The sequence below is a fragment of the Amycolatopsis sp. NPDC031561 genome, from assembly GCF_055580625.1.
The window spans coordinates 190,742-246,707 of record NZ_JBVILA010000002.1 but is presented as its reverse complement, the minus strand read 5'-3'; the positions used below and the strand labels follow the sequence as shown (position 1 = coordinate 246,707).

At 68.8% G+C, this 55,966-nt stretch carries 53 protein-coding genes, 1 tRNA gene and 1 pseudogene (1 of these 55 only partly in view); 28 read left to right on the top strand and 27 right to left on the bottom strand.

Translation table 11 applies throughout. The features are described from left to right. Positions 1-172, bottom strand: the 5' end (the start) of a protein-coding gene (locus ACZ5IK_RS06665) for a sulfite exporter TauE/SafE family protein (RefSeq protein WP_101611839.1). The gene continues 590 nt to the left of window position 1, outside the view; the window shows 172 of its 762 coding nt (coding positions 1-172); the start codon lies at positions 170-172; the stop codon falls past the left edge of the window. 69 nt (positions 173-241) lie between these two features. Beyond that, entirely contained in the window at positions 242-886 is a 645-nt protein-coding gene (locus ACZ5IK_RS06660; RefSeq protein WP_465487238.1) for a GNAT family N-acetyltransferase, read from the bottom strand. Positions 887-960: 74 nt separating this feature from the next. Here ACZ5IK_RS06660 and ACZ5IK_RS06655 point away from each other — a divergent pair, with 74 nt between their 5' ends. Beyond that, complete coding sequence (locus tag ACZ5IK_RS06655; RefSeq protein WP_465486887.1) at positions 961-1,653, top strand: FadR/GntR family transcriptional regulator; 693 nt, start codon at positions 961-963, stop codon at positions 1,651-1,653. A 77-nt stretch (positions 1,654-1,730) separates the two neighbouring features. After that, positions 1,731-2,546 carry a class I SAM-dependent methyltransferase gene (locus ACZ5IK_RS06650; RefSeq protein WP_465486886.1) on the top strand — a complete coding sequence of 272 codons (816 nt, stop codon included), beginning with the start codon at positions 1,731-1,733 and terminating at the stop codon, positions 2,544-2,546. A gap of 191 nt (positions 2,547-2,737) precedes the next feature. On the opposite strand, the gene ACZ5IK_RS06645 is transcribed toward ACZ5IK_RS06650, so the two are convergent. Continuing rightward, positions 2,738-3,238, bottom strand: a complete 501-nt coding sequence (locus tag ACZ5IK_RS06645; RefSeq protein ID WP_465486885.1) for an FBP domain-containing protein — start codon at positions 3,236-3,238, stop codon at positions 2,738-2,740. 84 nt (positions 3,239-3,322) lie between these two features. Here ACZ5IK_RS06645 and ACZ5IK_RS06640 point away from each other — a divergent pair, with 84 nt between their 5' ends. Further along, the gene (locus ACZ5IK_RS06640; protein WP_465487237.1) at positions 3,323-4,807 is read left to right on the top strand and encodes an adenylate/guanylate cyclase domain-containing protein; all 1,485 of its coding nucleotides are present in this window, start codon (positions 3,323-3,325) and stop codon (positions 4,805-4,807) included. On the opposite strand, the gene ACZ5IK_RS06635 is transcribed toward ACZ5IK_RS06640, so the two are convergent. After that, entirely contained in the window at positions 4,794-5,831 is a 1,038-nt protein-coding gene (locus ACZ5IK_RS06635; RefSeq protein ID WP_465486884.1) for a beta-ketoacyl-ACP synthase III, read from the bottom strand. The two genes, ACZ5IK_RS06640 and ACZ5IK_RS06635, sit on opposite strands and share 14 nt — an antisense overlap. Positions 5,832-6,043: 212 nt before the next feature. Between ACZ5IK_RS06635 and ACZ5IK_RS06630 the strand changes: the two genes are divergently transcribed. Then, a complete protein-coding gene (locus tag ACZ5IK_RS06630) occupies positions 6,044-6,517 on the top strand; it encodes an Lrp/AsnC family transcriptional regulator (RefSeq protein WP_465486883.1) in 474 nt (157 codons plus the stop codon). 205 nt (positions 6,518-6,722) lie between these two features. Next, on the top strand, positions 6,723-7,127 hold the full coding sequence (locus ACZ5IK_RS06625; RefSeq protein WP_101613663.1) for an SsgA family sporulation/cell division regulator: 405 nt from the start codon (positions 6,723-6,725) through the stop codon (positions 7,125-7,127). 111 nt (positions 7,128-7,238) lie between these two features. Here the strand turns inward: ACZ5IK_RS06625 and ACZ5IK_RS06620 are convergent, their stop codons facing one another. Next, positions 7,239-8,333, bottom strand: a complete 1,095-nt coding sequence (locus ACZ5IK_RS06620; protein WP_465486882.1) for a S1 family peptidase — start codon at positions 8,331-8,333, stop codon at positions 7,239-7,241. Positions 8,334-8,805: 472 nt separating this feature from the next. Here ACZ5IK_RS06620 and ACZ5IK_RS06615 point away from each other — a divergent pair, with 472 nt between their 5' ends. From ACZ5IK_RS06615 to ACZ5IK_RS06585, 7 genes are all read left to right on the top strand, one after another. Further along, complete coding sequence (locus tag ACZ5IK_RS06615; RefSeq protein ID WP_465486881.1) at positions 8,806-11,748, top strand: ATP-binding protein; 2,943 nt, start codon at positions 8,806-8,808, stop codon at positions 11,746-11,748. Between the two features lie 212 nt (positions 11,749-11,960). After that, positions 11,961-12,812, top strand: coding sequence for an ESX secretion-associated protein EspG (locus ACZ5IK_RS06610; protein ID WP_465486880.1), 852 nt, complete (start codon positions 11,961-11,963; stop codon positions 12,810-12,812). 28 nt (positions 12,813-12,840) lie between these two features. Next, on the top strand, positions 12,841-13,254 hold the full coding sequence (locus tag ACZ5IK_RS06605) for a hypothetical protein (protein ID WP_465486879.1): 414 nt from the start codon (positions 12,841-12,843) through the stop codon (positions 13,252-13,254). 11 nt (positions 13,255-13,265) lie between these two features. Then, positions 13,266-15,299, top strand: coding sequence for a hypothetical protein (locus tag ACZ5IK_RS06600; RefSeq protein ID WP_465486878.1), 2,034 nt, complete (start codon positions 13,266-13,268; stop codon positions 15,297-15,299). Continuing rightward, complete coding sequence (locus ACZ5IK_RS06595) at positions 15,296-15,625, top strand: type VII secretion target (RefSeq protein WP_465486877.1); 330 nt, start codon at positions 15,296-15,298, stop codon at positions 15,623-15,625. Before ACZ5IK_RS06600 ends, ACZ5IK_RS06595 begins: the two co-directional genes overlap by 4 nt. Further along, positions 15,622-16,134, top strand: coding sequence for a YbaB/EbfC family nucleoid-associated protein (locus ACZ5IK_RS06590; protein WP_465486876.1), 513 nt, complete (start codon positions 15,622-15,624; stop codon positions 16,132-16,134). The genes ACZ5IK_RS06595 and ACZ5IK_RS06590 overlap by 4 nt, the downstream gene beginning before the upstream one ends. A 33-nt stretch (positions 16,135-16,167) precedes the next feature. Next, the gene (locus tag ACZ5IK_RS06585) at positions 16,168-21,108 is read left to right on the top strand and encodes an RHS repeat-associated core domain-containing protein (protein WP_465486875.1); all 4,941 of its coding nucleotides are present in this window, start codon (positions 16,168-16,170) and stop codon (positions 21,106-21,108) included. A 99-nt stretch (positions 21,109-21,207) separates the two neighbouring features. On the opposite strand, the gene ACZ5IK_RS06580 is transcribed toward ACZ5IK_RS06585, so the two are convergent. The 4 genes from ACZ5IK_RS06580 to ACZ5IK_RS06565 all read right to left on the bottom strand — a co-directional run bounded on the left by ACZ5IK_RS06580 (position 21,208) and on the right by ACZ5IK_RS06565 (position 25,617). Next, complete coding sequence (locus ACZ5IK_RS06580; protein WP_465486874.1) at positions 21,208-22,344, bottom strand: GGDEF domain-containing protein; 1,137 nt, start codon at positions 22,342-22,344, stop codon at positions 21,208-21,210. Positions 22,345-22,637: 293 nt separating this feature from the next. Beyond that, complete coding sequence (locus ACZ5IK_RS06575; protein ID WP_465486873.1) at positions 22,638-23,900, bottom strand: MFS transporter; 1,263 nt, start codon at positions 23,898-23,900, stop codon at positions 22,638-22,640. 106 nt (positions 23,901-24,006) lie between these two features. After that, a complete protein-coding gene (locus ACZ5IK_RS06570) occupies positions 24,007-24,672 on the bottom strand; it encodes a hypothetical protein (protein WP_465486872.1) in 666 nt (221 codons plus the stop codon). 120 nt (positions 24,673-24,792) lie between these two features. Continuing rightward, entirely contained in the window at positions 24,793-25,617 is an 825-nt protein-coding gene (locus ACZ5IK_RS06565) for an SDR family NAD(P)-dependent oxidoreductase (RefSeq protein ID WP_410664400.1), read from the bottom strand. Positions 25,618-25,764: 147 nt separating this feature from the next. Between ACZ5IK_RS06565 and ACZ5IK_RS06560 the strand changes: the two genes are divergently transcribed. Continuing rightward, a complete protein-coding gene (locus ACZ5IK_RS06560) occupies positions 25,765-26,526 on the top strand; it encodes a trypsin-like serine peptidase (RefSeq protein ID WP_465486871.1) in 762 nt (253 codons plus the stop codon). A 7-nt stretch (positions 26,527-26,533) separates the two neighbouring features. Then, a complete protein-coding gene (locus tag ACZ5IK_RS06555) occupies positions 26,534-26,752 on the top strand; it encodes an RNA-binding S4 domain-containing protein (protein ID WP_005149665.1) in 219 nt (72 codons plus the stop codon). Here ACZ5IK_RS06555 and ACZ5IK_RS06550 read toward each other — a convergent pair. Beyond that, positions 26,749-27,702 carry an Ldh family oxidoreductase gene (locus tag ACZ5IK_RS06550; protein WP_465486870.1) on the bottom strand — a complete coding sequence of 318 codons (954 nt, stop codon included), beginning with the start codon at positions 27,700-27,702 and terminating at the stop codon, positions 26,749-26,751. The genes ACZ5IK_RS06555 and ACZ5IK_RS06550 overlap by 4 nt on opposite strands. Before the next feature lie 113 nt (positions 27,703-27,815). Here ACZ5IK_RS06550 and ACZ5IK_RS06545 point away from each other — a divergent pair, with 113 nt between their 5' ends. The 3 genes from ACZ5IK_RS06545 to ACZ5IK_RS06535 all read left to right on the top strand — a co-directional run bounded on the left by ACZ5IK_RS06545 (position 27,816) and on the right by ACZ5IK_RS06535 (position 28,696). Continuing rightward, complete coding sequence (locus ACZ5IK_RS06545; RefSeq protein WP_101611822.1) at positions 27,816-28,103, top strand: DUF2277 domain-containing protein; 288 nt, start codon at positions 27,816-27,818, stop codon at positions 28,101-28,103. A gap of 28 nt (positions 28,104-28,131) precedes the next feature. After that, positions 28,132-28,512, top strand: a complete 381-nt coding sequence (locus ACZ5IK_RS06540) for a DUF4190 domain-containing protein (protein WP_101611821.1) — start codon at positions 28,132-28,134, stop codon at positions 28,510-28,512. Between the two features lie 95 nt (positions 28,513-28,607). Next, positions 28,608-28,696 (top strand) — tRNA-Ser (locus tag ACZ5IK_RS06535). 53 nt (positions 28,697-28,749) lie between these two features. Here ACZ5IK_RS06535 and ACZ5IK_RS06530 read toward each other — a convergent pair. Further along, a complete protein-coding gene (locus tag ACZ5IK_RS06530; RefSeq protein WP_465486869.1) occupies positions 28,750-30,528 on the bottom strand; it encodes an RICIN domain-containing protein in 1,779 nt (592 codons plus the stop codon). Between the two features lie 103 nt (positions 30,529-30,631). Here ACZ5IK_RS06530 and ACZ5IK_RS06525 point away from each other — a divergent pair, with 103 nt between their 5' ends. Then, positions 30,632-31,039 carry a YciI family protein gene (locus ACZ5IK_RS06525; RefSeq protein ID WP_465486868.1) on the top strand — a complete coding sequence of 136 codons (408 nt, stop codon included), beginning with the start codon at positions 30,632-30,634 and terminating at the stop codon, positions 31,037-31,039. Positions 31,040-31,047: 8 nt separating this feature from the next. Beyond that, a complete protein-coding gene (locus tag ACZ5IK_RS06520) occupies positions 31,048-32,187 on the top strand; it encodes an RNA polymerase sigma factor (protein ID WP_465487236.1) in 1,140 nt (379 codons plus the stop codon). On the opposite strand, the gene ACZ5IK_RS06515 is transcribed toward ACZ5IK_RS06520, so the two are convergent. Further along, positions 32,177-32,680, bottom strand: a complete 504-nt coding sequence (locus tag ACZ5IK_RS06515) for a MarR family winged helix-turn-helix transcriptional regulator (protein WP_465486867.1) — start codon at positions 32,678-32,680, stop codon at positions 32,177-32,179. The two genes, ACZ5IK_RS06520 and ACZ5IK_RS06515, sit on opposite strands and share 11 nt — an antisense overlap. A gap of 536 nt (positions 32,681-33,216) precedes the next feature. Between ACZ5IK_RS06515 and ypfJ the strand changes: the two genes are divergently transcribed. After that, positions 33,217-34,140, top strand: coding sequence for a KPN_02809 family neutral zinc metallopeptidase (ypfJ, locus tag ACZ5IK_RS06510; RefSeq protein ID WP_465486866.1), 924 nt, complete (start codon positions 33,217-33,219; stop codon positions 34,138-34,140). Between the two features lie 85 nt (positions 34,141-34,225). On the opposite strand, the gene ACZ5IK_RS06505 is transcribed toward ypfJ, so the two are convergent. Beyond that, positions 34,226-35,773 carry a M28 family metallopeptidase gene (locus ACZ5IK_RS06505; protein ID WP_465486865.1) on the bottom strand — a complete coding sequence of 516 codons (1,548 nt, stop codon included), beginning with the start codon at positions 35,771-35,773 and terminating at the stop codon, positions 34,226-34,228. Between the two features lie 80 nt (positions 35,774-35,853). On the opposite strand from ACZ5IK_RS06505, the gene ACZ5IK_RS06500 reads away from it, so the two are divergent. Next, positions 35,854-36,831 carry an NAD(P)H-quinone oxidoreductase gene (locus ACZ5IK_RS06500; RefSeq protein ID WP_465486864.1) on the top strand — a complete coding sequence of 326 codons (978 nt, stop codon included), beginning with the start codon at positions 35,854-35,856 and terminating at the stop codon, positions 36,829-36,831. Here the strand turns inward: ACZ5IK_RS06500 and ACZ5IK_RS06495 are convergent. After that, positions 36,828-38,027, bottom strand: coding sequence for a cysteine desulfurase-like protein (locus ACZ5IK_RS06495; protein ID WP_465486863.1), 1,200 nt, complete (start codon positions 38,025-38,027; stop codon positions 36,828-36,830). The two genes, ACZ5IK_RS06500 and ACZ5IK_RS06495, sit on opposite strands and share 4 nt — an antisense overlap. A gap of 134 nt (positions 38,028-38,161) precedes the next feature. Here ACZ5IK_RS06495 and ACZ5IK_RS06490 point away from each other — a divergent pair, with 134 nt between their 5' ends. Continuing rightward, positions 38,162-38,749, top strand: a complete 588-nt coding sequence (locus ACZ5IK_RS06490; protein WP_101611814.1) for a bacterial proteasome activator family protein — start codon at positions 38,162-38,164, stop codon at positions 38,747-38,749. Positions 38,750-38,845: 96 nt separating this feature from the next. Here the strand turns inward: ACZ5IK_RS06490 and ACZ5IK_RS06485 are convergent, their stop codons facing one another. The 3 genes and pseudogenes from ACZ5IK_RS06485 to ACZ5IK_RS06475 form a co-directional block, all read right to left on the bottom strand. Further along, positions 38,846-39,940, bottom strand: a complete 1,095-nt coding sequence (locus tag ACZ5IK_RS06485; RefSeq protein WP_465486862.1) for an epoxide hydrolase family protein — start codon at positions 39,938-39,940, stop codon at positions 38,846-38,848. Between the two features lie 303 nt (positions 39,941-40,243). Further along, positions 40,244-41,194 (bottom strand): annotated as a pseudogene (locus tag ACZ5IK_RS06480) (spore coat protein); the annotation flags it as partial. Beyond that, entirely contained in the window at positions 41,191-41,937 is a 747-nt protein-coding gene (locus tag ACZ5IK_RS06475; RefSeq protein WP_465486861.1) for a cytidylyltransferase domain-containing protein, read from the bottom strand. The pseudogene ACZ5IK_RS06480 and the gene ACZ5IK_RS06475, both read right to left, overlap by 4 nt. A gap of 49 nt (positions 41,938-41,986) precedes the next feature. Here ACZ5IK_RS06475 and pseB point away from each other — a divergent pair, with 49 nt between their 5' ends. Beyond that, complete coding sequence (gene pseB / locus ACZ5IK_RS06470) at positions 41,987-42,970, top strand: UDP-N-acetylglucosamine 4,6-dehydratase (inverting) (protein ID WP_410664395.1); 984 nt, start codon at positions 41,987-41,989, stop codon at positions 42,968-42,970. Continuing rightward, a complete protein-coding gene (locus ACZ5IK_RS06465) occupies positions 42,963-44,099 on the top strand; it encodes a DegT/DnrJ/EryC1/StrS family aminotransferase (RefSeq protein ID WP_465486860.1) in 1,137 nt (378 codons plus the stop codon). Before pseB ends, ACZ5IK_RS06465 begins: the two co-directional genes overlap by 8 nt. On the opposite strand, the gene ACZ5IK_RS06460 is transcribed toward ACZ5IK_RS06465, so the two are convergent. The 5 genes from ACZ5IK_RS06460 to ACZ5IK_RS06440 are packed head-to-tail and all read right to left on the bottom strand — an operon-like array spanning position 44,096 to position 47,987. Next, complete coding sequence (locus tag ACZ5IK_RS06460) at positions 44,096-45,271, bottom strand: SMI1/KNR4 family protein (RefSeq protein WP_465486859.1); 1,176 nt, start codon at positions 45,269-45,271, stop codon at positions 44,096-44,098. The genes ACZ5IK_RS06465 and ACZ5IK_RS06460 overlap by 4 nt on opposite strands. 34 nt (positions 45,272-45,305) lie before the next feature. After that, positions 45,306-46,361: a pseudaminic acid synthase gene (gene pseI, locus ACZ5IK_RS06455; RefSeq protein ID WP_465486858.1), complete on the bottom strand. Its 1,056-nt coding sequence runs from the start codon at positions 46,359-46,361 to the stop codon at positions 45,306-45,308. 10 nt (positions 46,362-46,371) lie between these two features. Then, positions 46,372-46,890 carry a GNAT family N-acetyltransferase gene (locus ACZ5IK_RS06450; RefSeq protein WP_465486857.1) on the bottom strand — a complete coding sequence of 173 codons (519 nt, stop codon included), beginning with the start codon at positions 46,888-46,890 and terminating at the stop codon, positions 46,372-46,374. Then, positions 46,887-47,321, bottom strand: coding sequence for a hypothetical protein (locus ACZ5IK_RS06445; RefSeq protein WP_465486856.1), 435 nt, complete (start codon positions 47,319-47,321; stop codon positions 46,887-46,889). Before ACZ5IK_RS06445 ends, ACZ5IK_RS06450 begins: the two co-directional genes overlap by 4 nt. Positions 47,322-47,357: 36 nt before the next feature. Further along, the gene (locus ACZ5IK_RS06440) at positions 47,358-47,987 is read right to left on the bottom strand and encodes a hypothetical protein (protein WP_465487235.1); all 630 of its coding nucleotides are present in this window, start codon (positions 47,985-47,987) and stop codon (positions 47,358-47,360) included. 144 nt (positions 47,988-48,131) lie between these two features. Between ACZ5IK_RS06440 and wzm the strand changes: the two genes are divergently transcribed. Genes wzm through glfT1 form a run of 3 tightly spaced genes read left to right on the top strand, consistent with a single transcriptional unit; the run spans position 48,132 to position 50,818 of the window. Beyond that, entirely contained in the window at positions 48,132-49,085 is a 954-nt protein-coding gene (wzm, locus tag ACZ5IK_RS06435) for a galactan export ABC transporter permease subunit Wzm/RfbD (protein ID WP_410601769.1), read from the top strand. A 3-nt stretch (positions 49,086-49,088) separates the two neighbouring features. Continuing rightward, positions 49,089-49,913: a galactan export ABC transporter ATP-binding subunit Wzt/RfbE gene (gene wzt / locus ACZ5IK_RS06430; RefSeq protein ID WP_465486855.1), complete on the top strand. Its 825-nt coding sequence runs from the start codon at positions 49,089-49,091 to the stop codon at positions 49,911-49,913. Further along, positions 49,910-50,818, top strand: coding sequence for a galactofuranosyltransferase GlfT1 (gene glfT1, locus ACZ5IK_RS06425; protein ID WP_465486854.1), 909 nt, complete (start codon positions 49,910-49,912; stop codon positions 50,816-50,818). The genes wzt and glfT1 overlap by 4 nt, the downstream gene beginning before the upstream one ends. Positions 50,819-50,904: 86 nt before the next feature. Here glfT1 and ACZ5IK_RS06420 read toward each other — a convergent pair whose 3' ends face one another. From ACZ5IK_RS06420 to ACZ5IK_RS06405, 4 genes are all read right to left on the bottom strand, one after another. Then, on the bottom strand, positions 50,905-52,383 hold the full coding sequence (locus ACZ5IK_RS06420; RefSeq protein WP_465486853.1) for a hypothetical protein: 1,479 nt from the start codon (positions 52,381-52,383) through the stop codon (positions 50,905-50,907). A 12-nt stretch (positions 52,384-52,395) separates the two neighbouring features. Next, a complete protein-coding gene (locus ACZ5IK_RS06415) occupies positions 52,396-52,944 on the bottom strand; it encodes a DUF3558 family protein (protein ID WP_465486852.1) in 549 nt (182 codons plus the stop codon). Between the two features lie 5 nt (positions 52,945-52,949). Next, positions 52,950-53,426 (bottom strand): hypothetical protein, encoded by a 477-nt coding sequence (locus ACZ5IK_RS06410; protein ID WP_465486851.1) that lies wholly within the window; start codon positions 53,424-53,426, stop codon positions 52,950-52,952. A 154-nt stretch (positions 53,427-53,580) separates the two neighbouring features. Further along, positions 53,581-54,345 carry an ESX secretion-associated protein EspG gene (locus ACZ5IK_RS06405; RefSeq protein ID WP_465486850.1) on the bottom strand — a complete coding sequence of 255 codons (765 nt, stop codon included), beginning with the start codon at positions 54,343-54,345 and terminating at the stop codon, positions 53,581-53,583. Positions 54,346-54,459: 114 nt separating this feature from the next. Between ACZ5IK_RS06405 and ACZ5IK_RS06400 the strand changes: the two genes are divergently transcribed. Then, a complete protein-coding gene (locus ACZ5IK_RS06400) occupies positions 54,460-54,702 on the top strand; it encodes a hypothetical protein (RefSeq protein WP_410601764.1) in 243 nt (80 codons plus the stop codon). Here ACZ5IK_RS06400 and ACZ5IK_RS06395 read toward each other — a convergent pair. After that, positions 54,699-55,709, bottom strand: coding sequence for an acyl-CoA dehydrogenase family protein (locus ACZ5IK_RS06395; RefSeq protein ID WP_465486849.1), 1,011 nt, complete (start codon positions 55,707-55,709; stop codon positions 54,699-54,701). The two genes, ACZ5IK_RS06400 and ACZ5IK_RS06395, sit on opposite strands and share 4 nt — an antisense overlap. Between the last annotated feature and the right edge of the window lie 257 nt (positions 55,710-55,966).

Below are 55,966 nucleotides of genomic sequence, written 5' to 3'. Positions count from 1 at the left end.
TGACCGTGCCGGGAGCGAGCCCGATCGCGTTGGACGTCGTCGCCGTCAGCGGCGAATAGCCGAGCGCGACCAGGACCGGGAAGGTCACGAGCGTGCCCGAGCCCACGACCGTGTTGATCGTGCCCGCCCAGAGTCCCGCGACGAAGATCAGGACCGCGTGCCACCAAGTCATAAAGCACTCACTCGCGCACCATAAGCACCGTTACCTCCTTTCGCGCTCTGGATGTGTCTCGTCGAACATTCAAGTGCCCGTTATGCCGTTTTCGGACTCCGGCAGATGCGCCGGAGTGATCTCCGCGGCGACCGTCCAGCCGAGCGTCAGGTACAACGCCCGTCCTTCCTCCGTCGCGACCAGCACCGCCCTCTCCGCCCCGGCCGCGACCGCCACCTCGTCGAGCCTGCGCATGACGAACCGGCCCAGCCCTCGCCGCTGATGCTCGGGCTCCGTCACCACCTGGTCGACCACCGCCGTGCCACCGGCGATCGCGACCCGGCCGGTGGCCGCGCGCGAGCCGTCGGGCGCTCGCACCACGACGTCGGTGACCACGCCGTCGCCGACCAGTTCCGCCCGGTACGGCTCGGGCGCGGGCATCACGGGCCGCATCGCGAGCGGAGTGCTCATCAGGTACTCCGGCGGGCCGACCTCCCAGTTCGGCGGCACCGTCTCCACCACCTCTTCACGCGGGCCGCTCACCTTCAGCCAGGTACCGGGCTCGGTCAGCGCGCGAGCCCGGCGCGCGACCGATCCTGCGTCCGCCAGCACGTACCTCACGCGATGCCCCGGACGCCCGACATCGAGCCGGTAGCCGTCCGATTCGGCCACCGGGACACCGACACCGCGGGAAAGCGCCCACCCGTGCACCCATGCTTTGATCAGCCCTGCCACCCCAGTCATCATTCGATGATGACACCGGTCACCGACATTTCCGGACGGTTCGCCGAACCTGCCAGGATGAGGCCGTGGCCGACGACGAGCGTGAACAGGTGTGGAGCACGACGGTCGATCATCTGCGCACGATGATCGATTCGGGCAGACTCCCCGCCGGATCGAGGCTGCCGGCCGAACGCGCGCTGTGCGAACAACTCGGGATCAGCCGAGGTTCGCTGAGACAGGCGTTGCGGGTGCTGGATTCCATCGGCTACGTGCAGGTGCGGCCGGGTTCGGGCACCTACGTCCGCGAGAACCTCGGCGAACAGCCGCTCCACACCTGGTTCTCCGAACACGAGCAACTGGTCGAGAAGCTGTTCGACCTGCGGACCACCGTCGAACCGACACTGGCCGAGCGGCTCGCGCTCGACCACACGCCGCGGGTGCTGGAGCGGCTGGAAAGCACCGTCGACGAGATGGACCGTGCCGCGGCCGACGGCGACATGCTGCGCGTGATCGCGGCCGACGCGGAATTCCACCGGGTGATCGCGGGCAACGCGGGCAACGACGACGTCACCGATCTGCTGCGGTCGGTGCTCTCGCTGGTCGGCGAGGAACGACGGGCCGCGCTCCGGCTCCCGGGGCAGATCCGCAAGGCCGTCGACGAGCATCGCGCGATCCTCGAAGCGATCCGCCGTTCGGACGCGGAGTCCGCGCGGGAGATCACCCGGCGGCATCTGCTGGACGCCAAGACCTACGTCCACGACTACACGGCCCGGGATTGACGCTTTCTTGACGGTGACGCCGTCTCCACGCGAGTATAGTTTTCAGAAGTTTGTGAAACTTCTGATGGGGGTGTGCGGTGGAGAAGGTCCGGTTCACCGAAGAGAAGGCGACGATGCTGGCCACGCTGTACGGCCGGGCGCTCGACGCCCGCAGTGAGCGGCCGGTCCTCGGTGACACGGCGGCCGACGAGGCCGTCAAGCAGATCGACTACGACTTCGCTTCGCTCGGCGTCGACGGTCAGCTCGGCCTGACCGTCGCACTGCGGGCGAAGCCGATGGACGACTGGGCCGCGGCCTTCCTCCGGGAGCATCCGGACGCGACCGTCGTGCAACTCGGCTGCGGAATGGACAGCCGCGTGTACCGCCTCGACCCGCCGCCTTCGGTGCGCTGGTTCGACGTCGACTATCCCGATGTCGTCGCGCTGCGCGGCCGGATCTACCCCGAACGGGAGGGGTACCGGACCATCGGCTCGTCCGTGACGGACTTCGGCTGGATCGACGAGATCCCGTCCGACAAACCGGGTCTGGTGATCGCGGAGGGCCTGACGATGTATTTGCAGCCGTCCGAGGGCGAAGAATTGCTGCGGCGTTTGATCGCGCGTTTCCCGCAGGGCGGCGAAATGGTCTTCGACACGTTCAGCAGGCTGGGGATCAAGCTGCAGAAGCTGAATCCCGTGGTGCGCAAGGCCGGGGCGACGTTGTACTGGGGCATCGACGAGATCTCGGAGTTGGAGCGGCTCGGGCTGACGCTGGTCGCGAAGCTCGACTCGACGGATTACGCGACGCCTGAGGTGAAGGACCGGCTTTCGGGGTCGATGCGGGCGCAGCTGTGGTTCGCGGGGCTTTTCCCGGCGTTCAAGAAGATGGGGCGGATCCTGCGATTCCGGTTCTGAGCCTCGTGAGTGGCAAGGACGGTTCGGGGCGATGCTGTCTTAGGTACCTACTGGATTCTGGGTGCGAGTGACCGCAGGTTCGGTCCGTGATGCCCAGCGACTGTGTCGCGAAAGCCACTTTCGGGACATCAGAAGTCGCGAAAGTGGCTTTCGCGACACCCGGGCCGGCTGGCGCGTCACTCACGAGGGCGTCAGCGTGACTCCAGCACCCGCTCCACGAACCGGTGCAGTTTGTCCTCCAGCCGGAGGACGCGTTCCTCGAGCGTCAGCGTTTCCGACGGCTGCGGCACGTCCGGCTTCAGCTCACCGCGGATGTACTGGCTGCACGCGAGGTTCGCGCACGCGTAGATGCCGAGCGTGTTCCCCTCCCGCCCGGGCTTCCCCGCGCGGCGGCCGGAGAACAGCGCTATGTCGGACAGCGGATGTGTCGTCGTGCACAGGCCGCACATGTTGCTCAGCAGGACACGGCCCTTCGGCCGGGACGCGGCGCGAAGGGACAGTCCGACGGTTTCCCCGCGATAGGGCAGCACGAGATACGCCCTGGCGGTGGCCTTCGGATCACGCCAGCCGAGGAATTCCCTTTTCTCCCAAGGGATCTCGTCCGGGCGGGCGGGCAGGGTGACTCCCTTCGCCTCGCCGCGCGTGCAGTTCACGAAGGACGCCCTGATCTCGTCCTGTCCCAGCGGTTCCATACCGGCAAGGTAGCCACCGCACCCGGGAACCCGCCAACCGTTTTCCGCCGGAGGTCATACGATCACCGGGTGCGCGGGAAGACGATGTCGAGCCGGTTCCGGCTGGTGCTCAGGACCAGTCTCGGTTTCGCCACGCTCGGCATCGGGTCCAGTGTGTGCGGTGCCGGCGTGGTGGCGTTGCTGTTGCTCCTGCAGGGCCTGCCGAGCGAGGTCGGCGACCGCGGCTGGATCCTCGGGGTCACCGCGGCCGGGATCGTGGCGCTGTCGCTGGTGGTCGGCACCCTGTGGACGGCGTGGCTGCAGCGGCGCACGGCGGTCTGGTTCGTCTTCGGCCGCCCGCCGACGAAGGCCGAAGCCGCGCGGGCGCTCCGGCTCCCGGTCGACATGGGGATCGTGAGCGGGACGCTCTGGCTGATCGGCACGATCGTCCTCGGGGCACTCGCCAGGGTGCTCGGGTCCTGGATGGACGCGCTCGGGATGGCGCTGGTCATCGGGCTCGGCGGGCTGACCACGGTCGGCCTGACCTATCTCGCCGCGGAATGGGTCGCGCGGCCGGTGATGACGATCGCGCTCAAGGTCACCCCGCCGAAGGGGACGCTCAAGGTCACCGTGCGGACCAGGGTGATCGTCACCTGGTCGCTGGCGAGCGGCGTCCCGTTCCTCGGCGTGCTGCTGGTGGCCACGCCGCCGGACCTCGGCCAGGGCGACCACGTCGCGAGCCTGATCATGCTTTCGGTGATCGGGCTGGGCGTCGGCGCGATCGGGACGGGCCTGCTCGCGAAGGCCGTCGCGACCCCGTTGCACCGGCTCCGGGTCGCGCTCGACGAGATCGCGCGCGGCAACAAGGACATCGTGGTCGACGTCGACGACTCCAGCGAGATCGGCCTGCTGCAGACCTCGGTCAACGACCTCGCCGCCGGGCTCCGCGAACAGGAGCGGATGCGGGACCTGTTCGGCAGGCACGTCGGGGACGAGGTCGCCCGGCACGCGCTCGAGTACGGCGCCTCCCTTTCGGGTGACGTGCGCGAGGTGACGGCCCTGTTCGTCGACGTCGTCGATTCGACGGCCTTGGCGGGCCGCACGCCGCCCGAGGAGCTGGTGAAGATGCTCAACCGCTTCTTCACCAGCGTGGTCAACGCGGTCGACGCCCGGGGCGGGCTGCTCAACAAGTTCCAGGGTGACGCCGCGCTCTGCGTCTTCGGCGCGCCGACCCGGCTCGCGGACGCGCCGACGTCGGCCCTTTCGGCCGCGCGGGCGATCCGGGACGCCGTCCGGAAGACCGGCGAGCTGGACCTCGGCATCGGGGTCGCGAGCGGGCGGGTCTTCGCCGGTCAGCTGGGGACGAGCAGCCGGTTCGAGTACACCGTCATCGGCGACGCGGTGAACGAGGCCGCGCGCCTGACCGAGCACGCGAAATCCGCGGGCGGACGCATCCTGGCCAGCGAGGCGGTGCTCAAGGCCGCGCTGGAAAGCGAGCGCTCGCACTGGGAGCCGTACGCGGAACTAGAGCTGCGCGGGCGCCAAGAACCGACGCACGCCTGGGAGGCGAGCCCGCTCAGCCCGGAATGACGTCCGGCCAGCGCAGCAGCGTCGAACCCCAGGTCAGACCGGCCCCGAAGGCACCCATCACGACTCGGTTCCCCGGCTGGAGCGTCCCCTCCTTGACGGCGTCGGCCAGCGCGATCGGGATCGACGCGGCGCTCGTGTTGCCCACCTTCTCGATGTTCGAATACATCACGTCCTCCGCGAGCCCGAGCTGCTTCGCGCAGGTCTGCAGGATGCGGATGTTCGCCTGGTGCCCGATGAACCGGTCGATGTCGCCGACCGTCCATCCGGCGGAATTCAGGACGGCGCGTGCCGACTCGGCCATCCGCGCGCAGGCGTGGCGGAAGACGGTCTGACCCTGCATCACCAGATAGTGGTCACGCGGGTCTTCCGAGCGGCGGTTCTTCGCGCCGCCCGCCTCGACCCACAGCAGCTCCGCGAGCTCGCCTTCGCTGTGCAGGTCGAAGGCGCCGAGCGCGCCGAGTTCGCCGGGCTCACCCGCACGCAGCAGGACCGCGCCCGCGCCGTCGCCGAAGATCGGCACCGTGCCGCGGTCGTCCGGGTCGACGAGCGAGGTGAAGACGTCCGCCCCGATCACCAGCACGCGCCGCGCGATCCCGGCGGCGATCAGCCCGGCGCCGGTGGCCAGCCCGTAGATGAACCCGCTGCACACGGCGTTGACGTCGAACGCGGCGACACCGTTCAGCCCGATCTTGGTCGCGACCTGCGGCGCGCTGGCCGGGCACAGCTGGTCGGCCGTCGACGTCGCGAGCACGACGGCGTCCGCGCCGTCCTCCCCGGCGGAGGCCAGCGCCCGGCGTCCCGCCTCGGCGGCGAGGTCCACAGTGGACGTTCCAGGGTCGACGACGCGGCGTTCGGCGATGCCGGTCCGCGAGCGGATCCACTCATCGGAGGTGTCCAGCCGCTGGGCGATCTCCTCGTTGCCCACCACGCGCGGAGGCAGCCAAGAGCCGAGACCGGCGAGAACGGCCGCCTGAGATGAGGGCACCAAGAAATCCTTTCGCGGGGAAAAAGAGAGGTCTGCCATTCACTTGTAAGCGCTACCATTCAGTAGACCCGTCAGTTGTGTTCCGGGTCACATTTCAAAGAATCCTCACCTTTCCCCGGCGGACTGTGCTCGACCGGCGCCACCTGCGGCCGAGCAGGCGGAACGGGGTCCGAAGGTGGCGTGATCCACACCGCTCGTGAGCACGATCAAAGATCAGGCGCCCGGACGAGTCGTCCGGTTAGCCTGACCTGGTGCACACACCCGACCTCGACCGCCTGGACGTCGCCATCCTGGCCTGCCTGCAGTCCGACGCCCGCACGATCGCCGAGAGCATCGGCGCGAAGGTGGGCCTCTCCGCCGCCGCCGTGCAGCGGCGGATCAAGCGGCTGCGCGAGGCCGGGGTGATCGAACGCGAGGTGGCGGTGCTGTCGCCGCGGGCGCTCGGGCTGTCGATGACGTTCGTGGTGATGGTCGAGATGGAGCGGGAGAGCCTCGCGGTGCTCGACGGGTTCCGGCGGCAGGTGCTCGCGGACGACAGCGTCCAGCAGTGTTACTACGTCACCGGCAACGCGGACTTCGTGCTCGTGGTGACCTGCCGGGACATGGCGGACTTCGAGGCGTTCACACGGCGGATGTTCTTCGACAACCCGAACGTCCGGCACTTCACGACGTCGGTGACGATGGACCGGGTCAAGACCGGGCTGACCCTGCCACTGGAGCCCTGAGCAGTCCAAAAAGGACACCTCGACCTCGTCACCACGGGTATCGGCCCGAACGCAAGGGGTCTGTGCCCGGCGTTACACCACTATGGACAGGTGCAGCCGATAGCGTGAACGTGGCGATAGTCGCGTCATTCGGCCCGTGCCCGGCCATCTCCTCCCCGAGACGAAAAGTTCGCGCCGCGCGAACCACGAGCACCGAGGAGTGGCCGTGCACACCGACGCAATTCACCAGAGCCAGTTCGTTCTGCTGAACAACAGCAGCACGCCCGTTCTCTCCCGCCTGTCCTTCCACGTGGCGGAGCCGTACGCGGTCACCGTGGCGTTCCGGACCGAGCGCGGCCGGTGGGTCGAGTGGACCTTCGCGCGTGAGCTGCTCGCCGCCGGTCTCACCGACCCCGCCGGTCTCGGCGACGTCCGCGTCCGCCCCGACCTGTCCGAGGACGAGGCCATGCTGACGCTGGAAATCGAGTCACCCGACGGTTATGCGTCGTTCGAGCTCGAGCGTGAGGACGTCGAGTCCTTCCTCGGCTCGACCTTCGAGCTGGTCCAGCTCGGCTCCGAGAGCGAGTACTTCGACGTCGAGGCCCTGATCGAAGAGATCAGCAACGTGTAGTCCCAAGCCACCGCTCCCGCGGTACGAAAGACGAAGGGCGGCCCGAGTGCGCTGGAGGCACTCGGACCGCCCTTCGTCCTATTCGGCGGTTCTCGGCGACCGGGGGTGGAGTCAGCCGAGGACCAGGGAGGTCCCGGTCGCGGACAACGCCGGCCGGACCGGGAAGAAGTACGTCACCGAGCTGTTACCGCCGGACAGCATGCCCTGGGCCTGGTTGCCCGCGATGAACGAGCCGCCCGAGTCGCCCGCCTGGGAGCGCACGTTGGTGGCGGTCATGCCGTAGACCGTGCCTTCGGCGTAGCGGACGGTCTGGTTCTTGGCACCGACGGTGCCGCAGGTCCAGCCGGTGGTCGAGCCCGACTTGCAGACCGAGGCGCCGGTGGCCGCCACGTTCGAGCCGCTCACGCGGGTGCCGTTGTTGATGACGCCGCGCGGCGTCCAGTTGCTGTTGACCCGGACGCTGGCGTAGTCGTTGCTCGGGAAACTGACGCGGGAGAACGAGCCCATCGCGACCCGGTTGGAGCCGGTGACGGTGCCCGGGCCGCAGTGCCCGGCGGTGAGGAAGCCGCCGCTGACCGAGAACCCGATCGAGCAACGCGAAGAGTTGTTGATGTAGTAGGCGTCGCCACCGCGGACGTCGTACTTCAGGGTCGGCGCCGAAGTGGTCTCGACCACCGCGACGGCGGTCTTGTCGACGCCGGTCTTCTCCAGGTACGAGTCGACGACGCCGCTCTTGCCCGGCAGTACGTTCAGGGTCACGCGGTTGGTCTTGGTGTCGACACCCCAGCCGGTGATCGCGCCGTCCGCAGCGCGCTCACCCGCGTTCAGTTTGTCCACAGTGGAATCGAGCTGGGCGGCCGAGAAGCGCACCAGTTCCGCTTCCGCGCCACTGGCGGCGACCTGGCTCAGCTTCGCCACATCCGTGACGCCGACGCGGAGCTTGCCGGTGGCCTCGTTGTAGCTCGCGCCGCCGAAGCTGCCGGCGAGCGCCGAGGCGAGTGACTGTTCGAGAGCGCCGGCGGCGGTCTCGCTCTGGATCCTGGCGAGTGCCTGGCCGGCGGTCAGGCCGAGGTCCCGTTGCAGGGCGGGAACCATCTCGGTGTTGAGCAGGGTGTCCGAGGACGCTGCCGCGGGGGTACCCGTGACGAGCGCGCCGGTGGCCAGTGCTGCCGTGGCGGCCACACCGAGGAGCTTCGTGATCTTCATGCTTCTCCCTCGTCATCACGCACGGCTCCGGTTCGCCATGCGATAGCCCTCCCCCGACGGGTGAGAGTTCTGGAACGGGGCGAGGTCCGCAATCCGGGTCGGCGCGGGATAGGTATACCCATTCTTCCGGAACCGAATCCCCTGCTCCAGGGGCGGTCACCTAGAGCTGGCACCCGTACGGACACGTCCGTAAGTAGGGATTCCTGTGAATACCTTGCGTAGTCATTGCCACCCCCTGAACGTGGGATGAATCGCCGGATCGGGTTTTTCGCCGATGTTTCGAGGGTCTGGTGATTTTCCAACCGATGATCCGTCAGCCGACCGGTGACGGTGCGTTCGCGTACGGCCTAACGGGGTGCTCGTGCTGTCCGTGTTGGGTGGTTTACGACCAGGTAGGCAGTGCTTAGGCTCCGCAGGACAACGCACAAGATCGTGTCGGGCTCAGCGGGAACTCCCAACCGAGGAGCGCATGATGTGGCTTGCCACCCCTCGCCCGACCTCGGTTTCGGTCCGCGCCGGATCGACGGCACTCGTGGGCCGCGACGTCGAGGTCTCGGCGATCGTGAAGATCCTGCTGCGCCGTCCCGCCGCCGTGCTGATCGAAGGCGAACCGGGGATGGGCCGCAGCAGGTTGCTCGAAGAGCTGGCCGGACGTCGTGAGTTCGCGGCGGGCCGGGTGCTCTCGGGTGCCTGTCAGCCGATGCGCGAGCCGTTCCCGTTCGGGCCGGTGCTCGAGGCGCTGCGTTCGGCGGGCGACCGGCCGCTCGGCCCGCTCAGCCCGGTCGCCGGGGTACTGAGACCCTTGCTGCCCGAACTCGCGGAAAGCCTTCCACCCCAACCGGAACCACTCACCGACCCGTGCGCCGAACGGCACCGCCAGTTCCGCGCCGTCCGGGAACTCCTGATCGCCTGCGGGCCCGCGCTCGTCCTGATCGACGACCTCCAGTGGGCCGACGAGGGCACCCGTGACCTGATGCGGTTCCTCGCCGCGGCCATGCCCGCCGAGCTGGCCGTCGTCGCCGCGTACCGGACCGGCTCGCCGTCGAGACACGGCAGCGCGGGCATCCCGTTCCGCACCCCGCCGAACGTCCAGACCGCCCGCGTGACGCTGGGCCCGCTCGACGTCGAGGCCGTCGGGAAGCTGGCCGAAGAGCTGCTGGACCTGCCACGGGTCTCCGCGCCGTTCACCGCGAAACTCCACGAGAGCACCGCCGGGATCCCGTTCGTGGTCGAGGAGACCCTGCGGGCGCTGCGGGACGCCGCCGGACGGCTGCCGATCGGCGAAGTGCTTTCCGACCGGCTGCTGGAAAGCCTCGAAGTCCCGATCTCCCTGCGCGAAGCCATCACCGAACGGCTCGAAGGGCTGCCCGAACCCGCGGTCCGGCTGGCCTGCGCGGCGGCGGTGCTCGCCGTCCCGTCCGAACCGTCGGTGATCGGTGAACTCGCCTGTCTCTCCGGTGACGCGCTCCGCTCGGCCCTTCTGTCCACTTTGGATGGCGGTGTCCTCGGCGAACTCGGCGGCGACCGCTACGGCTTCCGGCATCCCTTGGCCCGCAAGGCCGTCTACGACACCGTCAGCGGTCCGGAGCGGACCCTGCTGCACTCACGCGCCATCCAGGTGCTCGCCACCCAGCCCGTCCCCCCGCTGACCCAACTGGCGAACCACTCGCGCGCGGCGGGGCGGACGGAGCAGTGGCGCCACTACGCCGAAGCCGCCGCCGACGAGGCCATCGCCCACGGCGACACGTCACGCGCGATCGATCTGCTCCAGTCGGTCCTGGCCGAGGCCGGGCTCGGCGAGGACGACATCGCCCGGCTGGCCACGAAACTCAGCCAGGTCGCGCTGCGCGGATTCCGCCCCGACGTCATCGAGACGCTGGAGCGGATCCTCGAAGACCTCACTGAGCTGCGGCCGAGCGTGCGCGGGACGATCCGGCTCAGCCTCGGGATGCTGCTGGTCCGCACGATCGGGCGGCTCGGCCGCGGCCGGGTCGAGGTGGAGAAGGCGATCACCGAACTGGTCGACGAGCCGGAACTGGCCGCCCGCGGGATCAACCTGCTCGCTCAGCCGATCGACGGGCTGACCCCGTTGTCCTGGCACAAGGTCTGGATGGAGCGCGCCCGCGAGGTGTTCGACCGGATCGAAGACCCGGAACTGCGGCTCGCGCTGCTCGGCGACCGGATCTCCACCCAGGCGCACATCGGCGACGGGGCGGCGTGGGCCGAGTTCACCCGGCTGCCGGACCAGGGCAGCGGCGTCGCCGAACGCGTCCAGCTCGCGCGGCTGTGGTGCAACCTCGCCGACGCGCAGTCCTGGGCCGGACACCTGACCAGGGCCGAAAAGCTGGTCACCGAAGGGATCCGCCGCGCGACCGACGCCGGCGCGCTCTACGCCGCCGGGCTCGCGCAGGGCACCCGGGTCCGGCTGGACTGGGTTCGCGGCAACTGGGCCGGGCTCGCGGAGACCACCGAACAGCTCCGCGACGGCTATCCCGACCTCGGCCCGATCGTCATGGAGTCCTCGCTCGTCCTCGGCGGGCTGGCCGCCGTGCGCGGGGAATTCGCCGCCGCGCAACGCCATCTGACCGCGGCGAGCGTGCACGCCCCGGAGCACGGCCCCATCCCCGTCGTCCTTTCGGCGGCGGGAGTCCTCATCCGGGTGCTCCTCGCGACGGAAGACGTCGACGCGGCGTGCGCGGCGGCCGACAACGCCGTCGCGGCGGCCCGGCGCAAGGGTGTCTGGGTGTGGGCGGCGGGGCTGGTCCCCGCCGCGGCCGAGGCCTACACGCGCGCCGGACGCTGGTCGGAGGCGGACGCCGTGGTCGAGGAGTTCGCCCGCGGCGTCGAGGGCAAGGACTCGCCGGTCTCCCGGGCCGCGCTGCTCGCCGGCCGGGCGATCCTGCTCGACGCGCGCGGCAAACACCCCGCCGCGGCAACGGTTTTCGACGACGCGGCGGCGGGCTACGAGGCGTTGCCGATGCCGTACCAAGCCATCGGCGCCCGGGAGCGGGCGGCACTGTGTCGTCTCACCGCGGACAGGCTCACTGCGGACCGGCTCACCGCTGGCAGCCGCCCCGCGATCGAGGAGCTCGCGGCGGCCGCGGAGGCCTACGAGCGGCTCGGCGCGACCAGGGACGCCGGCCGGTGCCGCCACCTGCTGCGGGAGCACGGCGCGTGGGCGCCCTCGCAGCGCGGGCGGCGCGGCTACGGCCAGGAGCTCTCGCCCCGCGAACTCGAGGTCGCGAAGATGCTTTCCGACGGGCGCACGAATCGGGAGATAGCGGACGGACTGTTCCTTTCCCCGCGTACGGTGGAACAGCATGTCGCGAAAGTCCTGCGGAAACTCGGCGCCCGTTCGCGGACCGATGTGGCCCGCCGGATGACCACTTACGCACCGGCGACGGTCGACCGGTAGCGGCCCGCTGAGCGGCCGTTATTCCTTTAGGGGCAAGAAAAGTGCCCGATCGGGCATTGTGATCCATTCCATCGGGTTGAGCGGTGTTCGTATGGTTCCGTACAGTCATGCGCTGTGCTAGTTTGTTTTGGCCATTAACAAAGTCGGCCCCCTCTATGCAGGTCAGCCGATCGGGACGGGGTCCGACCCCCGTGAGGGAGTAGCGCAGAAGCATGGCTGAACGAGCCGATTTCGCGCTGGGGACGGTAGAGGCGACTGTGGTCGGGCAGGCGCTGGGCGTCGATGTCCGGTTGTTTCCCTTGCGCGTCCAGAACACTTCGATCGACCCGGAGCGGTACGCCGCGGTCATCCGGAAGGTCTACACCGATCTGGAGCAGCGCCGCCTGTCGATCAACGGCGAGCTGAACCCGGCCATCCGCACCGCGTTCGAGCTGCTCTCGAACCACCGGATCACCGTTTCGATCAACGGCATCGACGGCATCGGCCAGGACATCGCCGTCCTCACGCTCACCGACGGCAGGCAGGCGCTCGGCATCACGCAGGCCCACGACGACGACCTCCTGCAGTTCGCGCTCTTCTCGGACGAAGAGCTGGTCGAGGTCCTCTCCGGGGTCCTGCCCCGGATGCGGCCCGCGTCGACCGGCCGCCGCACGATCGTGCAGAAGGAGGAGCGCGCCGTCTCGGCGATGGCCGCGCGCCGCCAGGCCGAAGCCGAGTTCGACGAGGAGGAGACCGACGCGTTCGGCAACCTCCAGTTCACCGGCGTCGTCCGTGCCCGGACCGAGGCTCCGGCCCCGCGCAACGACGAGAGTGACCTCGAGGTCCTGGAGAAGGTGCTGTCCGGGACCCGCCTCGGCGGCGGGCACATCATCGTGAGCGGGATCGGCCGCCGCGGTGAGCGGCTCCGGTCGACGCCGTTGAGCTGGCTCGACACCGAAGACGGCCGGTACTTAGTCTGGACCGAGACCGACGAAGCCTCGGGCGCCGTGATCGGTCACTACGACCCGGCAAGTCAGGCGGGTGTGGCGAACTCGATCCGGGAAGCCATCGCTGACATCTACTGACCTCCTGAACCGGCGAGAGGATCCTCCGTTGACCGAGGAAGCACAAGAACTACAGCCGACAGCGAAGTTCAAGGCGGTGACGCCCCTCGCGGGCGCGCAGCTGAAGCGCATGGCGGTGCAGGGCGGGTTCGCCGTCGACGAGAGCACCGGCCAGGAGATGATCCGGTCACTCCAAGGGGTGATCGACAGCCTCGAAGAGCGCTGGAGCGCGCTGACCAAGCTGCAGAAGTCACCGCCGATGAGCGACACCGCGACCGCGCGCTGGGTCTCCCAGCACATGCAAGGCACCGCGAACGACGCGCAAGGCCTGCTCACGCAGCTCCAAGCCGCTCGCGCCGAGTTCCCGACCTACGTCGAGGCGATCGAACTCGCCAAGAAGAACTACCGCGAACGCGATGACGCGAACCAGCGCGACCTGAAGCGGATCGACACCGAGATCTAGAGGAGAGACCCGTGACCGAAGCCGCGGAGAAGACCGCGAAGGTCTCCGACCCTGCCTCGCCCGACTACAACAAGCTCGACCCGCACTACGACATCACGGCCGATTCGTCGAGCCAGTACTACGTCGGGCCGCTGGCGGACGAGGCCGCCTCCGGTGACGAGATCCGGGCCGGGGCGGCGGCGGGGACCAACGTCATCTTCAACCTCCTCGGCTGGGGTGACACGGCGCTCAACGGCTTCAAGGACCAGTTCACCCAGAAGATGTACGAAGGGCAGCTGGAGAAGGCGCGCGAAGGTCTCGACAAGGATCTGGAGATCCGCAAGCCCGGTGAGCCGCCGTCCACGGTGTGGAGCAACGCCACCCACGAGCAGATGCAGACCGTGATCGCGGGCAACGCGGATCCGGCCGCGGTGGGCGAGACCTCCGAGGAGTGGGTGCGGGCGGGCAACGACCTTGCCGCGCACCAGCGCAACCTGGCGAAGGCGATCAACGCGAGCACGGGCAACTGGCAGGGCGAAGGCGGCGACGCGGCCCGCGAGCACCTCGCCGGGGTCGGCAAGTGGCTCGGCTCGACCGCGAACGGCGCGACGCTGACCGGTCGTCAGCAGCAGATCCACTCGCAGACGCTGAACGAGACGCAGAAGCTGATGCAGGCGAATCCGCCGGTGGCGTTCAGCGTGCAGGAGGCCAATGCCAACCTGCAGACGATCAAAGACCCGCAGCAGTACATGTCGCAGCTCGGCAAGGATCTCGAGACCTTCAAGAAGCAGCAGGACGCGCGCGACCAGGCCGCGAAGGTGATGACCGAGTTCGACAGCACGGTCGGTTCGGCGATCGCCACCCCGGCGTTCCCGCCCCCGCCGAAGCTGCCGACGGCGCAGGCGACCAGGCAGATGCAGGGCACTCCGATGTCCGGCGGCGGTGGCGCTTCGCCGGCCTCCCTTCGCGACCGCATGTCGCCCGAAGGCGCGGACGGCACGCAAAGCCCCAGCCCCTTCAACGTGGACTCGGACCGCACGCGCCCGGACGGCATCGCCGCTTCGATCGACGGGTCGCCGCAGGGCGGGCCCGGTGGTGGTCCTGGTGGCGGCCCCGGCGGCGTGTCGCCCTTCAACTCGCCGAACGGCGGCCCGGGCGGTGGCGGTCCCGGCGGTGGTCCCGGTGGCGGTGGCTTCAGCGGCGGCGGTTTCCCCGGTGGCGGCGGTCCCGGTGGCGGCCCCGGCGGTGGTCCCGGCTCGAACCCGGCCATGCCCAACATCAACATCCCGAACGGGCCGGGCGGTGGCGAGAGCTACCGTGCCCCGGCGGCGAACTATCAGCCGCCGAACCTGCCGAAGATCGACGAGGGCACGCGCACCACGGGCTACACGCCGCCGTCGGTGACGCCGCCGTCGTTCAACCCGCCGAACATCCCCATCCCCGAGTCCGGCGGACCGCGCCCCGGCGGCGGGCTCCCGTACAACCCGCCGAACATCGGCATGCCGAACATCCCCGGCGGCGGACCGGGACCGGTCATGCCGAAGATCCCGCCCATGCCGCGACCGGGTGGCATCGGCGAGCGGCTCGGCGGACCGACGTTCCCGGACCCCTCGTCGGTCAAGCCCACGCCGTACTCCTCGCCCAAGTTCGGCATGCCGAACATCCCGGGTGGAGGCACGGGCGGCAGCGGCATCGGCGGTAGCGGTAGCGGCTTCGGCGGCGGTACCGGCGCGGGCGGCTCCGGTGCGGGCGGCTCGGGCGCCGGCGGTCTCGGCGGCGCCGGACGGTCGACGGGCGCGCTCGGCATGGGCGGCGCCGCGGGCGCGATGGACGCCGAAGCGGCCGCGTCCCGTGCGGCCGGTTCCGGTTCCGGCAAGCCCGGCACCGCCGGTGGCATGGGCCCGATGGGTGGCGGCATGGCGCCCGGCGGCAAGGGGAAGGGCGAGGACGACAAGGAGCACAAGGCCGCCGACTACCTCGAATCCGACGACCCGTCGTTCTTCGCCGCCGACGAGATCGTCGCGCCGCCGGTGATCGGTGACTGGAAGAACAAGGACTGGAAGTGACGGCTTCGTTCGAAGTCGATCCGGACGACCTGACCGCGCACGCGAGCCATCTCGAAGGGCTCGTGGACCGGTTGGACACCGCGCAGGGCGCGACCGGTTCGGCGATGTCGGCGGACGCGTACGGCCTGCTGTGCGCGTTCCTGCCGCCGATCGTCAACCCGACCGGCGAACGCGCGGCGGAGGCGATCAAGTCCGCCGCGGAAGGGATCCGGACGACGGCGGACAACGTCCGCACCGCCGCGAAGTCCTATGTGGAAGGCGACCAGAACAACGCGGAACCGTTCAACGCCGACTTCAAGGCCTTGGACATCGGAGGAAAGAAGTGACCCGCCCGAACGAACTCGCGGATCTCATCCAAGATCCCGACGAGGCACAGCGCAAGATGGACCAGTGGGCCCAAGGGCTCGAAGACAAGGCACAGCGCTACGCGGCCGCCCAGGAGCGGACAGAGCAGTTGCGGCTGACCGCGTCCAGCTCCGACGGAGCCGTCAAGGTGACCGTCGGGGCGGACGGCGGCGTGACAGGCCTCGAATTCGGGAACAAGGCGAGGACGTACCCGCTGGAGGAGCTGTCGCGGCAGATCCTCACGACCATGCACCGGGCGCAGGCCGGGATCTCAAGTCAGGTCGCCGAGGTCATGCAGGAGACGCTCGGCGACGAGGACCAGGAGACCCGGTCGCTGATGATCGGCACCCTGCGCAGCCGCTTCCCCGAAATCGAAGAGGAAGAGGCGCCGGAGGACGACGCTCCCCCGGCTCCGTCCGCGGACACCCCGCAGGCGCCTCGTGACAAGCGCCATGAAGCACCGGACGACGAGGGCAACTCACCCTGGTGAGCAAGTCGTTCCTGAACATCGAAGAAGGTTGTCTTGGGTAACCCACTGGTCGCGGACGTAAAGGACTCGACGAAGGCGTACACCGGCTCCTCTCTGCTGGAGTCGGCGTTCGATCTGAAATCGGCCATCGAAAGCGGCGACTGGGCTTCGGTGGCGCTGGGCGCGGTCGGGACCGCGCTCGACGCGCTGTCGATGGCGATGGACCCCTTCGGCGCGATCCTCGCGAACGGCGTCGGCTGGCTGATGGAGCACGTCGGCCCGCTCAAGGAAGCGCTCGACGCGCTGACCGGCAACGCCGACGAGATCAACGCGAACTCCGAGACCTGGAAGAACATCGCGACCGAGCTCGGCGCGGTTGGCGCGGATCTGGCCGGGATGGTCTCCGCCGATCTGCAGAGCTGGACCGGGATCGCGGCCGACACCTACCGTGACCGGGCCAAGGACACGGTCACCCTGCTGGACGCGGCGAAGGCGGGCTGCGAAGGCGCCTCCAGCGGGGTGAAGACGGCGGGCGAGGTGGTCGCCGCCGTGCGCGCGCTGGTGCGCGACATCATCGCCGAGCTGATCGGGCACATGATCAGCTGGGCGCTGCAGGTGCTGTTCACCCTGGGCATCGGGCTGACCTGGGTGGTCCCGCAGGTGGTCAACGCCGTGGCGAAGACCGCGAGCAAGATCGCGAACCTGACGAAGAAGACCGTCAAGGCGCTCAAAGCGCTGATGCCGCTGCTGAAGCGGGCGGACGACCTGTTCGCCGACGCGGCGAAGGCGTTGAAGAAGCTGCAGCCCGGCAAGGGCGCGCCCGGTCCCAAGCCGAACAAGCTGGACGAAGGCACGACACCCAAGAGCAGCCCCGAGGGCGACAAGGGCGGTGGCACGTCGCCGTCCGGCGCGCCGCCCAAGAACGACCCGCCGCCACCACCGCCACCGAAGAACGACCCGCCGCCTCCGCCGAAGAACGAGACTCCGGACGGGCCGACCACGCCGTCCGGCAGTCCGCCACCGCCGCCCAAGGACCGCGGCGGTCCCAAGCCGGAGCCGGACAACCGGATCAAGAACAACAACAACGATCCGGGCAACGGGGTCCCGCCCAAGAAGCGCGACGACTGCGGTGACCCCGTCGACGTCGCGACCGGCTCGATGATGCTGACGCAGGACGACGTCGTGTTCGCCGGTGTCCTGCCGCTGACCGTGTCGCGGACGCATCTTTCGTCGTACTCGCTCGGCCGGTTCTTCGGCTCGTCGTGGGCGTCCACTTTGGACCAGCGGATCGAGGTCGAAGACGACGGCCTGCATCTCGCGCTCGCCGACGGGTCACTGCTGACCTATCCGGTCCCGATGTCCGACGCCCCCGTCTATCCGGCTTTCGGGCAGCGTCTCCCCTTGTCCAAAGTGGACGACGGCTATGCCGTGTCCACTCCGGACGGGATGCTGCTCTTCTCCGGCGCCGGGGACACGCTCCCGCTGCGCGGGATCGGGGGAGGCGACGGTCACCGGATCTTCCTGCGGTACGACGACAACGGCGTCCCGCGCGAACTGGAACACACCGCGGGATACCGCCTGCTCATCGAGTCGAAGGACGGTCTCGTCACCGCGCTTCGCCTGCCCGGCGCGGAAACCGCGGTCCAGAGCTACCGGTACGACGAGCGGCGCCGTCTGGTCGAGATCGTCGACGGCGCCGGTTCGCCCCTGCGGTTCACCTATGACGCCACGGGCCGCATCGTGCGCTGGGAGGACGTCAACGGGCGCTCGTACGGGTACGGCTTCGACGCCGAAGGCCGCGTCGTCCGCGCGCAGGGCACCGGTGGCTTCCTCGACGTCGACATCGCCTACGACCGGGAAAACCGGGTCACGTCGGTCACGAACTCACTCGGCCACGTCACCCGCTATCAGCTGGACGAACTGCACCGGGTCGTCGCGGAGACCGATCCGCTGGGCAACACCACGCGGTACGAACTCGACAGCTTCGGCAAACTGCTCAGCCGCACCGACGCCCTCGGCCGCACGACACGCTGGGAAATGGACGACGAGGGCAACGTCGTCACCGTGATCCAGCCGGACGGCGGCCGCGCGCTCGCGGAGTACAGCGCGCTGAACCGGTGGACCAGCATGACCGGACCGGACGGCGCGGTCTGGCGCCGCGAGTACGACGCGCGCGGGAAGGTCGTCCGCGCCACGGATCCGACCGGCACCACCACCACCTACGGGTACGACGACGCGGGCAACCTCGCGGTCGTGACCGACGCGCTCGGCGGGGTCACGCTGATCGAGTCCGACGCGGCGGGCCTGCCGGTCTCCATCACCGATCCGCTCGGCGGGGTCACGCGGTACACCTACGACGAGTTCGGGCAGACCACCTCGGTCACCGATCCACTCGGCGAGGTCACCCGGACGAAGTGGGACGGCTTCGGCGAAATCTCCGAGCAGATCGACCCCGACGGCTCGGTGTGGCGTTGGAACCGCACCACCGAGGGCTACACCGACGAAGCCGTGGACCCCCGCGGGCTCTCGGTGCGCACCGAGTACTCGCAGTTCGACCTGCCCACCGCCGAAATCGGCCCGGACGGCGATCGGCTGTCCTATGGGTACGACACCGAGCTGCGGCTGGTTTCGGTCACCAACGAACACGGCCTCGTCTGGCGCTACGACTACGATCCCGCCGGCAACCTGATCAGCGAGACCGACTTCAACGGCCGCACCACCCACTACGGCTACGACGCGGCGGGGCAACTGGTGTTGCGCGCCAACAGTCTCGGCCAGACGGTCGCCATCGAACGCGACGCGCTCGGCCGGGTCGTCAGCCGCCGGGCGGGCGACGACGTCGCCACGTTCACCTACGACGCGGCCGACCGGATGACCTCGGCGCGCAACGCGCATTCCGAGGTCACCATCGCCTACGACGCGCTGGGCCGGATCGTCGCGGAATCGCTGAACGGCAGGGCCGTCCTCTCGGAGTACGACGCCGCCGGCCGCCGTGTCGGCCGCCGCACCCCTTCGGGCGCCGAGTCGTTCTTCGCCTACGACGCCGCGAGCCGCCCCGTCGCGCTGCGAACCGCCGGGCGCACCATGCGCTTCGAATACGACCCCTCCGGTCGTGAAGTGCTGCGGCGCCTCGACGGCACGCCTGTCGAGCTGCGCCAGGGCTGGGACGCCGCCGACAGGCTGACCTCCCAGACCGTTTCCAATGGCCGGGGTGTCGTTCAGCACCGCGAGTACGGCTACCTCCGGGACGGGCTCGTCTCGTCGATCTCGGACCTGATTTCGGGGCCGCGTTCGCTGCGGGTGGACCGCGCGGGCCGGGTCGTCGACGTCCAGGGGCAGGGCTGGCGGGAAAGCTACGGCTACAACCTCGCCGGCGCGATCACGCAGGCGGGCTGGCCCGGCGCGGATCCCGCCGTCGGACCGCGGCACTACCAGGGCACCCTGGTGACCGGTGCCGGTTCGACGTCGTACCTGCACGACACCGAAGGCCGCACGATCGCCCGCCGCAAACTCGGGCGTGACTGGACCTACCAGTGGAACTCCGACGACCGGCTGACCGGCGTCGTCACGCCCGAGGGCGAGCGGTGGCTCTACCACTACGACGCGCTCGGGCGGCGGATCGCGAAACAGCACCTCGACCTCCACGGCCGGATCCTCGAACAGATCGACTTCGTCTGGGACGGCTCGAACCTCGCCGAGGAGATCCGAGGCGGCACCGCCGTCGTCTGGGACTGGGAGCCGGGCACGGAACGGCCGATCACCCAGGTCGAACGGGTTCCGGGACAGGATGCCCGCTTCCACGCCATCGTCACCGACCTCGTCGGCTCACCCAGCGAACTGGTCGACGAGGCGGGCAACGTCGCTTGGCACGTGCACACCTCGTTGTGGGGCAAGGTGCTTTCGCCACCGGGGCAGGCGTACACGCCTTTGCGCTTCCCCGGCCAGTACCACGACCCGGAAACCGGGCTGCACTACAACTTCAAGCGCTACTACGACCCGGACACCGGGCGATACCTCTCGCACGACCCGCTCGGCCTCGAACCGGCGTCGGATTCGCTGGCCTACGTCGGCAACCCGACGGACATGATCGACCCGCTCGGTCTCGTCGCGACGAAGCCGACGAAAGCCCCCTGCCCCAAGGCACAGGCCAAGGCCGCCCTCGGCAAGAAGAAGTCGCCGAGCAACCGGGTCACCAAGCCGAAGCCGACGCCTGGACCGAAGAAGCCGCGGCGTCCGCCGCAGAGCTACGCCGACGGCACGCACGGCGCGAAGAAGCGCGAGCAGAACCGGCTCACGGGGAAGTACGACAACGACCTCAAGGCCGACGGCCGGGACAAGGTCTCCGGGAAGTCCCACGAGTCCGAGCACCCGATCCCCTACGAGGCGATCGGCCGCGGCAGTGGCGGCGCACGGGGTTCGGGCCACGACCAGAAGGACATCGAGAACCACGCCTGGGCCTACCAGGAGGCCAAACCCGCGCACGCCTCGCACCAGGGCACCGGCAACAAGGGCTACGAGGGCGATTCCGGCTTCAGTGGCAAGTCCTACCGCGACGCCGAGCGCAACGCGATCGAGGCGGGCGACCCGAACACCGCGATCCAGCTCAACCAGCTCGACTACGCTTTCCAAAAGCCGTTCAAGGACACCAACAACACCCTCGACGGCAAGATCGCGGACGACTCGTACCACAAGATGATCGACGACGCGCACGCCAGCGGCAAGGGCCTCACCTATTCGACCGGCCCCGGGACGACCGCGACCACCCCGCCGCTGTCCGATCTCGACCGCAGGGAACTGCACCTGACCCGGGACACGGTCCGGGACGGCGAGTGGCCGGATCAGGTGAAGCGGTCCTACGACGACGACCTCAAGGACATCCACGACGCGGCCTACAAGACGCCGACCAAGGCCGACTGGGACAAGCTGGAGGCTGGCGGCTTCGGCCCGCTCGACACCGGCAAGAAGAAGGACCCCAACGCGATGGACACCGACTGACCCCCCGCCCGCGTTTCGTCCTCTAGTTGCTGTACTTGCGTGTGCATGTACCGCAACTAGAGGACGAAACGCGGGCGGGTCAGGGCGGGTCAGGGCTGGTCAGGCGGCGGCGAGCGAGACGACGCGGTTCCGGCCGTTCCTCTTCGCCTGGTAGAGCGCGGAATCGGCCACGTGCAGCAGCCGTTCCAGGACGGTCCCACCGGCCGGGTAGACCGCGACGCCGATCGAGACCGAAAGGCCCCTCACGGTCCGCGGGCCCGAAGCCGTCCCGACTTCGACCTCGATGTCCATCACGGCCTGCCGGACCCGCTCGGCCACGGGCATCACTTCGGTCTCCGTCGCGCCGGGCAGTAGTACGACGAACTCTTCGCCGCCGAACCGCCCGACAGAGTCGTAGTCGCGTACGTGCTCGGAAATCGTCGTCGCGACGACCTTGAGCACGACATCGCCCGCGAGATGGCCGTAGACGTCGTTGACCTGCTTGAAGTGGTCGAGATCGAGCATCAGCACGCCGAGTTTGCTCTTCGCCCTGGCCGCCGACGAAAGCTCCCGCTCGCTCAGCAGATGCCACGCGTGCGCGTTGAGCACCCCGGTCTTGCCGTCGATGTTCGCCGCGATCTCCAGCTGCCGCACCAGCACACTGCGGTGCAGCACCAGGACGGGCAGCAGGACGAACGGGACGAGCGCGGGCGCGTGCACGATGCCCAGCGCGGTCGACGTCCCGAGCACCAGGGTGGTGACTTCCAGCAGATTGTCGTCACCGGTGCCGAACAGCGAACGCAGCGACCGGCCCCCGGTGTGCAGGTAGACCGAGAGCGCCACGATGAACGCGTTGGCCACGGTGAACACGGCCGCCGCCTCGACGATCCGCAGTGACCCGGTGAACCCGACCGGAAGGCCGTTCCAGCCGGAAACGATGGCCCCCGAAGCCAGGCAGGACAGCACTATCGCCGCCGCGCAGTACACGACTCGGTAGGCCGGGCGGTGGCTCATCCCCCGCCATACCCGGAGCCAAAGGTGCAGGTAGATGAGCAGTCCGAGGGCGAGTGCGAGCCCCGGCGGCAGGACGAGCACCCCCGCGAACGTCCACACCGAAGTCATGTTGATGTGCGGCCGGTCACAAAGCGTGCGCCGCAGCCGTTCCACCGAACGCGAAAGCTCGGCCTGCAGGCAGGCGAGGCCGAGTAATGATCCAAAACGGACGAATTCCGTGGTCTCGTAGTTCGATCGGAGCAAGGCGATTACGGCGACTGCCGCCGCAAGTCCTTCCACGATAAGAAAAACCGCAGGTACGCCGCGTGGTCCGGACCATAACTCCCAGCGTCCCACCCAGGCTCTCAGACGTGTGCCGGCCCCTTCTCCGGCGAGTTCCGCATCCCCCATAATCATCGTCACCGGTCCCCCTTCCGTACACATTTCAATGTATCCGAGGTAGTACTGAGGGTGGCTCGCGTTAATTTCGGAACACACAGATGGAGCAGTGGGAGGGAGGATCATCATGAACGGTCGCGAGGACTGATCCCACCAATTCAGCCGGTCCGGCTCCCGGCCGGGAGCCATACATCGGGCCCGGTGGCGATGGTGCGTTTCCACGCCATCGCCATCGGGCCCGCCGTGGCGACGGCGGCCGCCGCGGCCACCCCGACGGCCACGAACGGACCGGTCAACTGGGCGAGACCACCCGCGAGCATGATCCCGATTCCTTGCACCGTCACCAAACTCGTCGAGGTCAGGCCCATCACCTGTGCCCGGACGCCGTCCGGCACCGCGCGGGCCATCAACGCGATGGCCTGCAGGTGGTACGGCGCCGCGCAGGCCCCGCTGAGCCCGATCAGCGCGAGGCAGACCGGCAGCGGCGGACGAAAGAAGACGAAAAGCAAAGGAACAACGGATGCAATGGCGAGAATGCCCACTATTCGCGTTTTCCGCCGAGCGGGAACCCATTTCGTGAAGATCCACGATCCTATTACCGAACCGACCGGATCCGCCGCGAGAATAAGTCCGACCGCGAAAGTCCCCGCCCCGAGTCCGACGGCGAGCGGTGCCGCGAGCCCTTCCGGCGCGATGGCGAACCCGGCGAGCATCTTCAGTCCGAACAGCACCCGGATTCCCTTGCCCCGCCACAGTTCCCTGGCACCTTCACCACTGAAAGCCCGTGCCACCCGGCTTTTCACCGATGATTCCGCGGCGGCGGGCCTCCGGCGACGAACCCCTGTGGACACGAGCAGCGCCGAGACCACAAAGGTCATCGCGTCGATCACCAGTCCCCAGTAGGGCGTCACGAGCCCGATCACCAGCCCGCCGCCGCCGAAGCCCGCCAGCTGTGCCGTTTGGATGGTGATCGTCCGGACCGCGAGCCCCGCGACGTACCGTTCGCCCTCGAGAACGTCCGGGAGCAACGCGAGTTGCGCCGCCCGGAACGGGCCGCCCGCCATCGTCAGGATCACCAGAAGCCCGGCCAGCACCAGCAGGGGCGTCCCCGGTATCGCCATCAGCGCCGCGATCGCCGCGCGCAGCAGATCGCAGACGATCATCACCGTCCGCCGCGAATACCGGTCGGCCAGCCCGGCGAACAGGGTGCCGCCGATCAGCGTCGGCAGATACGTCAGCCCGTAGGCGAGCCCGGTCAACCCGGCCGACGCCGTTCTTTCCCAGACCAGCACCGACAACGCGACCCTGGCCAGCTGGTCACCGGCCTGCGAAAGTGCCTCTGCCGCCCACAACGCCCGGAACTCGCCGACGGCGAAAGCCGCCATGAACGCGGTACTCCGAGCGGACTCCCCCTTTTCCATGAGCCCCTCCCCTTGGCTCACGGTAGTCGATCACTTCCGTTGTGTCAGCGACCATCCGGCCCACGACGACGGTGAGTGTCCACTGTGGAGAGGCGATTCCGCGTGGTCAGCGGCCTGCGCTGTAACCCATCATCCCCTGTGCCATTTCCATCGCCAGCGAGCTCGCCACGGCGGGATCCATCATGTTCCGGATGCCCTCCGTGGTCTTGTCGCGCGATCCGGTGTCGGAGCGTGGCTGCTCCGTCGGCCGGGTCTCGGCGGGCGGCAGGGCGACGACCTGTTCCCTGGCGGGCTTCCTCTTCGTCGTCGCGGGCGCCAGCTGCTTCACGGTGACCGGGACATAGACGGTCACCGGGGCGGCCTGCGGCGCGGGCGTCGCGGGCGGCGCGACCGGCGGGGTGGGCTGCTGGGTCACCACGGCGGGCAGCGGCTGCTCGGGCAAGGCGGTGTCGTCGACCGGTGCGAGGGTGAACGTGCCGGCGAACCAGCCGATCGCGAGCAGGGCCACGCCCGCTCCGCCGACCAGCCAGGACCGGGCGCGGCGGTGGATGACGACGGCCTTGGGCCGCAGGTCCTTGTCGACGACCGGATCGCAGACCGGGGTCCGGACCGGCATCGGCTCGGGAACGGGCTCGTTCTCCGGGCTGCGCCGCCGTTTCGGCAGACTGGCCGCGATGATCCCCGTCCGGTCCAGCAATTCGGCGGTCTCGACGGGCACGCTCGCACAGAGCGCGGCGTCGGTCGGCGTACGGCGCTGGGCGGCGCGCGGCATGGGGACCTCCGGAAGGGGAATCACGAACTTGAGCATTGTGGTGCATTTCCGACGCCGCCGTAAGTAACGCACCCCGATCGAGTTATCCCGAGCCGTCCGGACCACGGAGGGTTACTCCATTCAGAGGTTCCTCATCCCCAAGCGCCCCAGCAGTGCCAACGGCCGCTGGTAAAAGGAGCCGAGAACCCGGGGAATCGCGTCGATGACATAGGCGTCCGGGCCGATCAGGATGCGCGGCGTCCCCCGTTCGATACCGCGCACGATGGTCTGCGCGGCCTTCGCCGGTGTCGTCTTCGCGATCTTTTCGAAGCCCTCCGCGGCTTTGTCGATGTCCCGCTCGACGCCGCCCCGCGCGTCGCGGGCGATATTCGTCTTGATGCCACCGGGATGCACGCAGCTGACCTTGACCGGATGCCGGGCGATCAGCATTTCCTGCCGCAGCGCCTCGGTGAACCCCCGGACCGCGAATTTCGCCGCGTTGTAGGCACTCTGCGTGGGCACGCCGATGAAGCCGAACACGCTCGAAAGGTTGACGATGTGCCCGTCACCCGAAGCGATCACCTGCGGCAGAAAGGCTTTGGTCCCGTTGACCACTCCGCCGAGATTGATCCCCATCAGCCAGTCGTAGTCGTCCCAGGTCATTTCTTCGACCGTCGCGCCGAGCGCGACCCCGGCGTTGTTCACCACGACGTTGGCGCCACCGAAATCGACGGCGACCTCTTCCGCGTGTGCGAGAACGGCGTCACGGTCCGCGACGTCCAGCTCGTACGCCTTCGCGGTCGCGCCCGCTTTTTCACACAGCGCGACGGTGCCTGCCGCGCGGACGGCGTCGACGTCGGACAGCGCCAGCCTGGCCCCGCGCCCCGCCAGGTCGACCGCGAGCGCCTGACCGATCCCCGACCCCGCGCCCGTGATCACCACGACCTTGTCCGTGAACGACTTCATACCCGCTCCCATCCAGCTCGACTGTTACCGGAGGTAACACATACTACGGCTGTGAGCTTGCTGTGCGTTGATCGATTCGGGCTGTGTTCGTGGACCGCTTATGGTGCTCTGTAGTCAGGACAGCCGTGGACGAGCGAAAGGAAGGCGATGCGCCGCGCCCTGTTACTCGCTCTTTGTGTCGTTCTGACCGGTTGCTCCGCCGCGTCGGATCCCGGCGGGACCGACGCCGACACCGCCGCCGCCGCGACCGTGGCGGCCACCCCCGCTTCGCCGCTCAACCCGGCGATCGGCGCGCTCTTCCTCGAAGGGTCGCATTTCTGCACGGCCAGCGTCGTCCACAGTGGCCCGGGAGATCTCCTGCTCACCGCGGCGCATTGCCTCCACGACGGCGAAGGCGGCGAGTACGCCACAGGGATCTCGTTCGCGCCCGGCTATCACGACGGCGTCGCGCCCTACGGCTATTGGGACGTCTCGGATCCGCAGGTTCCCGACGGCTGGGCCGATTCGTCCGATCCGGACTTGGATGTCGGATTCGCGACCGCGCGTCAGGCAGGCAACCCGAAGACCCTCGAAAGCGTCACCGGTGCCAACAACCTGGTGGCCGGCGGCGGGTTCGCCCACACGATCACCCTGACGGGGTATCCGGACGAACGAGAGGCGCCGGTCGTCTGCCACGGCGCCAGCGAGCAGGCCGACACCTACCAGATGCGCGTCTCGTGCCCCGGCTTCACGACCGGCACCAGCGGCGGCCCGTGGGTGGTCGACCCCGATCCGAAGACCGAACTCGGCACCGTCGTCGGCGTGATCGGCGGCTATCTGTACGGCGGGGACGATCCGGACACGTCCTACAGCAGCTATTTCGACACCGACGTCGCCACCTTGTACCGGAAGATGGACACGCGGGGATGATCTCCCCATGAGCATCCACGACGTCCCGATCACCGGCGAGCCGATCCGCCTCGGCCAGTTCCTCAAATTGGCCAACCTCGCCGAAGACGGCTCGCACGCCAAAGACCTCCTCGACGCCGAAGAGGTCACGGTCAACGGCGAGGTGGAGGTCCGGCGCGGACGTCAGCTGACGAACGGCGACGTCGTGGAGGTCGGCGGCGAAGGCGGCCGCGTCGTCCTGGCCTAGCGGCCCTGCAGTGGTGCCAGGCGCAACGCCTTGGCGAGCTCTTCGAGCTCCCGGTGCACCGGCTCGTTCAGCGGGACGCCCAGCGCCTGGCACTGTTCGAGGTACTGCGCCTCGCGCCAGCCGGGGTAGCGGACCGGGGTCCCGCCTTCCCAGCCGAGCAGGCTGCCGAACAACGCGCTCGCGGCCTTGTAGAAGCCGTCGGCGCTGCGCAGCGTCGTCGGCGCGATCGCCATCACCATGAGACCGGTGTCGTGATCGTGGTCGCCGACGCCCGACAGGACCCCGGCGAAGATCTCGACCAGCAGGGAAAAGCCGGCGATCGAGGCGCTGGCCGCACCGGCGGTGTCCGCGAGGGTGTCCAGGTCGAGAACGAATTCGGGGTACGCGCCGGCGGGGGCGGCCATGCCGAGCGGGTTCGCGGCCGTCCCGCGCTCCCCGCCCGCCGCCATGACGAGCCCGATCATGGTGTGCGGCAACGCCCTGGCGGCGTGGTGCCCGGCGCGGCCGAACGGCCCGACGCCGCGCACCGACATGAGCCCGACGCCGTACCGGCCCGCGCGGGACACCGCCCGGTCCATCGCGTCACCGACGGCCCAGAGCCCCGGCGCGCGGCGGTAGTCGATCAGGGCGGCGGCGCCGCGGTCGGCGATCATCAGCGGTTCGGCGCGCGGCCGCACCATGCCGTTGACCAGCATCGGCAGATGCAGCCGCGTCAGTTCGGCGACCCCCGATTCAGGGGTTCCGGTGAGGTCGCCGTGGCACAACGCCTCGGCGGCCATGCGGGCACGCGACCACGGCAGGTCGTGCGAGGTGAAGACCTCGGTGACGAGGTCGATCAGGGCGTCGATCGGGACGCGCTGCCAGACCTGTTCCGGGATCGGGGAGGGTTCGGCCGGTACGGGGATCGGCTCGACGGGCGCGCGGCGGAGAGAACGAGGTCTGAGGGGCACTCCGCCGAGGGTGCCTAAACGCGTTTTTCGGCGTCAACGAACCTGAGCACCTTCTAACCGACTGTGTGATCGAACCGCCCGGAAGCGTCGGTGGGCGGACGTACGATCGGGGCATGTGCCGGAACATCACCACGCTTCGAGGCCTGGAGCCGGCGGCGACGCCGGACGAGATCGAGGCCGCCGCCCGCCAGTACGTCCGCAAGGTGTCCGGGGTGCAGAGCCTCTCCGACGCCACGCGCGAGCCCTTCGAGGCCGCCGTCGCCGAGATCACGGCGATCACCAGGCGGTTGCTCACCGAACTGCCCGCCCGCCGTCAGCCGCCGACGACGGTGCCGCCGTTGCGCCGTCCCGAGGTCCAGGCGCGCATCGCCGCGAAGGCGGCGAAGACTCAGGCGTCCTGAACCAAGCCCCGGCGGTTACGGTGAGCCGGTGACATATCCGCAGGACCCCTACGGTCAGCAGCAGCCCTACGGACAGCAGCCCACTTACGGGCAGCAACCTCCGTACGGGCAGCCGTACCAGCAGCCGGGCTATGGCTACGGCCCCGCGATGCCGCCGCAGGACCAGGGCCTGGCGATCGCGGCGCTGGTCGTGTCGATCGCCAGTCTGGTCGTCTGCACCGGGCTGCTGTCGGTCATCGGCGTGATCATGGGGCACATCGCGCACTCGAAGGCCAAACGCGGCGAAGCCGGCGGGCAGGGGATGGCGCTCGCGGCGATCATCATCGGCTACATCGGCGTCGCGATCATCGTCGGTCTCGTGCTGTTGTTCGTCATCGTCGGCGTCGCGACCGACTGGGACTTCGACTAGTCCATCCATGCCCCCGCCACCACCCTCAACGGAAAGCTTCGCTTCGAATACATCCGAAGCGTTCGGTTAACAGACCGTCGGATATCCTCGGTGGCGGTAGCGTGTCCGAGCGGCCGAAGGAACATGTCTTGAAAACATGCGAGGGCTCTGTCCTCCGTGGGTTCGAATCCCACCGCTACCGCCAGTCTTGAGAGAGCGAAGCCCCCCAGATCGGCTGACCTGGGGAGCTTCGCGGGGTCACGCGGGCACGAGGGCCCAGACGGTCTCGTCGCTACGGCCGCCCACGAACGGCCGTTGCTCCAGGATCGAAGCCGTGCCGTTGTTGACCTGCCGCACCGCGAGGTTGCTGGCCCGATTCACCAGCCCGTAGCGCGTGTCGGCGCTCCGGAGCAACTTCCACTGCTGATTCGTGGCCGAGCCGCAGTGCGTCTGTTCGAGGAGCGCGCCGTCCGCGGTGCTGCCGGAGACCGGCCGCAGGCACTGACCACTCCGCTCGTTGACGATCTTCCAGTACCCGCCGCCCGCGTCGGTGAGCTTCCACTTCTGGCCGTTGTCGTTCTGCCTGGCCACGTTGGTGATCTTCGCGCCGGCGGACGTCGAACCGTCGACCACGGCCGCGCTGTTGCCGTTGGTGGCGACGGAAAGGTAGTACTTCTTGGCCGCCTGCGGACCGGGATCGGCGATGGGGTTCAGGGTCCACTGCTGGTTGGCCGCCCCGGTGTAGGGCTGCTGGACGAGCGGGGCCGGGTACGCGCCGCCGTCGGTGATCGCGTAGCCCGTCAGGTAGTTGAAGATCGCCACCTTGCCGTTGCCGAGTGGCTGGAACGCCCACCGCATGCCGTTCTGGCCGTTGCAGTTGTACTGGAGGATCTGCGTGCCGGGTGCCGTGCCGCTCTGGGCGCTGTCGGCGCACAGCTGGCTGTTGGCGTTGACGAGTTGCAGACCGGTGTTGTAGCCCAGGATCCACTTCTGGCTCTGGGAGTCGGTCCGGGCGCGGTGACTGAGGTTGGCGAGACCGCCGGTCGAGGAACCCACGACGTCGATGGCGTTGCCGCTCGCGCCGGTGATGACGTAGGTCTTCCCGCCTTGGGCATGGCCGTCGTCGTTGTCCGGAGTGTCCTTTTTGATCAGGAAGGCGCTGTTGGCGACGTTCCAGTGGGTGGCGAGCCAGCTGCCGGGGACGGGATTCGTGCTGAAATAGTCGTCGTTGCCGCAGTCCAGCAGCCGATCGAAATCACGCTGCGTGCAGTCGAAGGACTGCGTGTCGCCGTAACACATCAGGTCCCATTCCTGGGAGCAGTGCCCGCCGCCCTGGTAGTGCGGGGCCCCTGGCAGGACCGCGCCGAGCATGTGGCCCACCTCGTGGGCGACGGCGTTGACACCCCAGCAGGGCACCGCGATCTCGGTGTAGTGCCTGCCGTTGTTGAAGGCGTTGGCGGGACCGGGCTGGTCGTCGCTGTCGCCCCAGGTGCCCGCGCAGGTGTGGGGGTTGTCGGAGAACAGGATGTAGTCGCGGTCGGCGTTGTAGTGGCCCGCCTGGATGGCCCGGTCGCGGATCGCGCCGGACAGGTACGTGCCGTCGGGCACCACCAGGTTGGCGACGGCGACCTGACAACCGGCGCCTGCGGTCGTCACGTACCGGACGTGCCTGCTGGCGCCCGTCAGCGCGGCGCTGTCGTTGAACGAATCGTCCATCCCCGACGCGTAGGCGCGAAGGGAAGGCACGACGGTGGAGTACCGGTCAGGTTGACTGGCTTCACGGACGTAGACCAGCTCGATGCGTTTGCCGGAGACCCCGTCGCCCTCGCAGACCACCGGGTTGGCGGCGATCTGCGCTTGAGCGACGGAGAGAGCGAGTGGGGCCACCGGGGTCGCGCCGGGCGGCAACGGCCGGCTGTGATCCGTGGCGGCGAAATCATCGGAGGCGGAGGCTCCGGCTGTCTCACCCACGAGCAAGCCGCAGATGAGGCCGATGGTCACCAGCAGGCCGGCGGAGCGCCTTCTTGCTTTGGACAAGTGCTCTTCCTTTCGCGATGGAGGAACGCGATAAGAAGGCTAGAGATCGGATGTATAGACCACCAGGCAGAAGCACCGGCAGACTGCCATTACCCTTCCCGCCATGGCCAAGTACTTGCTGCTCAAGCACTATCGGGGCGCTCCGGCGTCGGTCAACGACATCCCGATGGACCAGTGGGCCCCGGAAGAGATCACGGCGCACGTGCAGTACATGCGGGACTTCGCGAACCGGCTCGTGGAGACCGGCGAGTTCGTCGAGGAACGGGCTCTCGCCCCCGAAGGCACCTTCGTCCGCTACGACGGCGAGGGCAAGCCGCCGGTCACCGACGGCCCCTTCGCCGAGACCAAGGACCTCATCGCCGGTTTCATGATGATCGACGTCGACAGCTACGAGCGCGCGCTCGAACTCGCGGGCGAGCTGTCGGCCGCTCCGGGAGCGGGCGGGCGGCCGATCCACGAGTGGCTCGAACTGCGCCCGCTGTGGGGCGAGCCGCTGGTCATCACGGAGTGATCGCCGAAGTGGACGAGGCACTGCTCCGGAGCCTCACGCCGAACGTCCTCGGGATCCTCGTCCGCCGCGGGGCCGACTTCGCCGCGGCCGAGGACGCCGTGCAGGAAGCGCTGATCGAGGCCGTCCGCGTCTGGCCGGGAGACCGGCCGAAGGACCCGAAGGGCTGGCTCGTCACCGTCGCCTGGCGCAAGTTCCTCGACGCGGCCCGGTCGGACGCCGCCCGGCGCCGTCGCGAGGACCTCGTCGACGACGAGCCGGAGCCCGGACCCGCCCCCGACTCGGACGACACGCTGCAGCTCTACTTCCTGTGCGCCCACCCGTCGCTGACGCCGTCGTCCGCGGTCGCGCTCACCCTGCGCGCCGTGGGCGGGCTGACCACCCGCCAGATCGCGCAGGCGTACCTGGTGCCCGAGGCGACCATGGCGCAGCGCATCAGCCGGGCCAAGCGCACCGTGTCCGGGGTGCGGTTCGACCAGGCCGGCGACGTCGCCACCGTGCTCCGCGTGCTCTACCTGGTCTTCAACGAGGGCTACTCCGGCGACGTCGACCTCGCCGCCGAAGCCATCCGGCTCACCCGGCGGCTGGCGGCCTCGATCGACCATCCCGAGGTCGCGGGGCTGCTCGCGCTCATGCTGCTGCACCACGCCCGGCGCGCCGCCAGGACGTCCGGCGGCGACCTCGTGCCGCTCGCCGAACAGGACCGCGGCCTCTGGGACACGCGCCTGATCGCCGAAGGTGTCGAGATCCTGCAAGCGGCGTTGGCCCGCGACAAACTGGGCGAGTTCCAGGCGCAGGCCGCCATCGCGGCGCTCCACGCCGACGCGCCCGCCGCCGAGGAGACCGACTGGGTGCAGATCGTCGAGTGGTACGACGAACTCACGCACCTGACCGGCAGCCCGGTCGTGCGGCTCAACCGCGCGGTGGCCGTCGGCGAGGCGGACGGACCGCGCGCGGGCTTGGCGGCGCTCGCCGAACTGGACGACTCGCTCCCCCGGTACACCGCGGTGGCGGCGTACCTCCACGAGCGCGACGGCGACCTGGCGAAAGCGGCGCGGCTGTACAGCGAGGCCGCCGAGAAGGCGGCGAACCTGGCCGAGAGCGCCCACCTGACCCGTCAGGCCGCGAGGATCAACGCCCTCAAGAAGTGACCGGAGGCAGCCGCGGGAGGCCGTCGATCTCCGACAGGTGCTCCAGCACCCGCCCGAAGGCCTGCCCCAGCACCTGCTGCTCTTCCGGGCTCAGCAGGTCGATCAGGTGCTCCCGGACGCCTTCGACATGCGTCGGCGCCGCGCCCTCCAGCAGTTCCGAGCCACGCTCGGTCAGTTCCGCGACGACGCCGCGTTTGTCCGCCGGGTCCCGGGTGCGGCGGATGATGCCTTCGGCCTCCAGCCGGACCATCTGGTGCGAAAGCCTGCTCTTGGTCGAGCCGAGCATGCTCGCGAGCTCCGTCATCCGCATCCGGTTGTCGGGCTGGAGCGAAAGGCAGACCAGGACCTCGTAGTCGGCGAGGGTGACTTCGTGACGCTCGGAAAGTTCCCGGTGCAGCCGCTGCCGCAGGCGCATGGTGGCGACGATGTACGAGCGCCACGCGACCATCTCCGACTCGGACAGCCAGCGCACTTCTTTTTGCTCCACCGCCATCCACGCAGGGTAGATCGTTGATCGCACGAGGCGCATACCCACCGGTCACTTTTCGGCCCCTGAAAAATCCGGCGGAACATTCGCCCGAAGGAGGGTTACGAAAAGGTTGAGACTCGGCGAGAAAAGGCGCATTCTGCTTGTCAGCGGATGGTCGGGCAAGTATCGGGCGAGCCATCGGATGGCCGTCGGACCTGCCTCCCAGCCGGGAAGGGTCAGGTGGTGGTATGGCGGGTGATTCTCGCGGTTGACCGCCTGCTGTGTCCCCGCGACCGGAACGGAAAGGACCGGGTCGGTCGCGACTGTGAACAGCGACGAGCGCGGGCATCTCGGATGCGCTCGACAATTCTCGCGCATTCGGCGTCACTCCGGCCTGTATCGGGTTAGCGGCCTCTTCGACCGCCTCGGCAGTGCCAGGCGCCGGCCCGGTGATCGCGGCCAACCGGCGATCGAACAAGACAACCTCGGTAGTTCTGGGTGCGGCCACTTCGCGTGGCCGCACCCGGGCATATCCGGGCCTCTCCGGCTACGCTTCCCCCGTGCGATTCGACGAAGGCGCGGGCCTGGACACCTCCGAAGTCGAGGACCTGCGCGGTGGTGGCGGTGGCGGTATCGGTGGCCGGGTGGCACTCGGCGGCGGCGGGCTCGGCGTGGTCGGCCTCGTCATCTACTTCCTCCTCTCCCAGTTCGGCGGCGTGGACCTGAACCCGTCCTCGGGCGGACTAGGCGGTCTCGGCGCCGTGGGTTCCGGGCAGCAGACGGACAACACGTCGCTGTCGCAGGAATGCAAGACCGGCGCGGACGCGAACCGGAAGCACGACTGCGCGGTCGTCGCCACCATCAACTCGATCCAGGACTACTGGGGGCAGGAGTTCCAGCGGTCCGGGTCGACCTACCGCAAGGCCGTCACCAAGTTCTTCAACGGCGGCGTGAACACGGGCTGCGGCAGCGCGACTTCGGACGTCGGGCCGTTCTACTGCCCCGGCGACTCCAACGTGTACATCGATCTCGGGTTCTTCAACGAACTCCGCACCAGGTTCGGGGCGCAGGGCGGGCCGTTCGCGGAGGCGTACGTGCTGGCCCACGAATACGGTCACCACGTGCAGAACCTCACCGGAGTGTCCAAAAAGGGCACCGGCAGCGGGCCGACGTCGGGGTCGGTACGGCTCGAACTGCAGGCCGACTGCTACGCCGGGGTCTGGGCGAACCACGCCACGACCGCACCGACCGAGACCGGACGTCCGCTGATCACCGAGATCAGCCAGGAAGACATCAACTCCGCGCTGGACACCGCTTCGCGCATCGGTGACGACTACATCCAGACCAAGCTGGGCGGCGGCCGGGTCGACGAGTCGAAGTTCAGCCACGGCACTTCGGCGCAGCGGAAGAAGTGGTTCACCACCGGCTTCCAGACCGGCCAGCCGGCGCGGTGCGACACCTTCGCGACCAACAGTTTGGGCTGAGTCTCCCTCTCCAGAGACGCAATGAAAGGCCCGTTACTTGCAAATTTTGCAAGTAACGGGCCTTTCATTGCACTTGAGGGAGCTACTACGCGGCGACGTGGCCGTGGTGGTCGTCAGCGTGGACGGAAGCCGTCAGGCTCCGCTGCTTGGACCGCTCAGCCGCGCGAAGCGCCTTCGCCTTCGCGGCCTTGCCACCCGGGACACCGTTGATGTTCTCGGTGCTGGTCGCGTACACGCCCAGCGCCCAGGCGACGGCGTCGGAGTTGCGGTCGAGCGCGACGCGGTCGATGTTGCCGAGGTTGTCGCACTTCTGGTGGTAGCACTTGTCGTAAGGAACGTTGGCGCTACCGCCCCACTTGGCCGCCTGCGCAGCGGTCTTCACGCCTTCGGCGCCGGTGAACAGACCACTCGCCGGGATACCGACGGCGATGAACTGGCCGTAGTCCGAACGACCGGTGAAGTCCGTGCCCTCGACCGGGACGTTCTTGCCCTTTTCGAGGTAGTCCACGAGCGTCTTCTCGAGCTCGCCGGAACCGTACGGGCCGGGGCCCGCACCGGTGGCGTCGGAGTCGTCACCGTCGTAGGCGAAGTACGCCGCGTTCGGCGAGCCGATCATGTCGTAGTTGTAGTACAGCGCGATGTCGAGCTGCTGCTCGAAGGTCAGCGAGTTGACGTAGTACGTCGAGCCGACGAGCCCGAACTCCTCGGCACTCCACCAGCCGAAGCGAACCGCGTTGTTGACCTTGGCCTTGCTGCCCAGCTGCAGTGCGGTCTCCAGCAACGCGGCCGAACCCGAGCCGTTGTCGTTGATGCCGGGGCCCTCGGTGACGCTGTCGAGGTGCGACCCGAGCATCACGACGTTGTCCTTGCGACCGGTCTTGGTCTCGGCGATGACGTTGTAGCTGGTCCGCGCCTCCTGGAGGGCACGCAGGTCGAGGGTGACCGACGTGCCGGCCTTGCCTGCGAGCACCTGGCCGTCGGCCTGGGTGATGCCACCGGTCGGGATCTTGCCCGCGGCCGGGTCGCCCAGGGTGCCGTTGACCGGGCCCGGGACGTTGTTGTAGACGATCGCGCCGACGGCACCGGCCTCGGCTGCGGTCGCCTGCTTCTGCGCGAAGGAGCAGCCGCCGCGCTGGATCAGCGCGATCTTGCCGGTGACCCCGCCGGCGTAGTCGGCCGCTTCACAGCCGCTGGTGTCGTCGACCGGGACCACGGCGAGCGGCGCGGTGATTCCGCCCGCGGGCGTCGACGGGCTGTAGGACATGATGATGATCGGGACGTCGGCACCCGCGACCGTCAGCTTCTCCGCGAGAGTCTCCGCGTAGGTGAACGGGAACTCCTGGCGCGTGACCGTGAAGCCCGCCTGCTCCAGCTTCGTGGCGACGTACTCCGCGGACTTCTTGTGGCCCTCGGTGCTGGCCGCGCGACGGCCGCCGTTCGCGTCCGAGATCCGCTGCAAGGCGATCAGGTGCCGGTTCACGTTGGCGCCGTCGACCTTGTTGACGAGCTGCTTGGCCAGTGCGGGACCGTCGAGTTTCGGCGCGGCCGTCGCAGCGGGAGCCATTCCGACCGTGAGCGCGGCGGTCGCCATCACCACGATCGAGGGAACAATGCTTCTTCGCGAATATGACATGAGCGTCACCTTTGTGTGGTTCGCGTCATAGGTCAACCGACGTTCGGCGGACTTCCCATCACCGTTATAGGGTCGGTTGTATGTACGCGATCACCATCCGTGAGCCCGGCGATCCCGACGTTCTCGAATGGACCGAGGTCCCCGATCCGGTGGCGGGCGAAGGCGAAGTGGTCCTCGACGTCGCCGCGAGCGCCGTCAACCGCGCTGACCTGCTGCAACGTCAGGGCCATTACCCTCCTCCGCCGGGTGCGAGCGAAATCCTCGGGCTCGAATGTTCGGGCACGATCGCCGAAATCGGCGAAGGCGTCGAAGGATGGCAAATCGGGGACGAGGTTTGTGCTTTGCTCGCCGGTGGTGGCTATGGGGAAAAGGTCGCCGTCCCGGCCGGACAACTGCTTCCGCTTCCCGCCGAAGTCGAATTGCTCGCGGCCGCCGGATTGCCCGAAGTCGCGTGCACGGTCTGGGCGAACGTGGTGATGCACGCCGGATTGTCCGAGGGCGAGGTCCTGCTCGTCCACGGCGGGGCGGGCGGGATCGGCACGCACGCGATCCAGGTCGCCAAGGCCCTCGGCGCGACGGTCGCGGTGACCGCGGGTTCGGCGGAACGGCTCGAGAGCTGCCGCCAGCTCGGCGCCGACATCACGATCAACTACAAGGAGCAGGACTTCGCCGAGGTCCTGCGCGCCGAGACCGGCGGCGCGAACGTCATCCTCGACAACATCGGCGCCAAGTACCTCGACCGCAACCTCGACGCGCTGGCCATGGACGGCAGGCTCGTGGTCATCGGCATGATGGGCGGGGTCAAGGGCGAACTCAACATCGGCAAGCTGATGGGCAAACGCGCCAGCCTGTTCGGCGCCGGCCTGCGGTCGCGGCCGCTGGACCAGAAGGCCGCGATCGTCGCCGACGTCCGTGAGCGGCTGTGGCCGTTGGTGGGGCAGGGTTCGGTGAAGCCGATCGTCGGACAGGTCGTCCCGATGGCCGAGGCCGCTTCGGCGCACCGCGCGCTCGAAGAAGGCACCGTTTTCGGCAAGGTTCTGCTGGCCGCGAAGTCCTAGCGGATCTCGTCCAGTACCCGGACGAGCTGATTGACCTCGAAGACGTTCGAGTAGTGCGCGAGGCCGATCCGGACGGCGCCGCCGACTTCGGCGGCGCCCAGTGATCCGAAGACACCGCTCGTGCCGTCGTCGGCGAAGGCACAGAGCCCTTGGGACGCGAGGTACTCCGCGACCTCGGGCGACTTCTTCCCCGCGACGGCGAAGGCCAGCGCGGGGATCCGGCGCATGGCGTCGCCGATCACCATGACGTGCCTCAGCGAACGCAGCTCCGTGGACAGCTGCGCCAGAAGTCCCGCGTGATACGACTTCGCCGATCCCAGCGACGTCACCAGCTTCTCGCGCCGTGAGCCCATCGCCGCGTCGTCCAACCCGGCCAGATAGTCGATCGACGCGATCAGGCCCGCCAGCAACGGATACGCGTGCGGCCCCAGTTCCATCCGGGCCGGTCCGCGCGCGGCCGGGTCGAGCGAGACCGACGGCAGGCGTTCGAGCAGTTCGGGATCGCGGAACACCAGCGCCCCCACCGACGGCCCGCCCCAGGCCTGCGCCGAAACCACCATCACGTCGGCGCCGAGCGCGTTGAGGTCCAGCGGCACGAACGGCGCCGCGTACGTCGCGTCGACGACGACCAGCGCGCCGACGCGTTTGGCGAACTCGATCACCGTCGGGACGTCGGGCCGGGTACCGACCGAACCGGACGCCAGCGTGACCGCGACGGCCTTGGTGCGCGCGGAGACCAGGTTCTCGTACTGCCAAGCGGGCAGCTCGCAGGTCTCGATGTCGATCTCGCCCCAGCGCACGACCGCGCCGACCCGTTTCGCGGCGCGGCGCCACGGCGCGAGGTTGGCCTCTTCGTCGAGCCGGGACACGACGACCTCGTCGCCGATCGTCCAGCGGTCGGCCATCGCGTCGACGAGACGGCGGATGAGGTCGGGCGCGTTGGGTCCGAGCACGACTCCGGCCGGGTCGGCGCCGACCAGGTCGGCGACCGCCCGGCGAGCGGCCGTGACAATGCTTTCCGCACGCTGTGAGGCCGGAAACGCTCCACCCGGCCCGGACACCGGAGCGCGCATGGCCGTGGATACGGCCGAAGCGACCTGTTCAGGTACGAGCATTCCGGCGGCGCCGTCGAAGTGAATCCAGCCGTCACCCAGCGCGGGAAACAACCCACGGATACGAGCGACGTCGAACGCCATGGGGACACCGTACGGACGTGCGGTTTGGCGCTTTACCCGGGGTTGGGTGCCCGACCACGGGGCGCGACGATTCCCGCTACGCTCGGAGACGGCATCGAAAACCGCGCTGCGCTTTGTGCCCGACGTAGGCCAGGATGGAGCACATGACCGACCCAGTTTCCCGCGAATCGACCACCCCCGGTGACGGCGGCGGAGACTCTTCACCGCACGTGGTGGTCGTCGGTCCCGACGGCGTCCCGGTCGGCACCGCGCGCCTCGCCGGCGGCTCCGAGCAGGCCGAAGGCGAGGAGTCGCTCGGCGACCTCGTCGAAGAGCCCGCCAAGGTGATGCGGATCGGCACGATGATCAAGCAGCTGCTGGAGGAGGTCCGCGCCGCACCGCTGGACGACGCCAGCCGCACGCGCGTCCGCGAGATCCACCAGACCTCGATCCGCGAGCTGGAGCAGGCGCTGGCGCCGGAACTGCAGGACGAGCTCGAGCGGCTGGTGCGGCCGTTCACCGAGAACTCGACGCCGTCCGATGCCGAGCTGCGGATCGCCCAGGCTCAGCTGGTCGGCTGGCTGGAAGGGCTGTTCAGCGGCATCCAGACCGCGCTGTTCGCGCAGCAGATGGCCGCGCGGGTGCAGCTGGAACAGATGCGGCGCGGGCTCCCGGCCGGTCCTTCCGCGGGTGGCGCCCTCGGCGGCCCCGGCGAGGCTCACGGGCCTGGCCAGTACCTCTGACACCTCCGCACACCCTCTTCCGGATGTCATGAAAGGGGCTTTCAGGACGTTTTTCGTCCTGAAAGCCCCTTTCATGACACTCGCGCCAGGCCGGGGTCAGCGCAGCGGGCGGAAGAACGTCCGCAGGTCCCCGATGAGCAGGTCCGGTACCTCCAGTCCCGGGAAGTGACCGCCGCGGTCCGGAGTGGACCAGTGCACGATGTTGTCGGTGCGCTCGGCGAGATGCCGGACCGGGAGGGCGGTGTCCTTCGGGAACACGGCCACCCCAGTGGGCACAGTGGACTTCGGCGGCTCCTCGCCCCAAGCCCCGCCCCCCGCGGCGTAGATCCGCGAAGACGAGTTCGCCGTGCCGGTGAGCCAGTAGAGCATCACGTTGGTGAGCAGATCATCCCGATCGATGGCGTCCTCGGGAACGTCGCGCGAGTCCGAATAGGACTTGAACTTCTCCACGAGCCACCCGAGCTGCCCGGCCGGTGAGTCGGTGAGCCCGTAGGCAAGCGTTTGCGGCTTGGTCGCCTGGATCATCGCGTAGCCCAGCTCGCCGTACTGGAACTCCTCCGAGTCCGACTCCGGCACCGCGCTCGGCAACATCGTCAGATGCGCGCCGATCACCCGCTCCGGGCACCGGACGCCCACCTGCCGCGACACGATCGCGCCCCAGTCGCCGCCGTGCAGCCCGAACCGCTCGTACCCGAGCCGCGACATCAGCACCGGCCAGGCGTCGGCGATCCGGTCGGATCCCCAGTTCGCCTCGGTCGTCGGCCCGGAGAACCCGAAGCCGGGCAGCGACGGCACGACGACGTGGAACGCGTCCGCCGGATCCCCGCCGTACGCGCGCGGGTCGGACAGGGGCCCGATGACGTCGAGGAACTCGACGATGGACCCCGGCCAGCCGTGTGTGAGCATCAACGGCTTCGCGTCCGGCTCCGGCGACCGCGCGTGCAGGAAGTGGATGTCCGCGCCGTCGATGTTCGTCAGGAAGCCGGGGAAACCGTTGAGGCGCTCCTCGTGCGCGCGCCAGTCGTAGCGGAGGCGCCAGTACTCGGCGAGCTCCTGGAGGTACCCGAGCGGCGTCCCGAGGCCCCAGCCGACGCCGTCGATCTCGTCCGGCCAGCGGGTGTTCGCGAGGCGGGCGGCGAGGTCGTCGAGGTCACGCTGGGGGACGGCGATCTTGAACGGCGAGATGGTCATACGGACGACGGTAGGGAGGATCGAGGACAGGTGCGGTCCTCGATCTCACACCCGGTATTCCGGCGGAACCCAATCGGACATCAGGTCGGCGGCATCCTCGACCCATTCCTCTTCCGCTTCCCTGCCCTCCTCGCGGAGGAACAAGATCGTGTCGAGCAGCGCCTGATACAGCTTCGCTCGCGAGACACCCCGATCGAGCTCCGCGACGAGCGTGGGCCGAGTTCCCCAAGGCTTCTGCTTCTCCGCGTACAACGCGAGGAGCCTGGCGCGAAAGTCCTCGCTGACCTCCGCCGAAGGCAGGGAACGCTCCAACCGGTCCAGCACGCGGTCCACACCCTGACCGTCCACGACGGACGACGCCGTCTCCGAGAACCGCCGCCGCACCTCTTCGTCGCTCAACAGCGTCCGCAGCGTCTCGACGGCGTCGTCGGCCAGCGCCGCCGCGCTCCCCAGCCCGGCCGCGAGCCCGAGGTCCAGTGCGCCCCGGTAGCCCGTCTCCTGGTTGTCGACCAGCTGCACGACAGCGGTCGGCACCCCGAGACAGCACAGCTCCAGCAGCGTGACACCGGCCGCGCTCACCGCGACGTCCGTCTCCACCAGCAGGTCCAGCAGTCCCGGTCCGGGCGGCGCGATGCGGAATTCCTGGCCGGGCAGGGCCTCCGGCACGACGGGTTCACCACGCACGAGCACATCGGCGACGAACGGCAGCCCCGTGTCGCGCAACGCGTGCAGCAGCGTGCTGACCGTGCCCGCCCACTCGGTCCCGCCGCCGAGCACCACGGTCACGTGGGGCCGCTCGGCCCCTTCACGACCGCGGCGCTTCTCGCGCGCGTCCCGGACGACGTCTCGCAGCGGCGCGTAGGCCACGCCTCGCAGCAGTGCGCCGGAGCCGTCGTCGGGCCTCGGGGCGGGCGCGAAACCGCAGTCGACGACGAGGTCCGCCGAGCGCCTGCCGAACACGTCGTCCTCGATGGACACCAGCAGCGCGCCCGCGGCGTTCACCTCGTCACGCAGTTCGCCGATGCCGTAGTGGTCGACGAGCACCACGTCGAAGCCGTCGTAGGAGACGGACGGCACCACGGGAACGGACAGCTCGCCGAACCGAGCGGCCAGCCATTCGGCGTTGTCCACACAACCCGAGAAGGCGACCTCCCAGCCCCGCGCGACCGCGCGTTCGGCGTAGGCGACCATGCGCGAAACATGGCCCGCGCCGATCGTCCCGGAGGCGTCGGCCCGCAGCACCAGCTTCGTCACCTGGCCACCTTCTTCTGCTCGACATGCTCATTGAGCTTCGCGAGGTCGGGCCGGGAGCGCAGCACGGCGACCACTTCGCGCCAGTCGCCGACGCGGTCGCCCAGTTCGGCCACGACGCCCTCGATGACCGCCCAGTCCTCGGCGGTGTCCAAGGTCACGCGCAGGTCTTCGGCGGGCGGGCTGACCACGACGCCGGCACACGAGTAGGTCTCCGGTCGCGAGTAGATGCCCGAAGTCACGTGTTCCCGATCCGCACCGCGAGCGGTCTCGACCTGCTCGGCCAGCACTCCCGCGCGCACGAGTTCGGCGTCGAAGCCCCGGGGCAGCGTGCGCACGAGCGTCGTACTCAAGTAGTCCAGCGAGGGCTGGGCGCGCCACAGCGTGACGAGCTGCCCGATCAGCACCGGGTCCAGCAGCGGGCAGTCGGCGGTGAGCCGCACCACGGCGTCGGCCGGATACGACTCGGTGGCCACCGCGAACCGCGCGAGGACGTCATCGAGCGGCCCTCTGGCGACCAGGGCGCCGTGCCGGGCGGCTTCCTCGGCCACCGCGTCGTCCTCGGCTTCCGTGGAGGTCGCGACCACGACGTCGTCGATTCCCGGCGAACTCGCGGCGGCCCGGACGACCCAGCCCAGCACACTCCGGCCCGCCAACGGCCGGAGCACCTTGCCGGGCAGCCGGGTCGACGACGCGCGCGCCTGGATGACGGCGTTGACCACGTGGGCCCCGGGGTCTGGATCCATGGGTGACATGATGGCCTGCGGCAGTAGCACCGAAACGCGGAGGTCAACGATGTCCGAGCTGGATGGCTCCAGCATCCTGCTCACCGGCGGGACCGGTTCGTTCGGCAAGGCGTTCATCACCCACGCCCTGGCCGAGCTGAACCCGCGACGGCTGGTCGTGCTCTCCCGCGACGAGCTCAAGCAGTACGAAGCCCGGCAGCAGTTCGACAACGACCCGAGGCTGCGCTGGTTCATCGGCGACATCCGCGACCGCCGCCGCCTCGAGCGCGCGATGCACGGGGTCGACTACGTGGTGCACGCCGCCGCGCTCAAGCAGGTCGACACGGGTGAGTACAACCCGTTCGAATTCGTGCAGACCAACGTCGTCGGCTCGCAGAACGTCATCGAGGCCGCGATCGACACCGGGGTGAAGAAGGTCGTCGCGCTCTCGACCGACAAGGCGTCGAGCCCGATCAACCTCTACGGCGCCACGAAGCTGTGCGCCGACCGGATGTTCATCAGCGCGAACCACTACGCCGCGACGCATCCGACCAGGTTCTCCGTCGTCCGCTACGGCAACGTGATGGGCTCGCGCGGCAGCGTGATCCCGTTCTTCCGCGCGCTCGCGGCCAAGGGCGAGTCGCTGCCGATCACGCACAAGGAGATGACCCGCTTCTGGATCACGCTCCCGCAGGCCGTGCAGTTCGTGGTCGATTCCTTCGACCAGATGAACGGCGGCGAGCTGTACGTGCCGCGCATCCCGAGCATGCGGCTGGTCGAGCTCGCGCAGGCCATCGCACCCGGGGCGGCGATGCACGATGTCGGCATCCGGCCCGGCGAGAAGCTGCACGAAGAGATGATCGCCCCCGACGACGCCCGCCGGACCGTGCGGCTGACCGACCGGTACGTCGTCCAGCCGCACATCGCGGGCTGGGGCTACGAGCCGCCGTCGGACGGCCAGGCCGTGCCGGAGAACTTCGCGTACCGCTCGGACACCAACGACCTCTGGCTCGACGCCGACGAGCTGCGCGACCTGGTCGAGCAGTATGGCTGAGCAGTTCCTTCCGTACGGCCGTCAGTCCATTTCGGACGAGGACATCGCCGCGGTCACCGACGTGCTGCGCGGCGACTGGCTGACCACCGGTCCCGCCGTCACGCGCTTCGAGGAAGACCTCGCCGAGCACACCGGCGGCACCCCCGCCGTGGCCGTCACCTCGGGCACGGCGGCGCTGCACGTCGCGTACGCGGCGGCCGGGATCGGTCCCGGTGACGAGGTCGTCACCTCGCCGATGACGTTCGTCGCCACCGCCGCGACGGCCGCGCTGCTCGGCGGCAAGGTCGTCTTCGCCGACGTCGAAGCGGACACCGGCAACCTCGCCCCGGCGGCGGCTTCGGCGGCCGTCACCTCGCGGACCAAGGTCGTCGCGGCCGTGGACTACGCCGGCCACCCGGCGGAACTGGACGAACTCGGCCGGATCGCCCGCGACAACGGCGCACTGCTGCTGGAGGACGCGGCGCATTCGGTCGGCGGGAGCTGGCAGGGCAGGCCCGTCGGCTCGCTCGCCGACCTGACGACGTTCTCCTTCTTCCCGACCAAGAACCTCACCACGGCCGAAGGCGGCGCGGTGGTCGCCGGTTCGGACGAGCTGCTGACGCGCGCCCGCGGGTTCCGCAACCACGGACTGGTGCGGGACAAGGCGGCGCAGCGTTATCCGGACGAGGGCGCGTGGCACCAGGAGGTGCACGAGTTCGGCCTCAACTACCGGTTGCCGGATGTGTTGTGCGCCTTGGGAAGCAGCCAGCTGCGACGGCTCGCCGAGTTCAAGAAGCGCCGCGCCGAGATCCACGCGCGCTACACCGCCGCACTGTCCTCTTTGGACGGAGTGCTGACGCCCGCGGTGCGCGAAGGCGCGGATCCGGTGTGGCACCTGTACCCGCTGCGAGTCCTCGAAGGGCGCCGTCGGGCGCTGTTCGATCACTTGCGTGGCAAGGGAATCGGCGTGCAGGTCAACTACATCCCCGCGTACTGGCACCCGGTGTTCGAAGATCTCGGGTACCGGCGAGGTCTGTGCCCGAACGCGGAGCTGTACTACAGCCAGGAACTTTCGCTGCCGCTGTTCCCGGCGTTGACCGACGCCGACGTGGACCGCGTCATCGACGAGGTCCACGTCTTCTTCCGCTAGGCCTGCTCGGGAGCTGGACTTATCCCTTCGAAACAGATCGTCTCGAAGGGGTCGTCTTCATCCACGGAAAGCTCGACGAATCCGTCCGTGGTGAAGTTCCCGCGAAGCCACTCGAGGATGAGATCGGTGAGCCGTCCGTCGAGTGGCGGCCCTTGGTCGTTGTGGCGCGGGTAGACGATGACCGGCCACTCATCCGGCTCGCCGATCGTGAGCCACCCGATTTCGTCACCACCCTGGGTGTCGACGACGGGAAGGAACCCGCCAGGTTCCGGCCACACCGCGAGTGGTTGATAGTCGGGGGCGTCGTCACGAAGGTCGCGATAGTTGTACAACGACTCCTCCACCGACTTGGCCAATCCGCAATGGTCCGAGCGAAGAGGCGCTGGAAAGCTCAGCCAATCGGCGAAGTAGCCGTAGCCGTATCGCTTCATCAAGGCGACGAACTCGGCGGGCAGCCGTGTACCGAGGCGCTCGAAGAGTTCCTCCCAGGAACCCTCGCCGAGGTAGGGCTCCGCCGGCGGTGGCGCCAACGCGCACAAAGCGTCCAACCCGGTTCCCTGGGTGAACGCGGCGAGCCTTCGCGGATCCGGAGCGGGTTTCGGTTCGGCAGGAGCCGTCCGCTCAGCTGTGTTCAGGTGCTCGGGACTCCGTTCGGTCACCCGCTCCAACGGTCCGAGCAGCTCACCATCGGGCAGCCGGACCCCCGTACGAATGATCGCGGAAAAGCTATCGGCGAAGGGCATTCCCAAGCGCACCCACGGGGTGTCTCCGTCGATCAGCAGGATCTGCCTGAAGATCACCACCGGCCAGCGCTCAGGATCATCGCTCGCGCCGGTGTCCCAGAACAGGAGATCCGCCGGAGTGCTGCCCCAAGCGAGCAGGCCACCCTGCGCTGGATGGAATCGGGGTCTGTCTTCGACGGGGAGCTGCATCGACACCATGTCGCAGAGCATGTGCGTTTTGGTGAAGTCCGAGTAGTCCCCACTACCGTCCTTGTCGAGAGGAATCCCCAGCCGGAGGAATCCACCGACGACAATCGGGCCATAGACGTCGACCAAGGCCTTGTAGGAGCTCGGCAAGCGCAGCCCGAGCCAGGCTTCGACACCGGGCCAATCGACGGGGATCGGATCAGGCGGCGGTGGGCCGAGCAGGTCGGCGAACGAGATGGTCACCGCGCGATGGTGTCAGCCTCCACCGACAATTCCGCTAGATCAGGCCCCAGGTGAGCGCGGTGCCCTTCGGGACATCGGAGGCGAAGGTGCGGCCGAGCACGTTCACGATCTCGGCAGGCGCCAGCCCACCGGCGGGCCGGATCGAGCGGACGTTCTCGCGCGTCACCGTGTCCCCGGCGCGCACGTCCTCGACGACGTAGAGGGAACGCCGGAACCGCAGGCCTTCCTTCTCGCTCTCGCGCGGCCCGATCACCGCCGCGCCCAGCGCCTCCCAGGCGCGGTGCGACTCGGTGACCAGCGCGGCCAGCTCGGCGGGCTCCAGGGAGAACTCCGAGTCGACGCCGCCGTCGGTCCTGGCCAGCGTCACGTGCTTCTCGATCGCGACAGCGCCGAGGGCGACGGCCGCCAGCGGGGCACCGATACCGGGCGTGTGGTCGGACAGGCCGACGAGCGTGCCGGTCACCCCCGCCAGGACGGGCAGGCCGCGCAGGTTGCTCTCGGCGGGCGACGCCGGGTAACTGGCGGTGCAGCCGAGCACGATGAGCTGGTCGTTGCCCGCCTCGCGCGCCGTCCGCACCGCGGCGTCGATCTCGGCGACGCTGGCCATCCCGGTCGAGATGATCAGCGGTTTGCCGGTCTTCGCGCACAGTTCGATCAGCGGCAGGTCGACGATCTCCGACGACGCGATCTTGTACGCGGGCGCGTCCAGCGACTCCAGCAGGTCGACCGCGGTGGGGTCGAACGGGCTGGAGAAGATCTCGAGACCGCGGGCGCGGGCGCGCTCGAACAGCGGCTCGTGCCACTCCCACGGCGTGTGGGCGCGCTCATAGAGCTTGTAGAGGTTCTCGCCGCCCCACAGCGAATGCGAATCGCCGATCCGGAAGTCCGGCGTGTCCACGTCGATGGTGATCGTGTCCGGGCGGTAGGTCTGCAGCTTGACCGCCTGCGCGCCGGTTTCGGCGATCGCGTCGACGATCTCCAGTGCCCGGCCGAGGTCACCGTTGTGGTTACCGGACATTTCGGCGATCACGAACGGCGGGTGCGCCGCCGAGAGGACGTGTGCGCCGATGCGCACCTCGCTGGCGGTCATCGGGGTGGGACTACCTCTTCTTCCTGGTCCGGCGGTCGGCGGCACGCAGTTCGGTCCAGACGACCTCACGCGGCTCGCCGTCGACCTCCCGAACATACCTGCGTGTTTCGGTGAAGCCGAATCGCTTGTGCAGCTGCAGGACCTGCCGGTTGTCCGCGAGCGTCGCGCCACCCAGCAGGTTCAGACCGAGAACGTCGAAGCCGTAGTCGACGGCCGCGCCCTCCAGCTTCAGCCAGGCCGGGAGGACTTCCCTGCCGAGCCCCTCGACGTCCAGGTAGAAGTGCCATTCCGCGCTTCCCGCCTCGGCGTCGATGTCGCTGAACAGCACGACACCGGCGGGCAGCCCGCCATGCCGGTAGACGAGCACGCGACGGCTCGGGTCCGCGCGAGCGGCCTCGAACCAGCGACGGTGTTCTTCGGCACCGATCTCGTGTGTGGTGAAGCTGACCCGCCGGACCGACGGGTGGTTACGCCACCGCCGGATCCGCTCGAGGTCGCCTTCTCCGGCCTCGACCAGCGAGCCGGTCATTCGCCTGCCGGGACGGTGACGGTCTCCTCGATACGGCGCAACCGGTCCTCGTAGCGGGCGATCCCGGCCAGCCGGACCCGGATCTGGGCGTGCTGGCGCTGGATCTCCTGGATCAGGCTGCGCGCCTCGGCCAGTTCGGGCTTGTCGGCGTGCACCGGCAGCGAGATCGACTCGCGCAGGTCCTCCAGCTGGGCCTCCTGGGCCGCGACGCTCGGGATCAGGCGGTCCAGCTCGGCGCGGGTCCAGCGCAGGTCGCCGCGCGCGTGCTCGAGTCCGCTTTCGGCGCCGTCGAGGCGGCGGCGGTGGTCCGCGGTGGCGTGTTCGAGTTCGTTGACACGCCCGTTGAGGTCGCGGAGCCGCTCGTCGATCCGGAAGTCGATGAGCCGGGCGATCCGGCCGATCACGCCGCTGCGGAGTTTCTGCACTGCCATGGGGTGGTTCCTTCTCGGGGTGGGCTGGTTGGGAGTTCAGCGCAGGAGTTCGGTTTCGCCGGTCTTCGTCCAGGAGTCCAGCAGCCTGCCCTCGGCGGCGATCCGGTGTTCGGGTCCGACGATGCAGGAGTCGCCCGCGGCGTGCTCCCAGTGGGTCTGGTTCGGGTCGTCGATGAACGAGAAACCGGAGATGATCAGGTTGGCGTGCGGGAAGGACGTCCGCGCGATCCAGGCGGCCAGCGTCCCGGTGGTCGACCACAGGCCCTCTTCGCGGCTCGGCAGGCCGAGCGCGTCCGAGAGCGGCAAGACGACCTCGCGGTTCGGCACCGGCACGCAGCCGAGGTCACCGGGCCACCAGCCCGGGATGTCTTCGGGCTCCCAGTGCATCCGCCCCGGCTCGACCAGCAGGTACAGCCGCTTGCGGTAGTCGCGGAAGACGTGCTTGGTGGCGCGGACGGCGCGGTTGAAGACGACGACGTGCACCCGGCTGCCGACGGTTTCGGGACCGCCCGGCTCGTCCACGACGAAGCCGTTGACCCGGATCACGAGGTCGCAGGCGTCGATGGCCTTCGCCCGCCGGGAGTCCGGCGACAGCGGCTGGTTCCCGACCACGGCCACCGAACGCGGCTCCGGCCGGTCGGCGTATGCGGCGAGCAGATTCACCATCAAGCTCGCGTCGCCGAGTGCAGCAGTCATGAGGGGAGAAAGTACCAGCACACGCACCGCATTCGGGTGCGAAGCCGACGGTAGCTTTCCGTGGTCGGACGGGGCGGCCCCGGCAGCGTCGGCCCCATCGGTACCCTCGTTCCCGTGCATGCCACCAGCACGGTTCACGCGGCCGACAGTGCTGCTCCGACCTCGGTTCCGCCGATTTCGGACAGCAAGACCTTCGCGCGCGCGTTCGCCGACATCAAGACCGGGTTCGCCGCCAAGGAGCTGTGGGGACACCTCGGCTGGCAGGACATCAAACAGCGCTATCGCCGCTCGGTGATCGGTCCGTTCTGGATCACCATCAGCCAGGGCGTCATCGCGCTCGGCCTCGGACTCCTGTACTCGCAGTTGTTCCACATGCCGACGGCGACGTTCCTGCCCTACATCAGCACCGGGTTCATCATCTGGGGCTTCATCAGCGGCTGCCTGTCCGAGGGCATGGAGACCTTCATCTCCAACGAGGGGCTGATCAAACAGCTTCCGGCGCCGCTGTCGGTCTATGTACTGCGGACGGTCTGGCGCCAGACCCTCATGCTGGTGCACAACCTGATCGTCTACGTGATCGTGATCGCGGTCTTCTTCACCTCGCTGAACCACCAGTACTCGCTGAACACCGGCAACTGCGACGGGAACTTCTCCGGCATCTGCCACCCGGGTATCGGCTGGTACTCGCTCACCGCGATCCCCGGTTTCTTCCTGCTCGCGCTCAACGCCGGCTGGGTCACCCTGCTGCTGGGCATCATCTCGACCCGCTACCGCGACATCCCGCAGGTGATCAACTCGATCATCCAGCTGCTCTTCTACATGACGCCGATCGTGTGGCCGATCGACCAGCTGATGGCGGGCGGCGCTCGGGTCGACACCTCGTGGGCGCTGCCGTTCGTCTACGGCAACCCGTTGTTCCACTTCATCCAGATCGTGCGCGCACCGATGATCGGACAAGCCGTCAGCCCCTACAGCTGGGTGATCGTCGGTGGCATCACCGTCATCGGCTGGGGTCTCGCGCTGGTCGCGATGCGTAATTACCGTTCCCGCGTCTCTTATTGGGTGTGACAGATGGTCAGCATTGATGTGCACAACGCCTACGTCGACTTCCCCATCTTCGACGCGAAGACCCGCTCGCTGAAGAAGCGGGTGCTGGGCAAGGTCGGCGGCAAGATCGGCACCGAAAGCAAGGTTCCGATCATCGAAGCCCTCCACGACGTGACGCTCTCGCTGAAGCAGGGCGACCGCGTCGGCCTGGTCGGCCACAACGGCGCCGGGAAGTCGACCCTGCTGCGGCTGCTGTCCGGGATCTACGAGCCCACTCGCGGTTCGGCGAGGATCTCGGGCAAGATCGCGCCGGTCTTCGACCTCGGCATCGGCATGGACCCGGAGATCTCCGGGCTGGAGAACATCATCGTCCGCGGCCTGTTCCTCGGGATGACCGCGAAGGAGATGGAAGCGCGCGTCGACGACATCGCGGACTTCACCGAACTCGGTGACTACCTGCAGATGCCGTTGCGGACCTACTCCACGGGTATGCGCGTGCGGCTGGCGCTGGGTGTGGTCACTTCCATCGACCCGGAGATCCTGATCCTCGACGAGGGCATCGGCGCGGTCGACGCGGCGTTCCTCAACAAGGCCAAGGACCGGCTGAAGGACCTGGTGAAGCGGTCCGGCATCCTGGTGTTCGCCAGCCACTCGGACGAGTTCCTCTTCGAGCTCTGCGACTCCGCCATCTGGATGGACGAGGGGCACGTCAAGCAGCGCGGTTCGCTGCGCGAGGTGCTCACCGGCTACAAGGGCCGCGACCCGTTCGAGAACATGAGCCAGGAGACACTGGAGCGGTTCGGCGTCGCACCCGAGCCCGTCGCGACGACGAACGGCGGCCAGGGATGACCAGCGAGACCAGGCAGTTGCCCGAAGGCGCCGTCGTCGGCGTCGTCGTCACGCGCCATCGGCGGGAACTGCTTTCGGACTCGCTCAAGGTGATCGCCGCGCAGACCCGGCCGATCGACCACCTCGTGGTGGTCGACAACGGGCCGGACCAGTCGGCGCGGGACATCGTCGAGGATTACCCGCTCCCCTTCACATACCTGCCTTCGCACCGCAATCTCGGCGGTGCGGGCGGGTTCGCGCTCGGCATGCTGCACGCGCTTTCGCTGGGCGCGGACTGGATCTGGCTGGCCGACGACGACGGCCGCCCCGCCGACGAGAACGTCCTCGCGATCCTGCTGAACGAGGCCGAAAAGCGGAATCTGGCCGAGATCTCGCCGGTGGTGACCAACATCGACGCGCCGGACAAGCTCGCGTTCCCGTTGCGGCGCGGGCTGACCTGGAAGCGTTCGTCGTCGGAGCTGGGCGTCGACTTCCTGCCCGGCATCGCCTCGCTGATGAACGGCGCGCTGTTCCGCGCGTCCACTTTGGACGTCGTGGGCGTGCCGGACCTGCGGCTGTTCTTCCGCGGCGACGAGGTCGAACTGCACCGGCGCCTGGTGCGTTCGGGGCTGCCGTTCGGCACCTCGCTCAAGACCGCGTACCTGCACCCGGACGGCTCGGACGAGTTCAAGCCGATGCTGGGCGGCCGGTTCCACGCGCAGGACCCGGACAACGAGGTCAAGCGCTACTACACCTACCGCAACCGCGGGTACCTGCTGTCACAGCCGGGCATGCGCAAGATCGGCGCGCTCGAAGTGGTGCGGTTCGGGCTGTACTTCGTCGGCGTGAAGCGGGACCCGAAGGCGTTCCTGCAGTGGCTCAAGCTGGTGCGGCAGGGGCGCAAGGAGAAGTTCTTCCGCTTCTGAAACGCTTCCCCAATGCTATGAAAGGCCCGTTACTTGCAAATTTTGCAAGTAACGGGCCTTTCATAGCGTTTAGGGAGGAGCAGGCGCTACTCGCCGATGACCGGCGGCGCGGTGCGCATGTCGGTCCCGAAGACCTCGTCCGGGTCGCCCTCGACGAGGTACGTCGGACGCTGGTGCTCGGTGTCCTCGTCCCCGTCCGCTTGCTGACCGCGGCCACCCATGCCGCCGCCCATACCCGGTCCGCCGCGGCCGCCGGCGCCACCGCCGAGACCGCCCATACCGCGTCCCGCCGCCGCTTCGGCCGCGCCGACACCGCCGGGGCGGGCCGCGCCGGACGCGGAACCCGAACCGGGCGTGGAGCCCGCGCCGCTGCCGGGGCCGAACCCGCTGCCGCCACCGCCGCCGCGGCTGTTCCGCCCGTTGTACTCGGAGTCGCCCATCCCGCCGCCCATCATGGGCGCCATCGGCATGGGGCTCATCGGCATCGAGTTCGAGTTCGAGGGACCGGGTGTGGTGACCGGCGGCTGGTTGCCAAGGAAGCCCGACGGCGTCGTGCTCGAGGGGATGCTGCCGGATCCCGTGCTGCTCCCGGGGCCCGGGAGGTGACCGGAGCCCGGCGGGACGACCGAGCCGCCCCCTCCACCGCCGCCTCCGCCACCACCGCCGTTGCCGGTACCGGGCGGGATGTAGGTGTTGCCGGGATTGCCGGGGCCGGGCTGGTTCGATCCCGGCGGAACCTCGTAGCGACCGGACTTGCCCGGGTCCTCGCCGTCGCCCCCGCCGCCCACGCCGAACTTCGGCGGCTCGGCGAACGCCGGCTGCTTCGACGCGGCCTCGTACAGGGACTTGTCGTAGGCGTGCATGGCGGAGGCCGCCTCGGTGTGCGCGTCCTGGCTGTCCTTCTGCTTCTGGATGGACTTGTCGATGTTGTCGCCGAGGTTGAACGGGTTCGACGTCATCCAGCCGCCGACCTCGTCCTTCCAGTTGAAGGGGATCGGCGCGGGCATCACGTTCTTCACGTGGGAAGCCGCAGTGCCCTGGTCGTAGATCGTCTCGGACGCGAGCTTCGCGTTCTGGGAGTTCGCCTCGGACCACTTGCTGAGGCTCTTGAAGTAGCCCTGCGCGTTGCCCGCCGCGTCACCTTCCCAGGTGCCCTGCGACGCCGTGACGGCCTTGTCCATCGTCGTCGAGAAGGTGTTGAACGCCTTGTGCAGGTCGTGGTACGCCGTGGAGACCTCGGTGACCTGTTCGACGTTCAAGTCGCTCTTGACGAACTGTTCGAGCTTCTCGTGGTCGTAACCCTGGTAGTCCGCGTTCGACGGCTCCAGCCCCTCGACGTACTGGACCTCGCCGTTCTTGGTCAGCTGATCGACGTTCTTGTCGCCGACCTCCTGGGACTGCTGGTGCGCCTTCCCGGAGGCCATGAACTGCTTGACCGCGCCGAACAGCCAGCCGTCGCTGGGGTCGACGCCCTCCTGGGCCTTCTGCTGGAAGTACGCGTCACGTGCCGCGGGCGAAAGGTCGGAGACCTGCTGCTCGCTCAGGTTCGGTGTCTTCGTGGTCATCCTGATTCCCCCTTAGCTCTTCGGAAGCTTCGGTTCGACGATGTCGGCGACCTTCTCGGCGATCCCGCAGGCCTTCTCGGCGTCGTCGGCCGCGACCAGAACGTCGACACGCGCCGACGCGCCGAGTTCGAGCGCCATCAAGCACCCCGCCGGGGGCCTGGGCGCGAGAATCGCTTTGCGCCCGTTGACGTTGCCGGTGGTCTTGCCTGTACCGGCATCGCTCACCGTGTCGAGACCCTGCGTGTCACGGACGCCGATACCGATCGAAAGGGTTTCCGAGGCTGTCGCCGCCTCCTTGTTCAGCGTGCAGAGCCGGGCTCCACCCGCGTTTTCGCTCGTCGGCGGCTTGAACGTCCCATAGGCCGCCAGATCGGTCGCGCTGACGAGTGAACACGGTTCGATCGACGCGGTGTCCGCGCCGGAAGTGGGCGCGGAGCTGGACGCGCTCGACGACCCGGGCGGGGCCGACGGCGCGGGGCTGGCGCTCCCCGGCTTCTCGCTGGAGCACGCGGCCAGTACCAGGGCGGCCGCGGCGAGCGGCACCACGCAAAGCTTCTTCATAGTCCTCAGGCCTGAACCTTCTTGGTGGCGTCGATCGCCGATTCTTCGACACCCTTGTACAGTCCGGCGGCCCTGGCCAGCGCCTCGTCGGCGTCCTTGACCACCTGCTCGAACTGCCCGATGACCGCGCTCGCGGAGTTGGCCGACTGCGCGGCGCCCTTGTGGTCGTGAGCCGCGACGGCCTTGCCGTACGGGTGGCCACCCAGCTGCGGCGCGTCGTTCAGCGCCATGGTCTTGATCTTCAGCGCGCTGAGTTCCTCCGACATGTTCGCCAGAGCCTCGCGAAGCGGCTTGACACCCTCTTCGCTGATCTTGAAGCCACCGCTCTTGGCGGCCGAGACCAGCTTCTGGGTTTCGGCGCTGACCTTGGCGATCGCCTCCTGGTTCAGGCCGCCCTTGGCCACGTAACCGGCTGCCGCTCCCATGGCGGCGCCGATCGCGTAGTCCGGTGCCGCCTGTCCGCCGTCCGCTTCGAAAGCCATCGTCCGCCCCACTGCATCGTCTGCTCGCCCGTGCGTACCGCCCGGCAGTCTACTAGCCGAGCACTCAGCGCAACGAGGATCGAGCCTATTCGCCGATCACCGAAGACCGCGCCGGAACTGTGACGAAACGGGCGTCGACCCGGTTCCCGACGGTTCAGAACTGACCTTCGAGCTGGGCGTACAGCTGCTGCGCGATCCTCGCGTTGTCGGCGGGAGCGTAGGTCAGCCAGCTTTGCCCGTCGGCCGCCTGACGCGAGGTCATCATGAACCGGCCCGCTTCGGTGTCGAACCAGGCCAGCGGCGGGAAAACCTGGCCGCCGCGGATGAACACGCTGAACTGGCCGACGCGCGTCTTCGCCTTCTCGAAGATCCGTTCCACCTGCCGCTGCTGCGGGTTCGACCCGTGGGAACGGGGGCCGCTCACGTTGGCGAAGGGGTCGTAGGCGTCGTCGTTACGAGGGCGCTTCGGCGCGCTGACCGGCTTCGCGATGGTGACGGACTGGCCGGGGCCCGCCGGGGTGAGCGGCAGCAGGTCGACGATCGACGCGACGATCGCCGTCGGCCTGGTCTCCTCGAAGACGAGCAGGTTTTCTTCCTGGCGCGCGACGACCGCGAACTGGCCGTTCGTCGTGGCCCGCGCGAACAGCTGCTTGTCCTTGTCCATCTGCGCGACCGCCCAGACGGCGAGCTGCGGGTTGACGAACGTGGCGAGCGTGAGTTCGACGTCGGCGTCGAGCCTGCCGCCGCGCATCAGGCCTCGGCCTTCGAGATCGCGGAAGACGGCCTCGCGCACCATCGCGCGCTGGTCGGTCGTGGTGCCGATGTGCGGGACGTCGAACGGGACCGGCGCCGGGCCGAACCGGCCGTGTTCGAGCAGGATGTCCACCGCCGCCAGCGACAACGAAAACGAATGCGGCATCGCCATTTCCCCCCGCGGGTGTCTTGTTCGTCGGGTTGAACGTAGTCCACGCACCCGGTACGCCCGCAGCGAACCCGCTTGCCCGGCCGTGATCAAGGCTGGTGCCATGGGTTCATGGCAGACCAGAAACCCGCGCTCGTCCTCCACCTCGTCGCCGGCGGGGAGCCGCTCCTCTTCGCGCTCACGACGGAAGAAACCGAACGGCTGACCAAGGACCTTTCGCATTTCGTCCGCACCGGTTCGGTCCAGACGATCCAGACCAGGGACGACTCCGAGGTGGCGATCAACTTCACCCACGTCGCCGCCGCCTACATCGACGACCTGAACCGCAAGACCCGGGTGTTCGGCCTGCACTAACGGGAGAAGAGGTCCAGGAGTCCCGCCTTGATCTCCGGGCGGCTGGCGGCGACCAGCAGGAAGGTGGCTTCCCGGACGAGCCGCTGGGGGTGTCGTCCGGCGAGTACCGACGTGCTGCCGTTGGCCGCGACGAGCGCGCCCGCGGCCCGGAACGCGAGTTCCGCGCCCGCCGCCCGGGCCGCGGGCAGTGACGGCGGATCGGCGAGGCTCGCGTCGAGCCGTGCGCGGACGGTGTCGATCTCGGTCCTGATCCCGGCGGCGACGTCGGCCTTCCCGAGGTCTTCGAGCAGCCGCGCGGCCCGGGCGGCCAGCCCCAGCGGCGCGCAGCCGTTGAGACGCGAGACGAAGGTGTTGCCCGCGATGAAGTCGGCGTACGGGACCTTGCCGTAGACCCGGTCGTCGGCGAGGAAGTAGCGGGTGAAGCCGAGGTGCACGGTGGCCGTGCCCTGCGCCGCGACGAGGTCGAGCGGCTGGACCGCCAACTGCTCCCCCGCCACCGGGTCGATGATCGCGCTGACGATGGTGTCGCCGTCCCGGGCGCAGAGCTGGAGCAGGTCGATGATGCCCCAACCGCTGACGAACGGGGCCTCGCCGTCGAGGAGGTACCCGCCCTCGACACGTTCCGCGCGCAGCCTCGGCGGGGTCGGGATCACCGCGGCGAACGACGCGCCCGCCTTGAGCTCGCCGCTGATCAGCGCCGGGAGGTAGCGCTCGCGCAGGTCCGCGCGGTCGGTGAGGGACAGCCCGGCGACCAGGCCGTGATGCTGGACCCAGGTGAACATCGTGCTGAGGCAGCCGCCCGCCATGGCTTCGAGGATCTGGATCATCACCGGGAGGCCGAGGCCCGGGCCGCCGGTTTCCTTGGGCGCGGCGAGGCCGTAGAAGCCTTCGGCCGCGAGAGCGTCGAAGTGACTCATGGGGACTTCGCCCTTGAGGTCGACTTCGGCGGCTGCGGGGAAGAGGAGTTCGTCGGCGAGGGTGCGGGCTCTAGCGGCCAGATCCGTCATGTCGGTAAGGGTACCCTTACTTGACCTTTGCGGGTCTAGCGCTGCTAGGAAGCTGGCGATACCAAAGGTCCCTTGCTACGCCGAGACGGGACTGGAGCGACCGAGGGCGGCGGCGAGGCGTGGGTCGGGTTGGTCGTGGGGGGGGGGGGGGGTTTGGCCCCAACCCCCACCCCCCCCCCCCCCCCGCCCCACTTCGGTTACCAGAAGGGCCCTAAACAAGCCCCCCTTTTCCGGTTTTTTTTCCAACAACCCCTTCG

What these genes read in the sequence shown, in the direction of transcription:
- ACZ5IK_RS06515 (WP_465486867.1), bottom strand. Translation starts at nt 32,680, where the DNA reads ATGGCGGTGGAGCAAAAAGAAGTGCGCTGGCTGTCCGAGTCGGAGATG.
- ACZ5IK_RS06465 (WP_465486860.1), top strand. Translation starts at nt 42,963, where the DNA reads ATGGCTGAGCAGTTCCTTCCGTACGGCCGTCAGTCCATTTCGGACGAG.
- ACZ5IK_RS06500 (WP_465486864.1), top strand. Translation starts at nt 35,854, where the DNA reads ATGTACGCGATCACCATCCGTGAGCCCGGCGATCCCGACGTTCTCGAA.
- ACZ5IK_RS06400 (WP_410601764.1), top strand. Translation starts at nt 54,460, where the DNA reads ATGGCAGACCAGAAACCCGCGCTCGTCCTCCACCTCGTCGCCGGCGGG.
- ACZ5IK_RS06495 (WP_465486863.1), bottom strand. Translation starts at nt 38,027, where the DNA reads ATGGCGTTCGACGTCGCTCGTATCCGTGGGTTGTTTCCCGCGCTGGGT.
- ACZ5IK_RS06415 (WP_465486852.1), bottom strand. Translation starts at nt 52,944, where the DNA reads ATGAAGAAGCTTTGCGTGGTGCCGCTCGCCGCGGCCGCCCTGGTACTG.
- ACZ5IK_RS06505 (WP_465486865.1), bottom strand. Translation starts at nt 35,773, where the DNA reads ATGTCATATTCGCGAAGAAGCATTGTTCCCTCGATCGTGGTGATGGCG.
- ACZ5IK_RS06410 (WP_465486851.1), bottom strand. Translation starts at nt 53,426, where the DNA reads ATGGCTTTCGAAGCGGACGGCGGACAGGCGGCACCGGACTACGCGATC.
- ACZ5IK_RS06525 (WP_465486868.1), top strand. Translation starts at nt 30,632, where the DNA reads ATGGCCAAGTACTTGCTGCTCAAGCACTATCGGGGCGCTCCGGCGTCG.
- ACZ5IK_RS06450 (WP_465486857.1), bottom strand. Translation starts at nt 46,890, where the DNA reads ATGACCGGCTCGCTGGTCGAGGCCGGAGAAGGCGACCTCGAGCGGATC.
- ACZ5IK_RS06475 (WP_465486861.1), bottom strand. Translation starts at nt 41,937, where the DNA reads ATGGATCCAGACCCCGGGGCCCACGTGGTCAACGCCGTCATCCAGGCG.
- ACZ5IK_RS06405 (WP_465486850.1), bottom strand. Translation starts at nt 54,345, where the DNA reads ATGCCGCATTCGTTTTCGTTGTCGCTGGCGGCGGTGGACATCCTGCTC.
- ACZ5IK_RS06635 (WP_465486884.1), bottom strand. Translation starts at nt 5,831, where the DNA reads ATGGCAGACCTCTCTTTTTCCCCGCGAAAGGATTTCTTGGTGCCCTCA.
- ACZ5IK_RS06620 (WP_465486882.1), bottom strand. Translation starts at nt 8,333, where the DNA reads ATGAAGATCACGAAGCTCCTCGGTGTGGCCGCCACGGCAGCACTGGCC.
- ACZ5IK_RS06610 (WP_465486880.1), top strand. Translation starts at nt 11,961, where the DNA reads ATGGCTGAACGAGCCGATTTCGCGCTGGGGACGGTAGAGGCGACTGTG.
- ACZ5IK_RS06485 (WP_465486862.1), bottom strand. Translation starts at nt 39,940, where the DNA reads ATGACCATCTCGCCGTTCAAGATCGCCGTCCCCCAGCGTGACCTCGAC.
- ACZ5IK_RS06420 (WP_465486853.1), bottom strand. Translation starts at nt 52,383, where the DNA reads ATGACCACGAAGACACCGAACCTGAGCGAGCAGCAGGTCTCCGACCTT.
- ACZ5IK_RS06440 (WP_465487235.1), bottom strand. Translation starts at nt 47,987, where the DNA reads ATGGTGAATCTGCTCGCCGCATACGCCGACCGGCCGGAGCCGCGTTCG.
- ACZ5IK_RS06395 (WP_465486849.1), bottom strand. Translation starts at nt 55,709, where the DNA reads ATGACGGATCTGGCCGCTAGAGCCCGCACCCTCGCCGACGAACTCCTC.
- ACZ5IK_RS06545 (WP_101611822.1), top strand. Translation starts at nt 27,816, where the DNA reads ATGTGCCGGAACATCACCACGCTTCGAGGCCTGGAGCCGGCGGCGACG.
- ACZ5IK_RS06490 (WP_101611814.1), top strand. Translation starts at nt 38,162, where the DNA reads ATGGAGCACATGACCGACCCAGTTTCCCGCGAATCGACCACCCCCGGT.
- ACZ5IK_RS06640 (WP_465487237.1), top strand. Translation starts at nt 3,323, where the DNA reads ATGTCGAGCCGGTTCCGGCTGGTGCTCAGGACCAGTCTCGGTTTCGCC.
- ACZ5IK_RS06565 (WP_410664400.1), bottom strand. Translation starts at nt 25,617, where the DNA reads ATGAAGTCGTTCACGGACAAGGTCGTGGTGATCACGGGCGCGGGGTCG.
- ACZ5IK_RS06445 (WP_465486856.1), bottom strand. Translation starts at nt 47,321, where the DNA reads ATGGCAGTGCAGAAACTCCGCAGCGGCGTGATCGGCCGGATCGCCCGG.
- glfT1 (WP_465486854.1), top strand. Translation starts at nt 49,910, where the DNA reads ATGACCAGCGAGACCAGGCAGTTGCCCGAAGGCGCCGTCGTCGGCGTC.
- ACZ5IK_RS06560 (WP_465486871.1), top strand. Translation starts at nt 25,765, where the DNA reads ATGCGCCGCGCCCTGTTACTCGCTCTTTGTGTCGTTCTGACCGGTTGC.
- ACZ5IK_RS06615 (WP_465486881.1), top strand. Translation starts at nt 8,806, where the DNA reads ATGTGGCTTGCCACCCCTCGCCCGACCTCGGTTTCGGTCCGCGCCGGA.
- wzt (WP_465486855.1), top strand. Translation starts at nt 49,089, where the DNA reads ATGGTCAGCATTGATGTGCACAACGCCTACGTCGACTTCCCCATCTTC.
- pseB (WP_410664395.1), top strand. Translation starts at nt 41,987, where the DNA reads ATGTCCGAGCTGGATGGCTCCAGCATCCTGCTCACCGGCGGGACCGGT.
- ACZ5IK_RS06645 (WP_465486885.1), bottom strand. Translation starts at nt 3,238, where the DNA reads ATGGAACCGCTGGGACAGGACGAGATCAGGGCGTCCTTCGTGAACTGC.
- ACZ5IK_RS06555 (WP_005149665.1), top strand. Translation starts at nt 26,534, where the DNA reads ATGAGCATCCACGACGTCCCGATCACCGGCGAGCCGATCCGCCTCGGC.
- ACZ5IK_RS06570 (WP_465486872.1), bottom strand. Translation starts at nt 24,672, where the DNA reads ATGCCGCGCGCCGCCCAGCGCCGTACGCCGACCGACGCCGCGCTCTGT.
- pseI (WP_465486858.1), bottom strand. Translation starts at nt 46,361, where the DNA reads ATGACCGCCAGCGAGGTGCGCATCGGCGCACACGTCCTCTCGGCGGCG.
- ACZ5IK_RS06575 (WP_465486873.1), bottom strand. Translation starts at nt 23,900, where the DNA reads ATGGAAAAGGGGGAGTCCGCTCGGAGTACCGCGTTCATGGCGGCTTTC.